At 56.1% G+C, this 57,671-nt stretch carries 39 protein-coding genes and 1 pseudogene (1 of these 40 running past the window's edge); 15 read left to right on the forward strand and 25 right to left on the reverse strand.

Features of this window, described 5'->3' with window-relative positions; all coding sequences use genetic code 11:
• Positions 1 to 205 precede the first annotated feature (205 nt).
• Positions 206 to 1,117, forward strand: coding sequence for a ParA family protein (locus NL112_RS21880; RefSeq protein ID WP_255153038.1), 912 nt, complete (start codon positions 206 to 208; stop codon positions 1,115 to 1,117).
• Positions 1,117 to 1,605 (forward strand): DUF7970 domain-containing protein, encoded by a 489-nt coding sequence (locus NL112_RS21885; RefSeq protein ID WP_255153039.1) that lies wholly within the window; start codon positions 1,117 to 1,119, stop codon positions 1,603 to 1,605. Before NL112_RS21880 ends, NL112_RS21885 begins: the two co-directional genes overlap by 1 nt.
• A 96-nt stretch (positions 1,606 to 1,701) precedes the next feature.
• Here the strand turns inward: NL112_RS21885 and NL112_RS21890 are convergent, their stop codons facing one another.
• The 3 genes from NL112_RS21890 to NL112_RS21900 form a co-directional block, all read right to left on the reverse strand.
• Positions 1,702 to 2,958 carry a tyrosine-type recombinase/integrase gene (locus NL112_RS21890; RefSeq protein WP_255153040.1) on the reverse strand — a complete coding sequence of 419 codons (1,257 nt, stop codon included), beginning with the start codon at positions 2,956 to 2,958 and terminating at the stop codon, positions 1,702 to 1,704.
• A gap of 492 nt (positions 2,959 to 3,450) precedes the next feature.
• Positions 3,451 to 5,127 carry a transposase gene (locus tag NL112_RS21895; protein ID WP_255153041.1) on the reverse strand — a complete coding sequence of 559 codons (1,677 nt, stop codon included), beginning with the start codon at positions 5,125 to 5,127 and terminating at the stop codon, positions 3,451 to 3,453.
• A gap of 154 nt (positions 5,128 to 5,281) precedes the next feature.
• Complete coding sequence (locus NL112_RS21900) at positions 5,282 to 6,760, reverse strand: lamin tail domain-containing protein (RefSeq protein WP_255153042.1); 1,479 nt, start codon at positions 6,758 to 6,760, stop codon at positions 5,282 to 5,284.
• Between the two features lie 189 nt (positions 6,761 to 6,949).
• Here NL112_RS21900 and NL112_RS21905 point away from each other — a divergent pair, with 189 nt between their 5' ends.
• Both NL112_RS21905 and NL112_RS21910 read left to right on the forward strand, forming a co-directional pair.
• Positions 6,950 to 8,206, forward strand: a complete 1,257-nt coding sequence (locus tag NL112_RS21905; protein ID WP_255153043.1) for a poly-gamma-glutamate biosynthesis protein PgsC/CapC — start codon at positions 6,950 to 6,952, stop codon at positions 8,204 to 8,206.
• Positions 8,109 to 9,374: a folylpolyglutamate synthase/dihydrofolate synthase family protein gene (locus NL112_RS21910; RefSeq protein WP_255153044.1), complete on the forward strand. Its 1,266-nt coding sequence runs from the start codon at positions 8,109 to 8,111 to the stop codon at positions 9,372 to 9,374. Before NL112_RS21905 ends, NL112_RS21910 begins: the two co-directional genes overlap by 98 nt.
• 194 nt (positions 9,375 to 9,568) lie before the next feature.
• Here NL112_RS21910 and NL112_RS21915 read toward each other — a convergent pair whose 3' ends face one another.
• Entirely contained in the window at positions 9,569 to 9,754 is a 186-nt protein-coding gene (locus NL112_RS21915) for a hypothetical protein (protein WP_255153045.1), read from the reverse strand.
• A 110-nt stretch (positions 9,755 to 9,864) separates the two neighbouring features.
• Between NL112_RS21915 and NL112_RS21920 the strand changes: the two genes are divergently transcribed.
• Positions 9,865 to 13,770: a PAS domain-containing protein gene (locus tag NL112_RS21920; RefSeq protein ID WP_255153046.1), complete on the forward strand. Its 3,906-nt coding sequence runs from the start codon at positions 9,865 to 9,867 to the stop codon at positions 13,768 to 13,770.
• Between the two features lie 421 nt (positions 13,771 to 14,191).
• Here the strand turns inward: NL112_RS21920 and NL112_RS21925 are convergent, their stop codons facing one another.
• Positions 14,192 to 14,638: a hypothetical protein gene (locus tag NL112_RS21925; RefSeq protein ID WP_255153047.1), complete on the reverse strand. Its 447-nt coding sequence runs from the start codon at positions 14,636 to 14,638 to the stop codon at positions 14,192 to 14,194.
• A gap of 134 nt (positions 14,639 to 14,772) precedes the next feature.
• Between NL112_RS21925 and NL112_RS21930 the strand changes: the two genes are divergently transcribed.
• Positions 14,773 to 16,137 carry a restriction endonuclease gene (locus NL112_RS21930; protein ID WP_255153048.1) on the forward strand — a complete coding sequence of 455 codons (1,365 nt, stop codon included), beginning with the start codon at positions 14,773 to 14,775 and terminating at the stop codon, positions 16,135 to 16,137.
• A 71-nt stretch (positions 16,138 to 16,208) separates the two neighbouring features.
• Here NL112_RS21930 and NL112_RS21935 read toward each other — a convergent pair whose 3' ends face one another.
• Positions 16,209 to 18,485 carry a DEAD/DEAH box helicase gene (locus NL112_RS21935; protein WP_255153049.1) on the reverse strand — a complete coding sequence of 759 codons (2,277 nt, stop codon included), beginning with the start codon at positions 18,483 to 18,485 and terminating at the stop codon, positions 16,209 to 16,211.
• 67 nt (positions 18,486 to 18,552) lie between these two features.
• Positions 18,553 to 18,993, reverse strand: a complete 441-nt coding sequence (locus NL112_RS21940) for a TRAM domain-containing protein (protein WP_255153050.1) — start codon at positions 18,991 to 18,993, stop codon at positions 18,553 to 18,555.
• Positions 18,994 to 19,083: 90 nt separating this feature from the next.
• Between NL112_RS21940 and NL112_RS21945 the strand changes: the two are divergent.
• Positions 19,084 to 19,239: pseudogene (locus NL112_RS21945) on the forward strand (helix-turn-helix transcriptional regulator); the annotation flags it as partial.
• 147 nt (positions 19,240 to 19,386) lie between these two features.
• Here the strand turns inward: NL112_RS21945 and NL112_RS23075 are convergent.
• Together NL112_RS23075 and NL112_RS21950 are read right to left on the reverse strand one after the other, a co-directional pair.
• On the reverse strand, positions 19,387 to 19,524 hold the full coding sequence (locus tag NL112_RS23075) for a DUF7837 family putative zinc-binding protein (RefSeq protein WP_491543657.1): 138 nt from the start codon (positions 19,522 to 19,524) through the stop codon (positions 19,387 to 19,389).
• Positions 19,525 to 19,874: 350 nt separating this feature from the next.
• Positions 19,875 to 21,599 carry an SIR2 family protein gene (locus NL112_RS21950; protein WP_255153051.1) on the reverse strand — a complete coding sequence of 575 codons (1,725 nt, stop codon included), beginning with the start codon at positions 21,597 to 21,599 and terminating at the stop codon, positions 19,875 to 19,877.
• A gap of 207 nt (positions 21,600 to 21,806) precedes the next feature.
• Between NL112_RS21950 and NL112_RS21955 the strand changes: the two genes are divergently transcribed.
• The 6 genes from NL112_RS21955 to NL112_RS21980 all read left to right on the forward strand — a co-directional run bounded on the left by NL112_RS21955 (position 21,807) and on the right by NL112_RS21980 (position 28,191).
• Positions 21,807 to 23,228 (forward strand): hypothetical protein, encoded by a 1,422-nt coding sequence (locus NL112_RS21955; RefSeq protein WP_255153052.1) that lies wholly within the window; start codon positions 21,807 to 21,809, stop codon positions 23,226 to 23,228.
• Between the two features lie 259 nt (positions 23,229 to 23,487).
• A complete protein-coding gene (locus tag NL112_RS21960) occupies positions 23,488 to 24,111 on the forward strand; it encodes a winged helix-turn-helix domain-containing protein (RefSeq protein ID WP_255153053.1) in 624 nt (207 codons plus the stop codon).
• 14 nt (positions 24,112 to 24,125) lie between these two features.
• Positions 24,126 to 24,683: a PIN domain-containing protein gene (locus NL112_RS21965; RefSeq protein ID WP_255153054.1), complete on the forward strand. Its 558-nt coding sequence runs from the start codon at positions 24,126 to 24,128 to the stop codon at positions 24,681 to 24,683.
• A gap of 186 nt (positions 24,684 to 24,869) precedes the next feature.
• Positions 24,870 to 26,093 (forward strand): competence protein CoiA family protein, encoded by a 1,224-nt coding sequence (locus tag NL112_RS21970; RefSeq protein ID WP_255153055.1) that lies wholly within the window; start codon positions 24,870 to 24,872, stop codon positions 26,091 to 26,093.
• 78 nt (positions 26,094 to 26,171) lie between these two features.
• Positions 26,172 to 27,044: a hypothetical protein gene (locus NL112_RS21975; RefSeq protein ID WP_255153056.1), complete on the forward strand. Its 873-nt coding sequence runs from the start codon at positions 26,172 to 26,174 to the stop codon at positions 27,042 to 27,044.
• Positions 27,045 to 27,366: 322 nt separating this feature from the next.
• Positions 27,367 to 28,191, forward strand: coding sequence for a transposase (locus NL112_RS21980; RefSeq protein WP_255153057.1), 825 nt, complete (start codon positions 27,367 to 27,369; stop codon positions 28,189 to 28,191).
• Positions 28,192 to 28,242: 51 nt separating this feature from the next.
• Here NL112_RS21980 and NL112_RS21985 read toward each other — a convergent pair whose 3' ends face one another.
• From NL112_RS21985 to NL112_RS22010, 6 genes are all read right to left on the reverse strand, one after another.
• Positions 28,243 to 30,810: a DEAD/DEAH box helicase gene (locus NL112_RS21985; protein WP_255153058.1), complete on the reverse strand. Its 2,568-nt coding sequence runs from the start codon at positions 30,808 to 30,810 to the stop codon at positions 28,243 to 28,245.
• A gap of 2 nt (positions 30,811 to 30,812) precedes the next feature.
• The gene (locus NL112_RS21990; RefSeq protein ID WP_255153059.1) at positions 30,813 to 32,270 is read right to left on the reverse strand and encodes a ribonuclease H-like domain-containing protein; all 1,458 of its coding nucleotides are present in this window, start codon (positions 32,268 to 32,270) and stop codon (positions 30,813 to 30,815) included.
• Positions 32,271 to 32,709: 439 nt separating this feature from the next.
• On the reverse strand, positions 32,710 to 33,534 hold the full coding sequence (locus NL112_RS21995; RefSeq protein ID WP_255153060.1) for a hypothetical protein: 825 nt from the start codon (positions 33,532 to 33,534) through the stop codon (positions 32,710 to 32,712).
• A gap of 61 nt (positions 33,535 to 33,595) precedes the next feature.
• The gene (locus NL112_RS22000; protein ID WP_255153061.1) at positions 33,596 to 35,158 is read right to left on the reverse strand and encodes a HesA/MoeB/ThiF family protein; all 1,563 of its coding nucleotides are present in this window, start codon (positions 35,156 to 35,158) and stop codon (positions 33,596 to 33,598) included.
• On the reverse strand, positions 35,158 to 35,595 hold the full coding sequence (locus NL112_RS22005; protein WP_255153062.1) for a hypothetical protein: 438 nt from the start codon (positions 35,593 to 35,595) through the stop codon (positions 35,158 to 35,160). Before NL112_RS22005 ends, NL112_RS22000 begins: the two co-directional genes overlap by 1 nt.
• Positions 35,596 to 35,928, reverse strand: coding sequence for a hypothetical protein (locus NL112_RS22010; protein WP_255153063.1), 333 nt, complete (start codon positions 35,926 to 35,928; stop codon positions 35,596 to 35,598). It abuts the gene before it with no gap.
• Between the two features lie 191 nt (positions 35,929 to 36,119).
• Between NL112_RS22010 and NL112_RS22015 the strand changes: the two genes are divergently transcribed.
• The gene (locus tag NL112_RS22015) at positions 36,120 to 37,247 is read left to right on the forward strand and encodes a hypothetical protein (protein ID WP_255153064.1); all 1,128 of its coding nucleotides are present in this window, start codon (positions 36,120 to 36,122) and stop codon (positions 37,245 to 37,247) included.
• Here the strand turns inward: NL112_RS22015 and NL112_RS22020 are convergent.
• From NL112_RS22020 to NL112_RS22030, 3 genes are read right to left on the reverse strand one after another with little or no spacing between them, the layout of a single operon-like run.
• Complete coding sequence (locus tag NL112_RS22020) at positions 37,244 to 40,684, reverse strand: ATP-dependent helicase (RefSeq protein ID WP_255153065.1); 3,441 nt, start codon at positions 40,682 to 40,684, stop codon at positions 37,244 to 37,246. The genes NL112_RS22015 and NL112_RS22020 overlap by 4 nt on opposite strands.
• Positions 40,681 to 41,634, reverse strand: a complete 954-nt coding sequence (locus NL112_RS22025; RefSeq protein WP_255153066.1) for a PD-(D/E)XK nuclease family protein — start codon at positions 41,632 to 41,634, stop codon at positions 40,681 to 40,683. Before NL112_RS22025 ends, NL112_RS22020 begins: the two co-directional genes overlap by 4 nt.
• On the reverse strand, positions 41,582 to 43,645 hold the full coding sequence (locus NL112_RS22030; protein WP_255153067.1) for a PD-(D/E)XK nuclease family protein: 2,064 nt from the start codon (positions 43,643 to 43,645) through the stop codon (positions 41,582 to 41,584). The genes NL112_RS22025 and NL112_RS22030 overlap by 53 nt, the downstream gene beginning before the upstream one ends.
• Before the next feature lie 242 nt (positions 43,646 to 43,887).
• Between NL112_RS22030 and NL112_RS22035 the strand changes: the two genes are divergently transcribed.
• Positions 43,888 to 45,594: a DUF8612 domain-containing protein gene (locus tag NL112_RS22035; protein ID WP_255153068.1), complete on the forward strand. Its 1,707-nt coding sequence runs from the start codon at positions 43,888 to 43,890 to the stop codon at positions 45,592 to 45,594.
• A gap of 67 nt (positions 45,595 to 45,661) precedes the next feature.
• Here NL112_RS22035 and NL112_RS22040 read toward each other — a convergent pair whose 3' ends face one another.
• The 7 genes from NL112_RS22040 to NL112_RS22070 form a co-directional block, all read right to left on the reverse strand.
• A complete protein-coding gene (locus NL112_RS22040; RefSeq protein ID WP_255153069.1) occupies positions 45,662 to 46,303 on the reverse strand; it encodes a hypothetical protein in 642 nt (213 codons plus the stop codon).
• Positions 46,304 to 46,381: 78 nt separating this feature from the next.
• Complete coding sequence (locus tag NL112_RS22045) at positions 46,382 to 46,933, reverse strand: TATA-box-binding protein (RefSeq protein ID WP_255153070.1); 552 nt, start codon at positions 46,931 to 46,933, stop codon at positions 46,382 to 46,384.
• Positions 46,934 to 47,010: 77 nt separating this feature from the next.
• A complete protein-coding gene (gene pglZ / locus NL112_RS22050; RefSeq protein ID WP_255153071.1) occupies positions 47,011 to 49,164 on the reverse strand; it encodes a BREX-5 system phosphatase PglZ in 2,154 nt (717 codons plus the stop codon).
• On the reverse strand, positions 49,161 to 52,853 hold the full coding sequence (locus tag NL112_RS22055) for a hypothetical protein (protein WP_255153072.1): 3,693 nt from the start codon (positions 52,851 to 52,853) through the stop codon (positions 49,161 to 49,163). The genes pglZ and NL112_RS22055 overlap by 4 nt, the downstream gene beginning before the upstream one ends.
• A complete protein-coding gene (locus NL112_RS22060) occupies positions 52,846 to 53,472 on the reverse strand; it encodes a BREX protein BrxB domain-containing protein (protein ID WP_255153073.1) in 627 nt (208 codons plus the stop codon). Before NL112_RS22060 ends, NL112_RS22055 begins: the two co-directional genes overlap by 8 nt.
• Positions 53,469 to 57,170, reverse strand: a complete 3,702-nt coding sequence (locus NL112_RS22065) for a hypothetical protein (RefSeq protein ID WP_255153074.1) — start codon at positions 57,168 to 57,170, stop codon at positions 53,469 to 53,471. Before NL112_RS22065 ends, NL112_RS22060 begins: the two co-directional genes overlap by 4 nt.
• On the reverse strand, positions 57,167 to 57,671 hold the 3' portion of the coding sequence (locus NL112_RS22070) for a BrxA family protein (RefSeq protein WP_255153075.1). The gene runs 335 nt beyond the window's last position; only the last 505 of its 840 coding nucleotides appear in the window; its start codon lies beyond the right edge, outside the window — the gene reads right to left on this strand; it ends in the stop codon at positions 57,167 to 57,169. Before NL112_RS22070 ends, NL112_RS22065 begins: the two co-directional genes overlap by 4 nt.

Raw genomic sequence — 57,671 nt, forward strand, 5'->3', positions numbered from 1 at the left:
CCATTATTCACGGCTCTACGTGCCATTCTTCGACATTATCCATTAGCCTAATTCATCTACATAATCTGAATATGCCATTCCCGGGGAGGATTGGTCGTGTTTACCACCTGCATTATCTATATACATTAGGTGGATGAATTAGGTGGATGGATTGGCTGTATGTCTGACGTACCTTTATTATGTAGACGAGCAATCTGTCGAATACATGCCCATCACATATACCATCTACTCAGAATCGGGGGGCATTCACAAAACAACGTGGACCGCCAACCTCGCAGAAGCCCACGCTCGACAAGGGTTCGATGTTCTCGTCATCGACCTCGACCACCAAGCCGCGAACCTCACCTACCTCTTTGATGTCGAGGAAGGTCGCGACGATCCCGATGCTGACAATCTCGTACGACACGTCCTCGGGCGGCCAGATGGGGACTTCGAGGATCTAATTCGCAGCACCGATGAGGGAGTCGACGTACTCCCTGCCCACAATATGCTAGAGGAGTTCACCGAACTCCTCCTCCAACGCGAACGCTTCGAGGAGAACATGGGTGACGAATTTGACCGCTACGAGCAGCTCTACAACGTCCTCTGGGAGGAGAATGACGTGCAAGACGACTACGACGTGGTCATTATTGACCCGAACGCCCGCGCCGAGATTATGCTGTATAACGCCATCTACGCTACTCGTACCCTCGTCGCACCCAGTAAACCAGCCGGGAAGGGCAACAAGAGTCTCGAGGGACTCGCAGAGCTCTTAGAGAGTATGAGTGAGAACCTTAGCATCGACGTCGGCGTAGCCGCAGTCATTCTCTCTGGTGCTGGTACGACCAGCACACACACTCGCTATATCGAAGAAATGGAGGATGAGTACGGCATCGCCGCAACTATTGGCGAACGACAGAGTATGATGGATGAGATGTGGGACGCCCAAGGAACGGCGTTCAAAGTCGTCGAGGAAGGTTGGCACAACGGTGAACCGGGAACCCGACGCCTCCGGGAGCGCGAAGTAGAAACACTCGAAACCATTCTCGAGATTGCCAACTACCTCACTGATGAGTTCGGCGTCGAACCGCCCCAGGAGCCGTCTCTCAATATTGAGGAGACGGAGGTGGTGTCCTGATGGGGGGACTGAAGAAGGGAACCGGAAGCCTGGATTTCGATGAGGAGCCCGACGAGGAGGACGACGACGCAAAAGTGTCCGAGTCTGAGGCGGAGGAGAAATCAGCAGATGCAGAGGCTCAGCCAGACCAACAGGCCGAATCCGAATCGTCCACAGAGACGGTGTCTTCCTCAGAAGGAATGACTCAGGCGGAGGCGCAAGCACAGACGCAGGCAGGGGAATTCGATATGGACAGCCTTCCCTACCTCGTGCAACGGCAGATGCGCGGTGCGTCGGTGAACGCTGACCGGACAAAGCAACTGCTGCTGGAGGTTCGTCCCTTTGTCAAAGATGGCGAAGAGGCGTTCCTCAACGATCTTCAAGACCTTGTCGACGGCCCAGTTTACAAAGGCGACGCTCGCGAAGCCGCGATGGTAATCGCGCAGGAACACCCCGAACTCGTCGCTGAAAAGCTCCGTGAGTGGGGTATCGAATACCTCGATAAATAAACCGAAAAGCACCGAGAACTCCGGTTCTTCCCGCCTTCTACGAGTCTGTCTGACGGTGCGACTGTCACAGATCGGTGCACAGCGGTTGCGGGGAGATTACTCGCCGTCGGAATCAGGGTCGGAGTCGGCGCCGGCGTCGTGTCGAGCATGCGGTTCTTGATCATGTTCGGCGAACGCTGCTTCAGCGCGCTCGGCCAGCTCCCCCGCCTCGATGTGCGAGTAGTGCTCGCGAACGATCTCTTCGGAGTTGTCTAGGTATCGCGCCGCCTCAGCGTGCCCGTACGCTCGGACGAGCACCTCCCCGACACCACGACGAGCGCCGTGGGGAGCGAGATATCCATGCTTATCGTCGAGGTCGATGCTCGCCTCCTCTGTGAGTCGCTTCAACACCTCGCGAGCGCCGTGTGTCGTCAGCGCGGGCGGGTCGATACCGTAGTCAGCGAGGAGTTCGATAGCCGCCCCCTCACCGTCGTTCACCATCTCCCGGCGGATTGCTTCGACCTCACTTGGTTCGTACCCTCGAGCTTTCATCTCCTGGGCGAACGTCTTCACCAGCGTCGGATAGTCCAGTGTCGGGAACACCGGCCACTCATCGCTCGGTGGGTCGATCACGCTCTTCAGCCGCTGAAGTGAGGGAATCGCTGGATCAGGCAGGGGTCGGTCGTCCCATCTCCCCGTCTTTCCGAGAACCTGGATGTTGTTGTCCTTGAGGGAGACGTCTGCCCACCGTAGGCCATCACGACCACGCCGATCGTCGTTCCCATCGGCCAGTGTCTCCGCGCCACGAACCCCCGTGAAACAGAGCACGTAGACCAAGGCCCGGTCGCGACACGCCTTGATTGCAGCCTGGCGGTCACTCGCGATAGCGTCGATGGCTTCGTGTGCCTGCTCGTTAACGTACTCGAGAAGCTCCGCCCGTTGCTCGGCAGACCACGCTTGCTGTTCCCCACTTTTCCGGCCTGTCTCTTCGGGGAGTGGCTCTTTTGCCCGTCGCCGTTGAGCGATATTCCCCGAGAGATAGCCTTCGCGGGCCGCCCAGCCACAGAATCCAGAGACGTGCGCGTAGTAATTCCGGATCGTTCCCTCGGTCCAACCCTGTCGCGAGAGATGCCGAGCATACTCGCGGAGATCGCCTACGGACAGCCCCCCGAATGTCACCGACGACGCCGGGCGATCACCCGCCAGGAACTCGATGAGACGATTCACCTCGCGTTCAGCGTGGCGTCGATACTGCCCGCTCTTGCCGTTGCGTCCCTTCCCCTTGTCCGTGAGGTAATCCTCAAGGACGTCGACGATAGCAACTGCAGCGCCGTCTCTGTCACCCGTCTGCCTGTGCCTCTCGTCGGAACTCATCGTGGTCCCCCACCGCGGTCTGGGTCGGTTGGTGTTCGCCCTCGATAGCGAGCGGAAAGTCCCTCAGATTCTGCAGGGTCGTCCTGAGTGGTTGTATCCCCGGGTTTGGGTGGCGTCATCGTACTCAGTGTGGCAGACGGCGGCTAGCTTCTTGAATCTGTTTACGTTTATCGCAGTAAACGTAAATACTCTACTCCGACAGCTAAACACCCCACAACTCTCGATAGACCTCCTCTACCCTCTGAATACGTCATTTTGACAGGGCCATAAATCGCATACCGCGATATACTTTTCCTTCGGTTGGAAGTTGAGACTACGGAGGGTTTAGTGGGCCTGTAATGCGTGGTTTCGGGCGAATCGGTGAGTGAATACTGCTTCAGGTTGCCGTCAAAACGATCATTCCTGTTGAATTTTCTATCATATGGACGATTTTCTGCAACTTAGGGTAGTGTTGCCACTCAGACGTCCATCTATCACGGGTAGAGAACCGGACTACCCGATTCCGGTCTCCTTTTTCAACAGTGTGAGTGTATTATCGGCAGTCACCATCGGTGACCGTTCGTATTCTCCAGTCAACTCGACCTGCACGAGCAAATCGACCGCTCGCCAGATAGAGTACAACAGACAGGCGAACGCGAAGTAGAAGAATCGCAGCCCGAAATCCGTCGACGTCGTCGCGGCCATGAACCGCTTAATCGACCGATAGCCACTCTCGATCTCCCACCGATACCCATACTCGCTGAGAAAACCGCCACCCCGATTGGACATGAATACCGAGTACTGCCGGTGGTCGTCATGCTCGGAGTTCTCTTTCCGACGGTAGATCAGCGTCGTCTCGTGCCACTCGTTCTTCCCGAGATGGAGCTTCCGGTCGGTCTCGTACCGGTCTTGGTCGCGCTGGAGCAATCGTTTTGCCTGAGCTTTCTCACTCGTCTGCATCCGCTTCGGCACGACGTAGGAGAGCCCGCGCTGGCTGATCATCTCCAGGATGTGCTGGCTGTCGAACTCTCGGTCCATCAGTACGTTATCGACGTGAACGAGATCCTCAGCCGAGTCCAGCAAGTCCTCGACGATCTCCTTGCGTGACTCGCCTTTCCGTACCGGGCGAGCATCAAGGACGAGTGGGACGGCGTTGCCCACGAGCTGGACTGTCGCCCACTGGTAGGCGTACTCGTCGGTCTTCTCCTTCGTCCCGATAATCTCGTCCTCATGGCCCGTCCTATCGCCGGTAAAGGGGTCGTCCTCAGTGATGTCGATGGCGACGATGCCTGCGCGGAAGAACTCCTCTGTCTCTGCGGCCTCGTCAATGAGGTGACGGATCGCCTGTCGGTACATCTCGCGGATCTGCTCAATGGAGAGATCGCGTACCTGGTCGCGATGACCATGCCCGAGTGGCGTTCGATTACGCGTCGACTCGTGGATGAAGCTCCGAGCGCCCTCGTTAGCCGCCAAGTTCTCTCGGAGCCCCAAGTAGGTCTGTAAGCCCCAGTAAGCGTTCTCGGGAATCTCACAGCCCTCGCCACGATTGAGCGAGAACGCGGGGAACACGACGCGACTGACGTGCTTGGTAACCGTCCCTGCCTCGTCAAGGATGGCCCGATCGTCGGGGTCTGCTTCAGCGGCGGCGTCGCCTTGATCCGGGAGGTTTCGTTCTGGTTCACGTGGTACAGCGACATCCGCATTTTGTGCTTTGATGAGGATCGTTCGAGCCGCTTTCTGGACCGTCTCGCGGAGATCTCCCGTGAAGCGCTCGTTCCAAGTGCGCCACAGTGTCGATTGGTTTGGGACTGACTCCAATCCTAAGCGTTCGCAGAGTGCGGGATGGCTATCGAGGTACTCAACGAGATGTGTTTCGTGCTGCCATCCGTGGAGTTCCTTCAGCACGAACACGCGAAAAAGGGTGTCCATCTCGTAGCGTGTCGAACTTCCGTAGCGATCATAGGCCACGAACCTGAAGTAGGCTATCGGAAGTTCGCAGACGAACTGTTCGAGCGAGTTATGACCTGGGTGCGTAAACCAGATACTCGAGACGACTCGAACGTCCGATTCTAACCCACCGAGTGAGGAACGATCGTACAGCGGCGTCGAGTCATATGTGGGCCATTCGACGCGTTGCTGGTGCCCGATTCGTCGAAAGACGCTGCGGCGAGACTCACGAGTCGCGACCACTACAGATGGATAGCCTGGACACGCTCAAGAATCCGTTTAACCGACTAGTATAGAGAGTCCTGTGGTCCGTTGAACCCATCAATAAGCTCGGCCTGTGGTTATTAGCAGCCGGGAGTGGGGACGGCAATAACTCATCAGCGCCGAGCGAGGCGATTCACTCTCGCGGGTAGGAGTACGCGAGGACCTCGTTCGCGTTCTCGTCCAAGACGATGACCGTGTCGCCGTCGTTGTTCCAGACAGGCTTCCCCGCGTCCCAGTAGAGATCGGTCTCCGTGGACTCGCCCGCTCCCGAGTGGAGGCGGAAGCTCTGCCCGGCCGCTAGGACGAACCCATCCGGGACCGCGAACTCTGCGCCGGCTGTGTCGCGAATCGTGTAATTCGAGAGGTCGAGTTTCTCGTCGCCGTCGTTCGTGAACTCGACATACTCCTCAGCGAGGTTCTTCCGGTCGTCATCCTCGGGGTCAACGTGCAAATCGGAGACGACGAGCTGGGCTGGCTCCTCGTCTACGTTGTAGAATCCGCCCGGTTGCACAACATCGCGACCCCGGACGTACGTCTTCTCACCCGCCTTCGAGACCAGATAGCCGTACGCCGAATCCAGCGAGAAGTTCGCAGCCTTCGCCTTGTACTTCAGATACAGCGTGCCGCCCTGCTTCGTGTACGTCTGGGGCTGGGCGGCGTTCTGCCCCGCCAGATACTGCTTCGAGCCGAAGTTCACCGCGTAGTTCCCCGGGTCGAGATCGTCCGGGCCGACCCACTCGCTCTCGTCGACGCCGGCCGGCGGATCCTTCACCGCCACCGTCAGCAGGTCATTCGAGTACGGGTCGAACTCGGCTTCCTCGGAGTCCGGCATAATGTCGATGTTTGCCTTCTTCACCGTCTTCCCCTTCGGTGGCTTGATTTTCACCGGCTTCTCCTGATAGAGGTCGTGCCGGGTCAGATTGCCGAGGTCGCCCGAGATGAACGTCCAGGCGTCGACACCGCGCAGCGTCTTGGGGTTCACGCTGATGGTGAAGTCCGTGCGGTCGAGGACACCCCAGTACGCACCGCCGTCGCTGGTGTTCTCACCCCATTCCCACTTCACCTTCTGATTGCCGCCCTCCCATTTCTCGAAATCGTCACTCACGCTCATCGGGTCGTCACGGACTGCCCACTCGCCTTGGTCGCGGCTCAACCCCGAGAACGCGAATGTCGCCGTCCCTCCGTGGCCGACGTCAGCCGACCCATGCAGGAAGACGAGCGACGAATCGACCGGGCCGTCGTAAATGAACATCCGCGAGACGGCGTCCTCTTCGATGATGTCCCCCTCGGGACTCGCAGACGTGTCCGTGTAATCGTAGAACTGCTCGACGTTCATCTCGTCCTTCGAGATCGGGTTGACCTGATACCGTAGATAGCCCTGCTGAAGGATGAACGAGGCCTCTTCGACTTCGGTGTCAGATGACATCGAGAGATATGCCCCTACCCCACCCAAGGCGATGACGCCTGCCGCACCGCCCCCTATCAGAAACTCCCGCCGTCCGAGTCCGGACCCGGACGTCTGTTCACCCCCAGCTTCCCCCCTACCTGCGTCTGTCCCCTCAGAGGATGCAGACGACTCTCGGCCCGACGGCTCATCAGTCGAGTCAGCCATCTCACGTGAAGTTCGCATCGTAAAGGGAAAAGTCAGGCGGCCAAATCGGCCGCAACATACGGCTGAGTGAACCCGCAGACCCGCCCAGCTCACTCTCGAGAGCAGCCACCACATTCTACTTCGCCTCCCACGAACACCCAGTCGACCCACATCTCTCGGGTGAATTGAATGATTGTCGCTTCCTTCATAATGATCGTCGGCATCGCGACCGTCGCGGTCCTCTCCCACCGGGAAGGCTACCGACTGGGCGGCGTGATGACTCTCCCCCTGCTCGTGATCTATACGTTTCGAGAACCTCTCTCACCCCTCATCTTCGTCGTCGGAACGACCGTCGCTTGGGGAGCACTCTGGGCCACACGAGAGTACACCCTGAATCACGGTCGTCGCGTGTTCCTCATTGCTGTCCTCACCGGTGCCTTTGCGACCATCCTCGCCGCCTACATCATCTCCGTCCACACGCCCGTATACCTCCCATTCGCCGATGCAGAAGCCGTCGCGAGCATCTTCCCCGGAGTCGCCGCATACAATCTGATGCGTCTCGACGCTGACGATCGAGCCGCCGACGTCGGCCTGATGGTCGCTCTTTTCGTCGGTCTCATGCTCCTCGGCGTCGGCGGGCTGTTCTACTTCGAGGGGCGTCCGATACCGACACCACCCGTCCTGGCACTGCCGACGAGCGACTTCGTCACCTGTCTCGGAATCGAGCCACGATGCGAAGCCATTACGCAAATCACTCCTCACTGGTTGGCAGTTGCACTCCTCGCTGTGGATGTCGCCATTTACGAGGGAGTACGGAAACGCTACGATCTACGTCTCGCCGGGATAATCGTCATCCCGCTCCTCGCCGTGTTCAGCGTGCGCCTAGAGCACACCGCCGCCCTCTTCGCTATCGGTGCCACCGTCGTCTTTCTCCTGCTTTCGAGTATCCACTGGCTCTCTCTGTTGTACGGTCGCGTCCTATTGGGTCTCTCGCTCACCTTCGGAAGCCTCTATGTACTCCTCATCGGCTCGTTCACAGGTACCGCTATCTCAGGACTCACACTGTTCTTCCTTGGGCTGTTCGTCGGTGTCGCCGCCTACAACCTTCATCGCGTTTCGCCATCGAATCGAACCGCCAGTATCCGCCTCTCCGCCAGCCTGTTCGTCTTCTTCTACGCCGTGCTGCTAGTGTTTGTCCAGATCCCACCCACTGGCCTCTTCTACGAGAACCACCTCGTCTACGCTCTCGTTGGCCTGCTTGTTCTCAGTCTCGCTGGTCGCGACCTCTACCGGCTCGAGCAGTCGCACCCCTCACTCGCTGCCTTCGCACGCGCATCTGTATTCGCAAATGTCGATGTCGACGGCGCCGATGTCGAAACTTCACCACTCGTCTATACCGACGGGGATTCGAGCCCTTCTGATCAGACGAACGACAGCACCCCTACTCACACTCGTGAGGAAGAGTAAGATGGGACCTCGCCAGTCTTCATTCGGGGTCCGTCGTTGGCTTTCAGCGACCGCCAACGATGCCCGGTCGATGATCCATCGGACGGTCCTCCGCGGGCGTGAGCACTTCGAGCGCGTCGAACAGACGCCGTATCGAATCACAGTCACGGGTATCCGTGGAAAATCGACTGTCGTCCGTTGGCTCAACGAGACGCTCGTCGAACGTGGGTACGAGACCTACGCCAAAGTAACCGGTAATCGTCCCGTTTCCTACCATAATCTCGATGGGACGCCCATCGAGCGCGACGGCACAACCAGACTCTACGAGAACGCTACCGAGTTCCGCGAGTACCATCCGGTCGACGCCGCAGTCGTCGAGAATCAGGGCATCCGCGAGTACACCACCCGCCTCGCGAACGAACTGTTCGACCCGCACGTGGTCATCCTCCTGAACATCCGACGCGATCATCAGTCCACCCTCGGTGAGGAACTCGACGATATAGCCCGCGTGTTCACTCGCGTCATGCCCGAGGGGACGGTCGTCATCAGCGGCGACCGCAACGAAGCGATCAACGCATATCTCCGACAGGAGTTCGAGAAGACGGGCCACGAGTTCCGTGTTGCCGCCCCGAATCAAGAGTCACAGGGCCCCTTCGTGGACGTATTCGGTGCGCGCTCGGCACTCGTCGTCGACGAAACGCTGCGCGCTCTCGGGATGGACCCGCTGGAACCTCGACAGATTCAGGACTACATAGACTCCCTTCACCGGGAGTGGGGATGGCAACGACTCGAGGGTGGCGGGCTCATCGCGAACGGCGCGATGATGAACGACATCGAATCCACGGAACTCCTTCGCCAGTTCCTCGTTGAGCGCCTCGACCAGAACATCGTCACACCGTTCATCTACACTCGACGCGACCGAGCCGGACGGACAGCCGCGTTCGTCCACTACCTCAACTGGCTCCATGCGAACGACCTGATCACCCAGATTCACGCTGCTGGAACGCAAGACCGGCTTCTTGAGCGTCGTGTTCACGCCGATGTCGTTCGGTACGGCGAGGGCGAAGACGTGGGCGCAGTCCTTGATGCCTTGCTCGATGAAGGGCGACCAGTCTATATGATGGGCAACACCGTTGCGGAGTTCATGCGAAAGTTGACAACGGAGATCGACAGCCGCGCTCTAGAGTGACCTTCTCCCACGTTTCGTAACGCTGAGTAATCGTCTGCAGTTTGGCCCTCAAGCTACAGGAAAGGAATGCCGAACCAAGTCTGGTTCTGTATAAGCGCTGTCTCTGCAGCACGCTCGCAAAATTATCTATCTGAAAGTTTCTTTCACAATCGGTTCGCATCTCTATCGAACAGCGGTTCCACATCAACCAATATCTAGTAAATCGAACACCGGCAGAGCCAATCGGAACCGTATGCATTGAGGCAGCCAGTCTCCACATCGAACTCCTTACTAAGACTAACATCGATCATCTCTCTGATGTCTTCGTCGTCGTCAGCAGCCAGAATTTCCGCAGGCATACTAGCAGCGTATCCGTCCCGTTTCCTTATATTGACCGACATACCACAACTCCCTCGGTTATTGCGCTTTTCAGTCGTCAGCGACCTCGATAGCCCACGAGAGTGTCTCGCAAGAAATATTTAACCAGTTAGACAGTCAAATCTCTGTAACTGTGCTCGGTACTACTGACGAACTGGACGATCCAATCCGCGTCCTCTACGTGAACTCCGATCCCGCGTTCGCGGAGTTGGTTCAAACCAAACTCCAACAGACGAGTACCGAGATCGACTGTGTACCTGCCGACGGTATCGACGAAGCACTGCACCATCTTGCTACGGAACGAATCGACTGTATCGTAACGGCGTACTCGCTCGAAGATGCCGACGGCATCGAGCTTGCAGAGTCGATTAGGCAGCGGAACGACGATATCCCGATAATCCTCTATACTGGAAAAGGCAGTGAGGATATCGCGATCGAGGCGACTCGGGCCGGCATCTCTGACTACATCCCAGTCCGGTCGGAACGTGATAACTTCACACTACTCGCGGCCCGCATTCGAACGCTCACAAGGGCTGCTCGCAAACGCACGGAGGCCGAGCAGACGAAACGGCGCTTCCGACGAACGCTCGAACGCGCAACTGACGCGATTTACGCCGTCGATAGCGATTGGCGCATCGAGTATATGAACGAGAAAATGGCTGATCGAGTCGACCGTGAGTCCGACGCGGTCGTCGGGGAAACCATCTGGGAGGAGTTCCCCTCGATCGTCGGGACGGAACTCGAAGATAAGTATCGAACGGCGATGGAGACTGGTGAACCAGTATCGTTCGAACAGCATCTGGAAGAGCCGTTCGACTACTGGGTCGAAGTGCGAGCGTTCCCAGATGACGACGGGCTGACTGTCTTTTCGCGTGAGATTACTGCCGAGCGAGAGCGGGAACTGAAGCTAGAGCGCAGTGACGCGATTCTGGAGAACATCCACGACGTCGTGTTCGTCCTCGACGAGCAAGGTGATATCGAGTTCGCGAATACGGCTGCAAAGCGGTTGCTCGCAGGGGATCAGTCGGCCCAGCTCACAGGACAACAGCTCGAAACGGTCGTCGGTGACCGCGTTAGCAATTCCGATATAACGCGATTCTCCCAGGCAGTCGAATCGACGCTCGACGAGATCGAGAGCGATGGTGGGTCCACCGGGTTGTACGATGCAGACCTCCAACTCGACGTCGTGGTCGGGACCAGCGAGCGGACATTCGACGTCCGGGTAACCCCGTTCCAGAGTCGCAAAAGCAAGCAGGTGCTCGTTGTCGCTCGAGACGTGACCGAACAAAGCGAGGTAAAGCGTCAATTGGAACGAGAGCGGGACGCACTCCAAGACCTCCAGGCGGTCATGGGAGAAAGCGATGTCTCGGCCGAGTCACGCCTCCAGAATCTCTTGGAAGTCGGTTGCCAGACGCTCGGGCTCGAAATCGGTATCGTCTCGCGGATTCAGGACAGCGACTACACGGTCGAAGCAGTTCACGCACCGGAAGCCGATATCGAAGTTGGCGATCAGTTCGATCTCGAATCGACGTACTGTGCGGAAGTCGTCGGCACGGATTCGGTCTGTTCGTTCGTCGACGCCGTTAGCGACGGGAAAGAGACGCATCCTGCCTACCGTGAGTTCGAGTTAGAATCGTACATCGGCGTGCCACTCGTCGTCGACGACACGCGTTACGGAACCGTCAATTTCTCGAGTCCGACAACGCGACTCGCGCCGTTCGGAGCGCTCGAACGAACGTTCGTCGAGCTGGTCGCACAACTCGTGAGTACCGAACTCTCGCGTCGTCGTGACCGTGCCGAACTCGAACGTCAGGAGTTCCTCTTCGACCGCGTTCAGGACATCGCAGATATCGGTATCTGGGAATTCATCCCATCGAGCGGCGAACTCGCCTGGTCTGACGGGGTCCGCCAGATCCACGGTGTCGACGAGGACTACGACCCCTCCCTCGACGACGCGATCGAGTTCTACCACCCCGACGACAGAGAGACGATTACCGCAGCAGTCGACCGAGCAATCGAAGACGGGGAACCGTACGACCTCGACCTCCGAATCGTTCGACCCGACGGCGAGGTGCGTGACGTTCGGGCGTGGGGAGAATACGTCGACGACACACAGCGCGGCGACTCAGCACTTCGGAGCGTTTTTCAGGATATAACGGAGCGAAAAGCGAAACGCCGTGAGCATCGAGAGCTCGCAGAGGAATACGAGGCGTTGCTCGAAACGTCCGGGGACGCGATATTCTTGCTTGACGTCGATACCGCTGGTGAGGACCCATCATTCGAGTTCGCCAGACTCAGTCCCGGATACGAGTCACAGACCGGAATTACGACCGAGGAAGTTCGTGGCAAGACCCCACGAGACGTGTTTGGCGACCAGGAAGGTGCTGAACTCGAGGCTAATTACACTCGTTGCGTCGATCAGGGGGCCCCAATCTCGTATCGCGAAGAACTCGACATCGGTGACGGTGCGCAGTTCTGGGAGACCAGCCTCGCACCGGTCGTCGTCGATGGCGAGACTGTTCGAATTGTGGGTATCGCTCGAAACGTTACCGAGCAAGTCGAACGAGAGCGTGAACTCGAAGCGACGAACCAGCGACTGGAATCGCTCATCGAGGCCACGCCACTCACAGTTATGGAGATCGACACGGATGGGACCGTCATCCGCTGGAACGACGAGGCTGAAACCATGTTCGGCTGGTCGCAGGACGAAGTGCTTGGCGAGTTCAATCCGATGGTCCCGGACGAGCAGCAGGAAGAGTTTGCCTCACACCGGCAGCGCGTCCTGAACGGCGAGCGAATCCGAGCAAAAGAGATACGGCGAGAGACGAAAGACGGAGACGAACTGGACCTGCTCTTGTCGGTCGCGCCGGTTACAGGTCCCGACGGAGAGACTACGAGCATCCTCGCCGTCTTGGAGGACATAACCGAACAGAAACGGTTGGAAGCTCGCCTCCGCTCGCTTCAGGACACCGCACAGCAGCTGAGCGGCGCTGAATCAAGCGAGGAGATCGGAGCGATTGCCGTCGATGCCGCGGCCGAGATACTCGACCTCGATATCACCGGAATTTGGGAGTACGACGACCGAGAGAACGTGCTCGCCCCAATTACGGAAACGTCTGAAGCACGAGACCTGTTTGGCGAGTCTCCCCGGTTCACTCCTGGAGACAGTCTGGCTTGGGACGTGTTTGAGTCCGGAGAAACACAGGTATATGATGATATCCAAGCTGAGGGTCAACCCCACAATCCGAACACAGAGATACGGAGTGAGATTCTCGTCCCACTGGGTGAGTATGGGCTCATGTCGACGGGGTCAGTTTCCACGCAGGTCTTTTCTGAGACGGACGTCGACCTGTTCCGGATTCTTGGTGCGACTGTCGAGGCAGCACTCGCACGAGCAAGCAGGGAAGAGGAACTACGCCGACAGAACGAGCGACTCGACCAGTTCGCGAGCGTCGTTGCCCACGACCTTCGGAACCCGCTCTCTGTCGCAATGGGGTTCCTCGAAATCGCGGAGGAGACCGGGAAGGCGGAGCACTTTGAAAAAGTAGAATCCGCACACGACCGAATTGAACGACTCATCGAGGACCTCCTGACGCTGGCACGTGGGGAGACGACGATCGAGGATGCAGAAGAGATCGACCTCGAGAGTATTACAACGGAGGCGTGGGGATACGTCGATACTGAGGAGGCAACGCTTACAGTCGCAGATGGAATTCCGACAGTCACCGGGGATGCAGGGCGGCTGACCCAACTCTTCGAGAATCTCTTCCGAAATGCAATCGAGCACGGTGGTGCCGACGTCACGGTGACCGTGGGTGGACTAGACGGAGACGATGGATTCTACGTTGAGGATACCGGCAGCGGGATTCCCCAGGAGAAGCAAGACGACGTGTTCAAACACGGCGTCACGTCCAGCGAGGGGGGAACCGGGTTCGGGCTCTCGATCGTGGCCGACATCGCGAAGGCGCACGGTTGGACAGTTTCGGTGACAGACGGAAGCAATGGCGGGGCACGGTTCGAGTTCAAGCGGTCAAAATAGTACCCGTTGTCAGTGAGCAAACCGTGCCTGCGGTCTATGCATTGAGAGAACCAGTCTCAACTATTGCCTTCGGTGGCGCTGCCACAATCTCGGAGTTTGGCCCGGTGATGTGTGCCTTCATTTCACGACATTCTCGGTGAAACGGCTCACATCTGGCGTTTCTCCACTCGAACAATACCCCACATACATTGCCGGTAGGCACGCATCACACCCCTATTCTCCGAAACTGTGCGCTGCGAATACCGTTGAATCCGTGCATCGGATCCGCCGATCTCAGGGAGAATCGGCAGGACCCACCGACCGAATCGGCGGTCTCACCACCAATTCTTCGGTGGGAAGTGAGCGTCGTTCGGATCGAACGGAAGAGATCGGCCGAGTGAGACAGTGATGCCTCTCACGACGGGCGTGCTCGGAATGGGCGCTACAGCGATGCGCTCACCTCTCTGCGAAGAAACGCACGAAACCGCGCGGCCGTCACGCGCGGTTTCGTGCGAAACTCCACGACCTCGATCAGTGTCTGGACCAAAAAGTCCACGAGCAGCCACAGATCGTACAACAACACCGCGAATCCGAAGTGAAACAGCCGGATCGAGAAGTTCGTTGACGTCGTCCACGGCGCGAACTCCTTGATCTTGCTGTATGCCGTTTCGATGCCGCCACGGCGGCTGTACCGATTCATCTGCTTTGTTGCCCAGCGGCGGTCGAGACCAATCTCGTCGTCGACGTCGAGATTGGTCGCGAACACCTGGGCGGTCTCGCGGTCCTCGTCCGGTGGCAGTCCGACCAGCGGTTGTTTGTCACATCGGGGGACGACTCGTCCCCCACCGGTCACTTCACCGATCACAATCCCGTGCACGGATTCTGTCATTCGCAGCGCCACTCAGACGGCGTCGGACACTCTGTGAGATGAGTAAACAATAACCGTGGTCACGTCGCCGTGTTTTCATCGCCAGCCTCGACAACGTATATAGTAGTAGCAACTTATACTCCACTTGGAACGGAATGGCTGTACTGGACGACCTCTCCGGGTTCGAGTTCGAGGACGTGATGGAGGACGTCTTCCGAAATCTCGGCTACGAGAACGTCCGTCAGGCCGAGCGGACCGCCGACGAGGGGCGAGACGTCATTATGGAGGAGGTCGTCGACGGACAGCGACGCGCGATCATCGTCGAGTGCAAGCACACGGATACAGTCGGGCGGCCGGTCGTGCAGAAATTGCATTCGGCCATCGCGACGTTCGACTTCGAGGGGCCAAAGCACGGGATGGTCGTCACAACCGGACGATTCACGAACCCCGCCCAGGAGTACGCTACCCGGCTCCAGCAGAACGACGATCCCCATCCCATCGAGCTGCTCGACGGCGAGGACCTCCGGGAGATCGCCGACGAGATCGGCCTCAACCTCTACAACGGTCGAATCGAAATCCTCTGTGACGAAACACTCCGTCCCTACGACCCCGCGGCCGACGTCGACGGGCCCGTCGAGGAGGTGTTCCGCGACATCGAGAACATCGAGGCCGCCGACCTGCCGGCGCCACGCTCGGAGGCGACGTTTCGGCCGGTCGTGGCAGTCACCGCTGACACCAACGCGGTCTTTGAGACATCAGTCGGCATCATCCACCGGATCAACGAACGGACGCGGTTCGTCGTTCACGCCGAACGCGGACATCCGCAGGTAGCTGACGACGACGTCGCGACGCTGGTCACCGAAAACCTGCACGCGACGGTCGACCTGGACACCGACCGATTCGGCGAGGTATTCGACGAGGTTGAGGAGCGCCGGTTCGGGCAGACGCAGACCGAGTACAAGGAGTGGGCCGTCGACCGCCTCCAAGACTTCCACACGACGACGGTGACCTACACCGGCGACAACAACGTCACGTACAACAAGACCTGCGAGCCGAACCGCTCGGATATCTCCGTCCAGTCGATCAAACCGGTGTACCTTCCCGAGGTTCGGCATACGACCGATCTCAAAGAGTACACCTATCCCTACGAATACTATGCGGCGGGCCCCTCTCGGGTCACCGCGGAGGACGGGATCCATCGCTGCGTCCACTGTGACAGGAGCGGTGTCGACGAGACGTTCACCTACTGCCCCAGCTGTGGAGCGATCGCCTGCGACAGCCACACCAAGACCGAACGGCTAAAGCAGGAACCGGTCTGTACGGGCTGTGCCGTAACTGAGCGGTTCGCGTTGAAGACGAAGTACTTCTACGACGAAGACAACCTCGAGGCCTTCCGTGAGGAGTACACCGATATGCCGATCCACGAGAAGGCGATGGAGAACAAACTCTTGGCTGGCGGGACTGTGGTTGCGACGCTGCTAGTTGTCGTCGGGCTACTCGTCATCGGCGGTGTTATCTAGATTACGATGAGTCTCCAGATTGAGGAGCTCAAATAAATGCCAGCCGGGACCACTCCTCACCGGATAGTTTGTTATCCGACCATCCTCCCTTGTTCATCGATATACTCTTGGAGGCGACGATAGAGATCAGCGCAACTCGTAGAGGAATCTCGGTGGGAGGCAACCGACGAGAGTGTTTCCCAATTACCAATCAAAACGAGTCGCTTCTTTGCACGAGTGAGTGCGACGTTCAATCGACGAGGCCCCTCATTAGGGAACGCCAGGAATCCGGAGTTGTTCCGGTCATTACTCACCGTGAAGGACACGATGATTACCTCCCGTTGACCTCCTTGGAAGGAGTCGATGGTTTGTACCTTGATGCTCTCTGCTTTGTCTACATCAAATTCAGAAACCAGCTCACTCTCTACGAGGTCTCTCTGACCAGTATATGGTGTGATCACTCCCACGTCACTTGCATCAACCCCGGCGTTCAGTGATTTCTGAACTTGTGCAACAACGACTTCTGCTTCGTGTGGATTTGTACGTGAATTTCCTCGGTCGGATTCTGGGTTAGTTATGTCTATTCCAACTAATGGTTGTAACTCTGAAAGAGTCGCAGATTTATTCGCTTCACCATGGAGCAGAAGTCCATCGTAGAACTCCTTATTAGAGAAGTTCGCGATAGATCTGTGCATTCGGTACTGCCGTCTAAGTGTGGTTTTTGCATCGTCTCCAAACCGGTCCAAGAGGTGCTCAAACAGCGACGGATAGAACGCTTCATCTGAAGCATTTTCTCCAGAGTGGTACGGCGGTAGTTGTTTGTGGTCCCCTGCCAACACGAGTTTCGAGCCGAATTTAAATGGGACTGCAGTCGCTGGGATACTCGCCTGCGTTGCTTCGTCGACCACAATCAAGCTAAATCGCGCGAGATCGAGTCGGTCTGCGCTATTCGTCGTCGTTGCCACAATTTGAGCCCGGTCTGTCTCTTCATCTGCATAGTGAGTGGAAACGACTCGAGATGTAATTTGATCTCGTCGCCCAATTCGAGATAGTCGGTATCCTTCTGTTTGGATTATTCCGTGGAGGGAGTCCTCGTCAGGGTCATTTGCACTGCTCTCTCCTGCGATTAAATTATCTACTGCTTGATTTGAGTGGGCGCAGACCAAGACACGTTGTCCCGACTCGACTGCGGATTGAATGACAGCTGTTAGTGTTCGAGTTTTTCCTGTTCCTGGTGGCCCATGGATACAGTATGCATCCTCTGCTCGAAGGGCATTGATTGCTGCCCGCCGCTGGTAAGAATTCAATTCAAGTGAAGTATTCAGTGAAACCGATAGGGGTGCGCCGAACGAGAGAGATGAGTCACCTGCTAGCAGTTGCTTGCCCGAACTGGAGTCAGCCATCTCTCGGAAGGCTGAACGCTCGCGCTGGAAGGCAATATTACGGTCGAAAATCGCAACAGAAACTCGGTTTACCCGTCGGATTTCATCCTTCACTTGGGACGTCCGCGTTGTCGCCTCCCAGTCAAGCTCTACGCGGAAATCACTTAATCCGACACGAGTAACGATTCCCGGTACAATCGGCGAACTCGAGTCATCACCAGGCGCAACTCCGACAATATTCCCCTCGTGGATTCCATAGGTCGATTCAACCGGGTTACGGTGAGCTCCAGACCCCGGTGCTGAAACAGAAATTCGATCCTCTGCCAATCGAGAGTATCCGGCAGAAGCGATCCCATCCCCGCCTTGTTCCCGCTGTAACCTCTCGATGGACATTCCCCGATGGGAGTCCCAAACAGACCGTCGCTCTGCTTCCAGCTCATTTGCCATCGCTTGCTCTGTTGTATCAATAAATTCCTCATACTCATCGTCCGATAGCGGATCCACAGCCGAGAGTTCTCGTGGTGGTTGTGGCGGACGATCATCGAAATACTCTGAAGACAAGTATGAGGGCCTCTCAGATGGTGAATAACTAGAGTGCCAGAACCGCATCCGATACGCCAAGTACGTCAATTCAGACTCTCCAATCTCTCGGAAATCGTCCCCACCCGTTTCAGCATTCAGAAAGTGTAGCTCATGTGGGTCAGAATCATCACTAAGTAGAGTCTCGTCAGTCTCTCTCCGGTAAATCAGGTACTCTCCAGTCAGCTCCGCTGAATCTTCTGCATGAAGAGGAATAAACACCTGCCCAGCCTGCTGAACCAGTGTCTTCTGAACGCGAAAGGCATTGATGATCTCACCGACTGGTAGCGGCTCGTCAAGACTCCAAGAGTCATCGGATTCTAACATAGACGCAGAGACAGATAGCTGAGAGAGCTGATGGCCGCCTTCAAGAAATGACGTGGTAACTGAATCCAAGTAGGCCTCCATAATGGGGGAGAGATACTACGTTAGTATAAAACACGGGCAAGCCATTGTGAACGAGAAACTAGGAGAATCACAACGTTCGAGGGTCCGGCTCGACGATCTTGGCGAAGGCAACATTCTGTTGCACCTGCTCAATCTCGACGGTCGGTTCGTCACCGGGCTGCCCCTCCGGAACGATCACAACGTAACCACGGTCAACCTTCGCAATACCGTCGCCTTGGTCACCAACGGCCTCAACGGTCACGTCCCAAATCTCACCCTCCTCAACGGGCGGCTCGGAATGATCGGTTTCTTGAGCGGTCACAGACGTCTCAGACGATCTGTCCGCAGACTGCGTATCGGATCGCGCTGTTATATGCCCGGCTTCGAGAATGGCGATTCGATAGGTATCACCGGGCTGAATGGCGTCGTAACGCACCTCATTCGCTGGAATCTCGAGTATGTAGCCCCCGTCGTCGGACTCAACAGTCGTAGTGAATACCGAGCGAAGTGTGTCAGGAATGTCGACCATCACGAGAAGATTCAGCATCCGACGCAAATAGTCGTTCCTCACGCCGTCAGTCGGTGCGTAGGCGTCCTCAACATAGTCACGAAGTTCCTCGGACGTCTCTACCCCAACTTCGATACGCTGGTCGAAAAGAGGCTGGTCGAGAAAGGAGAGAAAGACCGCCGGACAAATGTCTATACAGTTACCAAATGCGGTCAACGAGAACTCAAACCCCGGGGTGACTTGGAACGCCAGTCCGTCGACCTATAACTCGTACCGAGCGATATCACTACAGCCGCACTCGGGACAGGAGTCCGAGGTCTCATCTAAACTAGTCCCACAAGTTCGACACTCGAACAGTTCCGTTGTATCAGTTGAGGTCGGAGAGAGCCGCTTTAGCACTCGTAACATAGAAACTTACTGTGGATCGACGACATCCCGACACTCGGGACATTCAGCCCAGACACCACCTTCATACTCTATCAGAGTATGATGAGACAGAATCTCACAACCGCAGTGCGGGCATTCACCGAGGTGCGGGTCCTGGGTGCTCATATGAGTGGGAAGCGTGTGACTGAGGAACGCAATGCCCTCTGTTTCTCTCTAAGGGGACAGGCCCACATATACCTCAGTGAACCAAAGTGAAAGTGGTAGCAGAGGTTAGTCTACTCAACGTGAAGGCCAGCTCAGCGAAGGTTGACTGAGAGTCACCAATACGACTTTCGCCAAGATAGGCCTTACCAGATTGTGTACGACGTGTCGTGACCGGCTCCTCCTCGCCAAGTCCGATATCATAGATTGAGTTTCTAGATTCGGGGGCTGTAAGATCGAAGTTCGAATCGAATATCGAATCCGCTGTAAGCTCAGTAGTCGATGGAGAGACGCATTGGTGTCCCAGAAGTGACTTAATATGGATCAAAGCGTGATTCAAGATTTGAGAGATAGGCGCTTATAGTATCAATATCGGCCGGTAGCAACCCGATCTGTATTGGCCCCCAGTCTTCACCTTTCGTTTCGAGTTCCGCTTCCAAGGAGTTCAGCGTTTCTTTGTAGTAGTTTTGCTCGAAATGAGGAAGACGTTGATCCTCATCGATCTCTTTCGAGACGAGGAGAAGTAAGTCAAGTAGCGCCTCAAACCTCCGTGAACTCTCCTCAAAGCGCGTATCTGACGGGATATATTCGGAGAGGATCGGTCGGACAGCAGACTTCAGACGCGGTCGCAGATTCCGATTTCCCCACCCTCCGTCGGGAAATTCGCTACCAAATTCCCACGGGTGGATCTGCCGAACCGGAGCAACATCACCTCGCAAGTTCTCGAGTTCAGGATCAAGCAGAACTGCCCGAACGGCATCCCAATGACCAACTTCAAGGCCTGTGATGCCCACTGCGTACGAAAGGTAGGCAATCGGATATCGCTGTCTGATTGCCATCCACGAACCCATACGATGACGACTCTCTGGACTTGGCGGTGAACCTAAGCGCTCGATCATATTTTCTAACGCGAAAAGGCCGCTATTCTCGCCTTTCGGCCCCCAGTAGGCACACGTGGCAGCCGCGGTAGCCAAGACACTCAGTTCCTGTTCATAGCTCTCAAACCGCTGGTATACAGAGTCGCGATCAACCTCGTGATCGAGTGGATAGCGCTCTTCGGTGAAGATCCGTTGATACACCCGTTCTGTTTCCTCTCGGAAGAGATCGCCGAGTGCGATGTTCTTCTCCGATTGACTCAGATACCGTTTGGTGCGTTCTCGGGCGATTTCGTTGGTTAATGGCCCCTCGCGTTCAGCGCCTTCGAGGGCGCGAACGTTCTCCGTGAGCGTAGTAAAAAAGGAGGCTGCGCCATCAATAGAGATCTGTATTGCATCTCGATCATCGATGATCGCCCGTGCTTCGTCTTCCAAGCCGCCATAATTCGCCCAGTATGTAGGATAACGGTCACACACATTATCCGTCAGAAGCTCCTGGAGGGCAGTATCATAGCGTGCTGACCACCCACAGACAATGAGCCCGTATTCTGAGAAAACCTGACTGAGAAGGTCCTCAACACTATCCTCGTACTGGTCAAGCTCGTCAGAGACATTCTTCAGATTGACGTCCTTATAGTCGCCGTTGACTTTGAGGATTAACGCTTCTTGATGTTGCAGCGGTTCTGCCTCCCGAACGTCCCTGGCGGATGATGTGACCAGCGGAGTTAGCTCCCGGTCAATGAAAGAGTGCTCGAGTAGTCGGTCGAAGTTTGTCGTAACGATGATTCCGATATACCCTTCCTCAACTAACCAAGCAATATTCTTGTGAGCCTCGGTGGGGAGTTTTTCACCCTGCTCACGTTCGAGGTCAGTTGGCTCAAAGTATTTTTCCAGCAGCGATCGTCGCTCTTCCTTTGATTGAGCGACCTGCTTGATGACATTGTCATATCTCGCCTCTTCATCGAATGTATTCTCATACCACTCGGAAGGGTCTGTTTCAATCTCATCGTCGTACTGGTCAGCAATTTTTCGGATGAGATCCTGGACGATACCCCACCCAGTAGGGATGCCAGCCTCTGTAGAAGTTCCTGAACCCAGTAATAAGGCGAAGACGCCAGGGTTGTTTTTTACTGAGAAGGAAAGCTTTGTTTCGTTGTTGACCATATCAGAGCATCCCAATGGGAGCCAATAGTTCCATTGTTCGCACACACGTCGCGACGGGTGCTCTGAACACAGGCATCAACCCGGGTCACTCTGCGATTGCACCACTGGTCGATCACGAGTGGGCTCGCAATCGATATTTAAAGAAACAGCTGGCACTACTTCCACAGGCCATTTTTATACGATTTCCAACCCGACATATTGGTACAGATGAGCGAAAACGAACCGCTAGCGGACACACACGGGAGCCCCGCATACGCACTAACCGAAGCTGAACGGAGGTATATTCGATCGGGAGATCCGGGGGGCGAATCGAAAACGAATATGGAGGCTCGAATCGAGACGAAGATCAACCGCCTCGGATACCGTTTAGACCACCTGTTAGCGGACATTTTCTTACTCCACGCGAACGACTACCTCACAGAGGAGTCGTGGAAGGATGGATGGGTTGGTCTACTCGGATTCGACGAGTACCCCGTCCAACCGTCAACACGAAGAAAAAGAGCCCCAGAGCTTACCGATTTTGAAGAGCCCAGCAATGACTCGGAGATCGTTGAGGCGTGTCGGATGGCCTCTGACACTGATTCAGATATTGGCCGTCCGATGTCGAGCACGAAGGAATTCGGCAGAGATATCGGTGAATTAGCCCGGAAACTCGCACTTGCTCCGGGTGATATGGACGAAGACGAAGTGCTACAAGATATTGCCTACGGCTTTATTGAAGGGCTATATTTCGACCACAGACCAGTCGGGCTCGGTGACCAACTAATCCAGCAACGGCAAAAGTATATGAACGAGATCATTTCAGCCCTTCAAAAACAGCTCGAACATGAGCTGACATACGACCGTGAATGGGCTGAGTGGGAGCGTGAGTGGAGAGTTCAAGACGATTTGTGGGATGAACATCGAACGGAGATGATCTCCCGACTTAGAGAGATCCTCAACGAAGCACCGGAACCAATTGCCCCTCGACGATCGATGTCAGAGTTTCGTTCCCGGGTGCTCGAAAAGCGAGGCGATACCGACTCGCAAGAAGCAGGAGTGAACGAGAGGGGTATCGACTGTCGAGATCTCCTCTTCTTATTGATCGACAACAGCATCGAGTCGGATCATCTAGTCGGCTCATCTGGACACTGGGGTGATTTTCAAGCCGAACACGGTTCAGCAGAGCAGTTTGAGCCAGAGGAGTTCATCCAATACGACCGTGTGGTATCCCTGATCGAAGAGTGGAAACTTCTAGAACGAAATGTTTTGTATCGCCATTGTCAGACAGATGCTGATCGAATGCGGGAGAAAAAAGCTCGCGGACTAGATGCGCTTGATGTGTTTTCGGCCATTCACAACAGTAAGAGTTCGATCAGCTCGAAACGGATTGCACGAGACATCGGTTCCGAAACATCGTATCAAAGTCAAGTCACCCAGATCTGTACGGATCTTGCGAGCCGGGAGTGGGAGCAGCGGCCAGTACTATCCGGAAGTAAGGATGGGTGGGAGTTGACCGCGTATGGCAAGCTATTGGCGGAGTGTATGTTTGGGGAATCGCAGTCCGTCCTCATGCAGACGTTCGGACCAGCGATTAGTACTGACTTGATTATCCAAGCGGCGACCGAAATTGACGAGAACCTCAGCTAAGAGTACGACTGTCATCCCTGTGTAGAGACACGCCTCCAAACCATCCAATAGGGAGTAAGTTCCAATCCACAGAGCGGTAGCGTATGCAGGCGGTCACGGCTTCTATCGAGGTGCAGATCTTCAGAAGGAAATACAGTAACCTCGTGTGAACCGCCTCGGGCTGAGTTCCGTGGCATTCGCCTCGACAACCTGTGAACACTACAGCACCCGATTTCCGGGGCAAACGTTTATGGTTTCTTGTTTCGTAACTCTATACAAGATGAGCTACGATACAGAACACGTGCGAAACGCGGGGGACACTCCGGGGATGATCACCGGAATCCCCACGTTCGCAGAATTACTCGAGAACCCGTCCCTCGCTAGCCTCTATACATCGATTCGGCGGTCCGCGACTGCCACGGGCCCTGAACTCGTTGAAACAACGACCGTCTCGAAGAAAACGGTGTACGACTATCTCCATAAGCTGGAACAGGCGGGCCTGATCAGCAAGGTTGACGACGATGGCGGGACCGCCGTATACACCGCTGAAGAGTTCGAACTGACATTGACGGTCCGCGAGACGGAAGTCTCGATCACGCCCGAACTCATCGAAGTGATCGCACAGAAGAACGAGTATCCAGCGATCGAGCGGATTCTCGAAGACCACGGCATCGTCACGTTCGCACTCGCATACGATCTCGTGAAAGCACACAGTAAGGGGAATGTCACAATCCGGCAGATCGCGAGCCTCACAGACCTTTCGCCTGGAACTGCGTATGATCTCGTCGAAGCACTCTATTCGATTCTCGATCTCGGTGACGACGAGTCGGGCCCGACGACGTACACACCGGATGATTTCGACGAGGACGAAGGCGATCTCCTCGGGGAATTTGCCGACAAGTAGACTGAATGACGAGGATGTATACTGCGAACATTGCGGACACGGTGATGTTTCGGAATTTAGGGAAGCATCCCAGTCCGCGTTTACAGTCGCTCAAGAGTGCCGTTGAGGAAGCCGGGACAGAGATTTGGGTGCCAGCAGCAGTCTACCACGAACTGGCGGATACTGGAAGTGCCGACTCACCGACGAATCCATACCTCGATAGGGCTATCGAAGAGGGGTGGCTTCAGGTGGCCACACCGCTGCCAGGTGACCGCACAAAGGGGTTTGATAGGAGCGCCGGGCCGGTTGAGAAAGCTCGGTTCGTTGCAGATGAGTTTCTCAACCAGCAAAGCAAGTATCCAGAGACGAACAACTGGCGAGATGCGTCGTTGGTCGCGTTAGCGGTTCGATTGTTCGACGCGAATGCCCGAATTCGTGTGATTACACACACAGCGGACGAGAATCTGGCAACGGCGTGCGCTCGTATCCCTCCTGAATTCGGGTACTACGATATCAAGTCCCGGTACTACAACCCGCCCCAGACAGCGAAGGCTGAGTTTCCAACCGTTGACCAGCTTACGTGGAATGAGTGAACCGCCTCTAGGTCCAGCCCCGAGGCACTCGCCTTGATTATTGGTAGAGAGCGTTGCGGCGGTTGGACGAGTGTAGCTAGAAATGCAACCCACTAACCTAGGAACCCCTCAAGGGTCTTGGCGAGAGTATGGGCTGCATTTTCAGAGATAGCGGTGGGTTCAAGCAATCGACGTACTTCGGTAGTGATGACTGTGCCGTTTCGAGCACTCCTTGATGGCGAAATCGTCGTCCCCGAGCAGGTCGACGACCAGCAGGTCGTCGAGTGTCCCGAATGCCGGGGTATTCTCTATCCCCGTGATGGCGATCAGCGCGCTCGTCACTTCTTCCACGCCAGCGATGACGATTCTGAGGCCTGTTCAACAGCATCCGGAGGGGAATCAGATACGCACGCTCGCTGTACGGCCCTCACCGTCGCTGCTCTCGCCGAACAGTTCCCCACCGCGACCCACGTCGGAGCCGAAATCACGATCGACGTTACCGGGACGGCGACGGCCCCGGAGACGCGGCGAACTGACGCGTTTGTCGAATTCCAGGAGGAGAACCCCTACTTCGGGCGGGGACTCATCATCGAGGTGCAGCACAAACACCATAGTAAGGACATCGAAGGGACAACCCACGACCATCTCGCGGCAGGATACTCGGTCGCATGGTTGACCCCCGACGACTTCGGCGACGAACAGCTGGACTACGACGTCGTCGACGACGCGTTCCGGGCCGACGATGGCCACGCATACAGTATCCGTGAGCACGATCCATGGGAGTTCGAGACGCGCGTCGAAGTAAATCTCGAGTGGGAGCCGCCGTCCAGAAAGTGCTTCCCCTATGCAGAAACAGGAAGCCACGACTGGCGGCGAATTCCAAGCTACGCCCATCCAGATAGCTACGAGTACGAGTTCTGCCGTGGGTGCGGCTCACGCCGCCAGTACGATCAGACGCTCACTCGGTTCGTGTACGACTACGAAGGGGTCCTCGCGCCAGAGGTTAGAATCGACGAGCTCCGGGATGCGATTATTATACACCGCGAAGTGGCGGATGACTTTGAGGGGTGGTTAGAAGCGAAGCGACTCGGTCCCGATCCCACGTTCGAGACAGTCCTGGTGAATCGTGTTGACGTCGCGCCGTGCCGCGGGCCACGAGGCGTTCACGAGTGGGACCGGAAGGAAGTCATCGAGAGAGGGTATGACGACCGCGTCGACGTCGCTCTCTGGGAGTGCCGGTACTGTCCCGTTCATCTCCTTATGAACCATACCGGTGCTGGAGAGACGGTGCCGATTTTGTTCGGGGAAGCTCCTGACCCGGAGTGGGGACTAGACTACCTATTCGCGAACCCCCGTAGATGTGGACATCGTTCGCACCGAGATCAAGCTGACTGGGACGACTGCCCGAGTTGTCGACAGCTGAACCCATAGGCCATCGTGGTTGCCTTACCGCTCCTCAGCACCCCGGCGTGACAGTGGTTTAAGTTGACGTAGCAGACAGTCGGTGATATGGACGAGAACGACTTGGAGACTGACCCTCTGCCGACAGAGCCGGAAGCTCCGATGGTAACCGACGAGTACGAGATACGTCTCGCAGAGGGGTGGACAGAGGAGTCTTTCGAACGCGGGACGTATGGGTCAGAGGAGACGCCCGGCGTCGAAGCACGGTTCACTGCGGCCGAGAACACGGAACTCCGCATCGACCCGGTGGAGTACGAGGTAGTCGGGCGTCGACGGCGCATTCAAGGTCTAGAAGCTGACTTCGAGTCAAGCATCCACAGCGACGACGTTGCCGCCGAAGCCCAGGAAACGGACGGACCGGTCTACGAACCCTGTCTGTTCGCCGTCCGGGCCTACTACACGCCGATCAGTTCGCCGGAGATCTCGACGTACACGCTCACGGCGGATGCAGACGACGCTGTTGCGGTGGCGTGCTGGCTCTCGCACGTGACCGACCCGATGAGTCTTGGACAAGCTATCGAGGGAGCACTACAGGCGCAGGCTGGCGAGGATCCCGACCACTACGGTATCGACTATCCAAGTGATGAGGAACGTGTCGAGGATGTCTGCGTCACGGACCCGAATCGGTGCGTCTACTCTGGACAAACCACTCGAAGCCACCTACTTCGGCTCCCGTTCCGATACGCACCGCTTCTCAAGGGCCATCCAGAGAATGCCGAGGCGCTACCAGCGGTTCCGTCGCGGGTGGGCGGGTTCGAGGTTGCAGTTTCGCACACCAAGTGGAGTGACCGAGGACTCTCAGAAGAGGAGCTGGAAGCGCCGATGGAACATATCGATAGTGGAGTGTACCAGCTCCCGCGTGACGTTGCAGAACAGGCTGACGGATTCCCAGCCGAGGCGACCAGCTTCCGACAGAACTAGCGGCCGTACTTCGCGATCAAAACAGGTCCTATTCTTCAGATGTTGCTATCTTTATGATGTCGAAGAAACCCTGTTCATCACGGATATCGATAAGTGATGACGCGAACTGGAGGGTAATGAGAGTTGGTCGACGAAACCGGTAGTATCGGTCAACCCTAAGAGATTCACAACCGAGAAATTATGTCGTCGCAGTGGGTTGTTAGAAGCAATGGGGCTGTTCGTCAACTTGTTCGAAATTGAACTTCCTGCTCTATTGAAAATGGAAGACAGCGGCAGGATTACTCCGTAATGAGTTTGAGAAGATGAAGTCGAGTAGGCGATTATGGGCGTCGCGCTTCTCGACCTCGTTGAGACAGCACTACGTGTAGCCAAACAAGCGTTGGGGAAGCGAGCGGGCAAGCCCGACTCGGGCGGGCTTGCCCGCGAGGCCCACATCGTTGCACACTGTATTCGCAAAGAGGAGGGCCACAGCTACGCCGAACTCGTTGATCGGATGAGTCTCATGCCGACGGTCTGCGACCGCCTCGGCGTCCACCCGGACGCGCCACCTGATCCAACCACGTTCTACCACTCCTTCGACCGCTATGTGATGTACGTCTGTCGGGCGTTGCTGCGCATCTCCGCGCAGCAACACCCGCAGTCTGGCCACGTCGCACTGGACAGCACATTCTTCGAACGCAACCAAGCCTCGCAGTACTACCGCCGGCGTCGTGGCCGCAGCGTCAAAACGATCAAAGCAACGACGCTGACCGATACAGAGTCGTTGGCGGTGCAGGACGTCCACTGCTGTATCGAGCGCGAACACGATACGAAGGCCGGCCCGCGGATCGTCCGCCGGATCGCGGACGACCTGCGGGCTGTGGCTGCTGACAACGGCTTCCAAGACTGGCACACCGAGTACGAGATCACTGCACTGGACATCGATTACCTTGTTCACTACCGCGGTTCGACGCCGATGGCGACTGCGAACAACGCACTCATCCGCGAGAAAGGCTACACACAGCGATGGATGGCAGAAACGTCCTACTCGACGGTCAAGCGAACGCAGGACTCCGCCCTGCGTTCGCGGTTCTGGTACCGACAGTTCCGTGAGATCGTTCTCCTCTTCGCGCTCAACAACCTCAAGAAACTCGCCAAAACGCTATGATCCGACTCACGTACCGCATTTTCAATAGAGCAGAATTTCTTCGTACAGAGATCACGAGATCGAGGCAGGTGGTCGCTGTTCATCAACAGGGGTCACTTCGCTATCCGTCTCTGGCAGGTGTTCATCGAGGTCGTCTCCCTCCTGATCGCCGAGCATCTGTTCGAGGACGTCCGCAGCTGCAGGAGAGTACAGCGGGCGGTTGTCGTTCCCGCAGCGGTCGTCCATCGTACAGGCGGGACACCCTTCGTCACGGCCACACGAGCAATCCACGATGAGGTCGTGGGCGCGTCGGGCGACGTCTTCGAAGTGTTCGTAAATCGAGCGAGAGAATCCGAGACCGCCCTCGATGCCGTCGTAGATGAACCATCCACTCTTCTCGGGATTATCAGGAAGCCGATTCGTCGCGAGGCCCCCGATGTCACCGCCATCGACTTTCAGCTCAAGTGGCGAGACGGCGATCATGGCGTGCTCGACGGCGTGGATCCCTCCGAGGTACCCGTGAAGCCGCGGCGGGAGGTTGATGCACTCAGGGTTGTGGTACCCCGAGTGCTTGTTGAGCATCGCCCGTTCGATGTCGTTGGGAGTCTCGGCCCAACACAGCTGGGTTCGCATCTCCAACGGAGGTACACCAGTTTCATTGCCCAGCTCGAGTACGTCCCCGCTTCCGATTTCTCGCTTCAGGTACGTGCTATAGTGGACAGATACCGTTCCATACCCCCAGTTGAGCGTGAACGGTCCGACCTCGCGCGAGTCCTCGACGACCGTGTCGTAGATGTTGACCTGGCCCTGGGACTGAGTATAGTAGTTCACGTTGGCTTTCTCGAGTGAGATGTACGGCTGCGGGATGTCTTCCCGGAGTTCGACGACCTGATACTGCTCGCCTTGGTGGAGAACAGTTGCGCCCTCGTGGTAATCTCTATAGGCCCGGTCACGGCCGATTGCTTGATGATCGATCGACCCATCGCCGGCTAGCCGGACGTCAAAGGTGTTTCCGCCGGAGGAGTACAGGCTGATCGCATCCTGCGGGCGGTCGCGATGGGCGTACATAACACCGCTGTCGAGCGACCCTTCGAGGTCGCCCTTCCGTCGACCGTACTTGACGGCACGTTCCAATCGTTCCTCCCCTCCGAAATCCTCTGCGTCGTCGCGCGTGAGGGGGAGTTCCTGCGCGGCGCAGTTGAGTTGCTGGAGGTACACTGGATTGTTGTCGAGGTCGACGACGGCACTCTCGTGATCTTCTTCGAGGACGTACTCTGGGTGCTGGAGGATGTACTGGTCGAGCGTGGAGTGGCTCGGGACGAACACAGAAAGCGCATCTCGCGTTCCCCTGCCCGACCGGCCGATCCGCTGCCAGAACGACTGCCGCGATCCGGGATAGCCCATGAGGACGGTCCCGTCGACGCCACCGATATTGATGCCGACCTCCAGGGCGCTCGTCGTCGAGACACCGTCGTGGTGTCCCTCCTTGAGCTGGTACTCCGTTGCTCGACGCGACTTTTTCCCGTGTCCGGCGTGGTAGGACGCGAGGTTCGGTCTTCCCTGATATCGGTTCTCTGGGTCGCTAATGAACCGCTTCGCGCGGTTGACAGACAGTTCGGTGAGCTTTCGTGAGTCACAGAACAAGAGTGACTGAACGTTCTTCTGGCACATATGCGCCCACACTTCTGGGGCCTCGACCGTCGCCGGACGCTTGGCCAGGGCTGGAGTGTCGATGTCGTCGGTGAGGCCATCGTCCCCGCTCATCGGGGGGTCCCAGAAGACGAGGTGACGGATACCTCTCGGTGATCCGTCTTCGTCGACGACCGCCGCGGGCTCCCCCGTGAGTGCAAGAGCGTGTTCTGTGGGATTGCCGATAGTCGCCGTTGTGAGGACGTACTGCGGATCGCCGCCGTAGTAGTCGATGATTCGTTGTGCGCGTCGGAGTATCCAGGCGACGTGCATCCCGCCGAGGCCAGTCCACATGTGGGCTTCGTCGATTACGACTAGCGAGCAGTTCGAGTGAAAGTCTGCCCACAGGTGGTGCCCCTCCAGATACTGATTCAGCCCGACGAAGTTCGTGATTACGACGTTGCACTCATCGCGGATGCGAGACTTTTCCTCACTCTTCGTGTCGCCATCGTAGACGCCGACACTGATCTCTAGTCCGAGCGTGTTACGAAGGAATTCGTTGAGTTCTTGTTCCTGGTCGCGACTGAGCGCCTTCGTCGGATAGACGATTAGCGACCGCGTCTCCGGGTTCTCGAGGTATTGACGAGCGATGTGAAGGCCGTAGACGAGCGTCTTCCCCGAGGACGTACTGGTCGCCACACACACGTTGTCACCGCGGTCGAGCACTCGGAGGGCATCTGCTTGGTGGCTCCACGGGTCGAATTCGAGGTTTCGAGCGATCTTAGGCGGAAGCACGTCCTTTGCTGGAACGGTCTGTTCCTCACGGGCGGGAATCTCGAAGTTCTCGTGAACCTGCCCGAAGTAGCGGTTATTCGGGTAGGTATTCTCGAGTTCTTCGCCGGTGAGTTGGAGGATGTCCGTCTCGATGTCGACATCGACGTTGTCGTCGTGGTTGTCTGGATTGGTCGTGAGGTCGATCTGGCTGTGGTCGGTGTCGTGGTCGTCGTGCATTGTTAGAAGTCCATGAGTCCGGTCTGTGTGGTGTTTTCATCAGCAGGAACGCTGGCATGCTTGTGGCCGGGAGTCGCTTCAGCGATGGATTCGTAGACTGCAGCCAGCTCACGGACGTCTGCCTCACAGTATGCCCGAGCAGTCTCCCAGTCTACGTCACGAGCGCGCTCTGGAGACACGAGAAGCCGCTGGATGGTCTTCGCCAGCGATTTCCCATCCACGGCGGCAGCAGCCGAGTCGCGACTATGTCCGAGCGCTTCAGCGACGTCTTCAACCCGGTTCGTCCGACCGGGGAGGATGGCGTTGTCTTTTCGCACAGCCCAATCGAACAGGTCGTACTCGAACACTGAGCCCGACCAGTAGTCTGCGTACTCCGGTGCGTGTCCTCGAATGAACCGTCTAAGGTGTTTGAAGTCGAAGTTGTGGCCGTTCCACGCGATGAGGGACGTGCGATCGTACTCGCTGGCCAGCCAGGCAACAAACTCTCGGGTGGCTTTCCCTGGGTTGTCTCGCGACGGTTCCGTATCGATGAAGTCCACGTACTCGTCTGATTCAGGGTCGTAGACCCCGATGAGCCAGATGATACTCGGGTTGAGGCCGTCGGTCTCTATATCGATGAACAGCGGACTGTACTCTGCTGCGGGGACGGCTTCGTCGGTGAGACGGATGACACACCCTTCGGACGACGCGTGGGCGCTCTGGCGGATGCTCTGAGCTTTCGACTCACCGATGCCTCGAACCTCACGAAGCTCGCGTTCCGTCGCGGCTGCGACGTCGTCACGCGTCTCGTATCCATTTTGAGCGAGCTTCGGAGCGGTTCCCTTGCCCACACCCGAAAGAGCTCGGAGGCCGAATTTATCCGCGGGTGACGTGGACACGGCGATGCGGCCGTCCGAATCAAGTGAGATGCAAGCGAGTTCTGGTGCCCTTTGCCGGCGGGTTGGAGCAAGCCCGCGGACGGGAAGGCGAATGCTCTCGTCGTCGACGTCGGCCTTCCACACGAAATCGTAACTGGCCTCCATGGCCCCCGTGAGGAACGTCGCTTCTCGGTCGGTCCGGTGCTGGAAGCGAGCGAGGTGTTCGAGGCCATCGAGCGAGACATCCAATGTGACCGAGTCGGCATTCGTCTGGATCTCATCACAGATGACGTAGTCGACGTCGTCTGGGATCCCTTGCCCACTGGCGGTAGAGGCCCCACCTATGAAGTCGAGCGAGCTGACGATGGATACGGTGATCCCGTCAACAGTCTCGGTGTGAACCGCGCTACGTCGAGTGTAAATTACCGGGCACGAGGCGGTACGCTCGACAGTGCTCACGATTCGCATGTCCAGCTTTTCCTCGACGATGTAGATGAGATCTGCATCGAAGTAATCGATGAGGTCTGCGATGGCGGTCGTCGTTGCGTCGGCTAGCGCGTCACACCGGAGGGCAAGCAGACGTACTCCAAGGTCACCCGCCATGCCTCAGTGGGTGGTTGTTCCCTGATCTGGTTGGCTATTGGCGGGGTGCTCCTCGTTTCGCGTATTCGTCATACACTCACTATGAGAACCCCGCGGCTTATACTTTCTGACTAGCGACTCTGCGATGTCTCTATTTATGGATTTTAGTGATTCCAAGAGTGGTCTCTGTGGGGATCTATGGTAGCGAGCAGTCTGAGGGCTCTCACCAGCCAGTACGTCTATAGTAGGCTTAAAATGCTTGACTGTGGTCAATATCGATTGGTGAGGCTTTGGCAGAGATCCCTAGCGTTCGCTCTTGATGGGTGATTTGGCCTTCGTAGTAGGGCCGGTCTCTCAGCCACTCGATTGTCTGCTCCATGGACGATTCTCGATTCACGGGATTCTATATTGTGATTGTCTATTTCGGCCCCGTACTTCGATATTCTGGGATATAGTATTTTCAAACGAATATAATCAACCAGCGGAATGCTTCCAGAATCGCCAGATATAGAACAAATAAGACACTGAAAGCGGTAAAGGCGGGCCTGACAATCTCTTTAGCATGCTGCACGGAGAAAATCCCGTACGCAGGTCCCTTTGTTTGTGGTTCGATATGATCGGGCAAGTGCGCCGCAATACCCTGTAGATGGTTGGCGCCGACCACAGCTACAACTCGGCCACCCTCTTCGGCAGCCTCGGAAATTTTTTCAGCGATTATGTTATCTCGATTCAGACTTCCTGACTTACGTGACATTCCATGGTACCGTAGGAGGAGTGTCGGAAGTAGAGCGCTTCCGAGAAGTAGACTTGCCCCGCCGATTGTCCTTCCCGTGACGAGTCCGTAGAGGACGCTTGTCGAAAAGATTCCATAGAACAAAAACCCGGCAACAAACTCAACTATCGGGTTAGCGTTCTCGACAAGTTCGGCATCGGAAGTCCGAGTGGCTACGACTTCTGCTCCTTGCGCATTCGCCAAATCCGAGAGAATTCGGTGGTCAGTGTATAGCGTCCGAAATAGAACCAGCCCAGCGATGTTCATCGCGGTAGCGTACCAACTACGAAGGAGCCCATACTCAGCGTCTTCTTGTTGACCTTCGAGCACGAGTACATCACAGTCCTCAGTGAGCAGCTCGCGTTCCTCGGAGAGGTCGCTTTCACTCGTATGGATCTCTCCTTTTAGAATCACCTCGGCCTCTTGGCCCTCTGTGCCCTCTGGCTCATCGCTGTCAACGGCCTCCTCTATATCTGATTCGGATTTTCCTACTGTTTTAGCGATTTGTCCCATATATTTTACTATAATGAATGATTCAGTTTTTCTGGACGGTATCAGTGGCGATCAGTAGGATCTACCAGTATGGAGTGAATCGTTCCTCGACCTCCTGGCGGAGATCCTCAAACTCATGATCCTTGCTCAACGGAAACCGGTGAGTCTGCCCTGTCGCTACGATGTCCTCTCGGTCGCAGTCAGGTCTACAGCTATCCCGACCGCGTTCGAAGTCCCACGCGCTAGGTAAGTACCTGCGTTCGCCGACGTCACCCCCTGTTACGCCGAGCGTCACGTCCTGCAGTCGGAGGTGCATCAAGCCCGCGACGATCTCGTTCAGCGACATAACCGACGGTGCGGGTTCGTCGCCGTCTCCCCTCGGTCCACCGTCAGCCGCTGGACGGTCCATGTTGTAGTCAGGACCTGGTTCCCGGCCGCCGCCGCGCTCCTTTCGTGCCTCGCTCGGCAGATACTGGATGCAGCATCTGAAGCATGGTTGTCCGGGTGCCGACACGGTGATGGGACTCTTTGACGTGTCTTTGAGGACTCCGTTGTCGTCGGTCTCCGGGCGGGTGCCTCCGGATATCACTGGGATGAGGTGGGAGTGGGAAATCTCGTCGAGAACTCGCGTCGTCCAATGGCCGTCAGCGGCGTGGAGGATCACGTCGCAGTCGAGGAGGTCGGTGTAAGCCGACAGGTCAGGATCATCCTCCACCACGCTTCCGTACACGCGGACGACGTCGAAGTCCGGGTTCGTCGCCGCCGCTCGGGCCGTCCGGGCGGCGACATCTACCTTCGGCCGCCAGACCGAGGCGTCCGCCTCCGTTGCGCCGCGCTGGCGATTGAGGTTGACGTCCTTAACGACATCGTAGTCGGCGAGAACGAGACTATCGACGCCTGACCGAGCGACATCGGGCGCTAAAATGGAGCCGCCACCTCCGAGGCCGACGATCCCGACTCGAAGGCTCGCGTACATCTCTTGGGCGGCCTCGGTCCAGAGTCTGACTTGGCGGTCCTGCGTGTTCGGGTCCCAGGAACCGCTGGCACCTGCCGCACCCTTCACCTCCTGCCCGGCCGTGAATGAATCGAGTTTGCGGAGCCCAGTGCCGACGACGCGGATCGCAGTCGCGTACCTGGACGGACCCTCATCCAGCCCTACGCTGTCGGGGAACTCGTGGCCCAGAGCCATCCAGTTTCCATCGGGAGTCAGTATCCCGGCGACGAGTGGGGGGTTGGCGTGGTCGAGGTGCTGGGCGTCGTTGTGGAGGAGTCGGGCGGCCGACTCCAGATCCTGTCGGCTCGGTTGACCCACGCCCCAGGGATGCGTGTGGAGATAGAGCACACCACCGCCGATGTCGTTGGCCAATCGTTTCACGCGACGACGGTAGTCCGAGGTAAACTCGACCCCGCCGGTGTAGATCAGGTCGCCTTCTTCGGGAGGGATGACATCTTGGACGAGGTAGGTGAGGCGGCGGCGGCCAGGGCTCCGCGTTAGTACGCACACCAGCCCCCGCTCGGCGGCGTCGACGGCACGCTCACCGTGCAGGAGGGATTCGATGAGCTCGCGGTCCTGCTCAGTCATCGCGAGGTGAAACTCTTCGGCGTCGACGAGGGCGAGGTCGATGTCGGAGACCTTCCGCTTCATTAGTTGTTGAAAGGATTTCGAAGGGTGCCCCGAACGAGGGCGGTGGCCCTCGCCATGTGCTCGGGCTTGCTCACGGTCAGTTCCCGCCAGTCTCGGCTCCAGTAGAGGTAGTCCTCATCGATGCCGACTTCACGGAGGGCTTGGGCGTGGTCGTGGTTGACCGTGGTGTTGTCGGGTTGGTTCCCGTCCACGGTTAGCAAGGGGACCGTGACCAATCCGTAGTGCTGGCCGTTCGGGAAGTCCTTGTGAATCCGCAGGATGACGCGAGCCTCGTCCTGGTCGTAGTCGTACTCGTCGAGTGCGACTGGACCGAGGTCGATGAAGACGTATGGTTGATCGCCGGCTTCGGCAACCACCTCTGCCTGACCGTGCTTCTCGTGGAGCGCCTCGGCTCCGTCACGGATGTTGTCACCGACGACGATCTCCGGAGTACCCATTCAGATGAACACCTGCCCGCGCGTGGTCACCCGGAAGTGCTTTCGGTGTTGGTCAGTGAGGTCCACCTCGGCAGGACCAGCCTCACCTTGGGGATCGAACTGTTCCTCGACGTTGTCGCTCTGGCCGCGGAGCGCTTCGAGGATGTACTGGTCCGGATCGTCGTAGCCGGCCCGCTCGATGATGATCGCCGAGTCGACCACGTCGTCCTCGTACGTCTGCTTGTCATCTTCGCCGGCGCCGTCTACGAAGATGACGTGGCTGTTCTGGCCTTGGTTTGCGGTCGAATCTTCGGTCGTTTCCGACGTGTCGTCGGAGGTATCGGACTCGCTCATTGGTTATCTGCCCGTTCTTGGCTCGGGCGGGGCCGTGGAGAGCAGAGCGGCACAGGAGATCCCTCGGCTCTTGCTCACGTCACTATATACGCCACGTAGTTTTAACTCTTGCGACTAGCAGCATTGGGAATACGATAATTAGAGAACACCCTCATCGAAAGGTAGTTATCCTATCGTTCTGTTGGTGCTGTATGGCGCTAGATACTCCAACCGCGAGTAATCTCGTCGCAGCGGAGCGAGATGGCGAGTACGGTCTTACAGTCCCATTACGGGTAGACAAGGTCGAACGAACCCCGGATCACGACTGGTGGGCGCAGCTTGTCCACTGTTCAGATGTGCTGGGGACACACGTGAAGCTCACAGTTTTCGACGATGACGACTGTCATCTCGTCGACTACTCCTTTGAAGAAGGTACCTGGTACGAATTCGACGACGTCAACCCTGATGTGTACCAGGGAACCATCGGTATCAAAGCGAAGTGGGATCGGCAGGTCCGCCAGCTCTCTGGTCGCCCAGAGATGTCGCCCTCAGAGACGACTGACATTGTTCGTCGACTCGGTGCAGCCGATGCCATTGCAGCACTCGACATCGAGACGATTACGACTGTTTCCGAGCGAGAACTCGAACCACCGAATCCAGACCATCAAGAGCTACTCTGTACCGGCGTCGGATATCGAGGCAGTCCGAGCGAGGAGATCAATGCGGAGGTCCTCTTCCGTGAAGACGGGACGGCTTCGGCAGAACTCGACGCAATCGAGGCGGTTGTGAACTGGCTCGATGTGAGGGATGTCGATGTTCTCATCACCTTTGGGGGCGCGTGGTTCGACCTCCCAGTATTGGTGGGTCGTGCAGAACGGGCCGCTGCGGAAATCGGTGAGCCTGGACGAGCAGAGAACGTACGTGCAGCACTCGAATCCTACTACCATGCCGACCTCTCGTCGGCAAAGAATAGGGTGCTGGGGGAAGGTTCACTTGAAGATATGGCCGGGTACATTGGGTCACCCGCACCGAAGACGCTCTGGACGGATTACGAAATCGGCCTTGAACCACAGACATGGCGCGAAAGTCAGTGGGAGATTATGCGAGAGGACGACCGCGACCCCCCGTCTGATGATCTTGAGGATCCCACCGTGTTCAACAGCGACGTTCCATACTTCGGTGAGGCGTGGCTAACGGCCAGCGCAGCAGGAGAGAACGACCGGGCCTCAAACCTGTACGAGTGTCTCGAAACCTACACGCTCGCGGATATTCATCCCCTGTTCGCTATAGCTGACGACGAGCGGTCGACCGGTCAACCCTCCTTCCCGATGACCTACTAGCAACCTCCGTTTTCTTGACGCCACTCTTCGCCGCAGGGAAGGGAACTATGCTGGCACCATCGACAGTGCTCCCCCGTCTCGTACCCGCTGAACGATGTCTCCTCGATTCGATTCATCGTCGTCGTGACTGCTGCTCGTACTGATTCTAATTCTCCCTCATCGAACGAACGAGACTCGACTTTCGGACCGATATCGCCGACATAGGCGTATCCCGCGCGGGTGATCGATTCCTCGTAGAGGTCACGACAGGCGAGCAGATATAGTGGCAGCTGCTTGTTCTCGTCAATGTCGCGGTGACGCTCGGTGGCTTTGTAGTCGATGACGACCAGTTCGCCGTCCGGGGTTCGATAGACGGCGTCGATGAACCCGACGAGCTCATGGCCATTCACGTCCAGATGGAACTCTCGTTCCGCATCGACGATTTCCCAGCCGCTTAGATCGAGGTCGAAATACCGGTCGATGCATTCCTTCGCAATCGGTAGCTCATCCGTGGCACGCCGTTGTCCGGCCAGCCGTTCACAGATAGCATACCATTCTGCTCGCTCTACCGCCTGTTCCTTCGCAGCGATCTCCGCGGTATTGTGAAACAGAAGCCCGACTATCCGCTGCGAGACACCGTCTCCGCCATAGCCGTTCTCTCGGAAGTCAGAGAACCCATTGACGACGTAGTCCAAGAAGTGCTGTCGGGGACACTCCTCGTAGGCCTCAAGTGAGGTGTAACTGTGCTGGAGCGCCGGGTTTGGGGTCGATGGACCAGTTAGGTCGTCGATTGAAAACCGTCTGTTCTCAGGTTCTCGTTCGAGTGCGCCTTCTATGAGCTTGTTTCCGAATGTGAGCACACGGTCTCGTCCGTCTGCTGCCGAGAGCTTCTCAGAACCGTACGTCACTTGTCCAGAGACGTCCCCAACTACCGTGCTTGCGAGAGAGCCTGTCCAATCCGCATGGTCCGATGGGAGGCATTCCTGTAGATCGCGCCAGATTGGGAGATGACCGCTACTTGGCCGCCAAGGGACGGACTCTGGAAGAATACTATCGACAGCATCATGCACGAGTCTTGCATCGTCGTCTGTGTCGTCTTCCTCCCGGCTCCCGTGGAGGACGAGTATCTCTTCGGCGCGAGTGATCCCCACGTGAAGTATCCTGCGGGCCTCATTGGCATCTTGAGCGACAAAATCATTGTCGAATGCCGCTTCTGGATCCTCAGACAGTGCTGACTCGAATGTATCGTAGGTTCGTGACCCTGGTTCCCACTCGTCGGCGGTCAAGCGGGGCATCAGAACCACAGGAAAGTCGAGTCCCTTACTCTTGTGAATGGTCATGACGTTGACCGCGTCGTCGGCCAGTTCTGGCTGACTCGTTGGTGCCGAACCGCTCTTCTCGAGGAGCGAGTCGTAATGTTGCAGCGAATCGATGAACTGCGGCGTGAGCGGGGGCTGTACAGTGTCGTTTCCATACTGGTCGATAATCTCGTCCAGTTGCGACAGGTCACGACGCTCTTGTTCACTGAGGTACCAATCGATGTTGGTCAGGCGTTTGAACTCCCGGTAAAGGTGGCTGAGGGAAGCTGTTTCACGTAGTTTCAGTAGGCGGGAAATGTGCTCCCGTACCTCCTGAATACAGTCGGGTTCATCGAATGCTTCGAGAGGTTGGTTGAATACCCCGGCATATGTACCGTCATCGTGGCTGTTGACACGACGCAGATCAGCATCGGTTAGACGGTAACGCATCGTCAGTACCCGGTTCCAGCTTACGTCATCTTCTTCGGGACGAGCCAGCGCCTTTAGATAGGCGACGACGGTGCCGACCCCGATTGATTCCGTGGAGAGGTCTCCCGCAACCTGATAGGGGATTCCTGCCTCGTCGAACCCTTCGAGAATTGGCGTTGCGTGGTCGTTATTCCGAACGAGGAGTGCGATCTCACCTGGGTCGTACGCCCGATCTAGTGCTTCTGCATCGCCACTCAGGAGGTTCCGGGTGACGGTCACCAGCTGTTCAGCCCGGTCGCCTTCGTCGTCGGCTTCCTCCACGACTGCGACCGTGTCTCCGTCGTAGTCAGGTTCGTCGACACGCGTGAGCGTTTTGGTACTGCGCCGATCCGCTAACCGCTCTAGCGCTTCATTTGCGAGGTCGAGGAGAGGTTGACGTGACCGGAAGTTCTGTTCCAGCGGTTCGTCTTCGAGATCAGGCCCGAAGACGTCGTCGAGTTCGTCGGTGATGTTCGCGACGTTCGCGCCTCGCCATTCGTAGATTGCTTGGTCGTCATCACCCACGACGAATAGGCGATCCTCAGAGACGAGGGACGTAATGAGGTCGAACTGGAGACGATCAGTGTCCTGGAACTCGTCACAGAAGACGTAGTCCCACCGGTCGCCCAGTCCCTCTCCGACGTCAGTCTCGAGCAGTTCCACTGTCTTAACCACGAGACCATCGAAGTCAAGCAGATTTCGCCGGTCGAGTTCTCGCTCGTAGGCTCCATACCCTGCGTTCAAATCCAGGGCTGTTTTGCACTCGTCGAGAGCGTCTCGGAGGTAGTCTGTCAACTCGAGTTTCAGATCGTTTGGTATCCCGCTCGGAGCACCACTACTGTACCCCCCAAGTAGATATTTCGGCAGCTTGTGTGCATCCTCGGGAAGCGACCGCTCACCAGCCTCATGCTCCTCAAACGCCACTTCGAGTGCGTCACAGAGGTCGATGAGTCGGTCGAGGAAGTCTTTGATGCTTGCTTCTAGCCCTTCATCGCGGAGGGTATCCCGTTCTGCGACGAGATCTGCTCGTGTATCCGGAATGCCGTCGAGGACGGTCGAAACGGACTGTCCCCCAAGATGATTGCCCGCAATCTCTTCGACACGATCTGGCACAGCATCGAGTTCATAGACTCGTTCCGGTGACCCGAGATATTCCTCGATCTCTGCGGGCGAAATCCCACTTCGCTTCATCGACCCGATAAACGAGAGGAGTTTCGATGCGACGCCGCTCCCGTATGAATCTGGGCCGTAGACGTTCGGTTTGACGGCGCGGTAGTCGATCTCGTCGAGGACGTTGAGTACGATGACGTACTTTTCAGCATCCGTTGCGATCTCGAAGTCTGGGTCTAATCCCGCATCATAGGCGTAGTCCGTCAGTATCTCGTTGCAGATAGAGTGGTACGTGTACGCGTCGACGTCATACCCTGCTGGTCCAAGTTTTGCGTTGAGTTTCTCACGCATCGAATCGGCGGCGTTGTTCGTGAAGGTCAACGCGAGAATCCGATCTGGAGAGACCCCATGCTCGTCGATGAGGTTCTCGATTTTCCGGACCATCGTGAACGTCTTCCCTGTTCCAGCCCCAGCGAGCACCCGCATGGGATACTGTTCCGACTCGATGATCGTCCGCTGCTGTGGCTTCGGATCCTCGTCGTCCTCGATGGTTGGGAGCCAGTCAGGCACGTCGTCGCTCATCGCTGCACCCCCTCTGCGAGAAATTCTGCACACATCTCTCGGAACGTGCAGTCGGGACAGGCCTCATCGTGAATGAGTGGGAACGGATCAGGGTCGTGAGAGCCGCTCGTAATCCCTTCGTGTGCATGTCGTAGGAGATTCCATATCGTGTCATAGTGCTCTTCGTAGATGTCCGTCGTCTCGCGTGGGTAGCCACGAACAGAGATCTCGTATCCCCCTGGTGTACTTTCGAACGATGTCCGATTCAGGAGGCCGTAGAAACTGAATCGAACCGTCATCCCGTCTTCGTAGAGGTCAGACTGTTTGACGCCCTCGATGTATGTGGCCGTCTGAAACGCGTTCCTGACCCTCTTCGGATCATGATCCGTTCCGTTTAGGTGGTCCTCGAGGACGCTTGCAGTGTAGGACGTGATCACGTCGTTGAGGTTCCGCTTGTAATCGATGACGTGGATCCCTTCGTCCGTCCGGAGGATGTTGTCGGCTCTCCCGCGCAGCCCGAGATCGTTCTCAACACATTCGAGCCATTTCTCTGTCGCGACGGATTGACGAGCGTGATCGATGCCGTGGCCACCATCCGGGTCAAAGAAGGTCTTGATAGCCTCTAGATTTTCGAGGCGCTGGTATTTCTGGTGGGCGTTGGATGCGTACTCGTCCGAGTCGATATGCTCTCTCCATTGCTCTGGGAATGCCTCTACTGCCCGATCGTAGATGAGCTGGGCGTCATCTTCTGGGCTGGTTGCTTCGCAGACTACTTCGATTGTTCCGTGATAGGCACGCCCCTGATTCAGGTACAGCCGTGTCTTCTCGGGAGCGTTGACCTTCTGTACGTACTCATAATCGAACTTCCGCTGGCAGTCCGCGTAGGTTGCGAGACGCGACGGCGAGAGGAAGGTAACGTCAGTCACGACGAACCCCTCCGGCAGCGAACTCGATACGTGCTTGCAGTGCATCCTGAAGCTGCTCGCCGCGGGTCCCACTTTCGCTGAGAAGGTGCTGAATCTCCGAAAGCTCAGCTTCGACTTCGCCGAGGGGGACCGTCACATCTTGGCTGTGAGAGCGACGAACATCTGCGAGGGCGTTGTCGACCCGAGAGAGCAGATATTCTTCCGCTCTTCGTTCGCTTCTGATGTCTGCTTCTGTCGTCTCTTTCACCCAGGGCAACTGCCGATAAGCTTCTGTGAGAAACCGTGACGGCTGAGCACGTTCTTCCAGTGCGGTGTCTTTGTGGCTGTACAGACAGAAGTACAACCGGTCGCCAGCAGCGGCTGCTCCGATGGCGAGCCGCCGGCGAGCGTGCTCTGCGTGGTACCGGCGGAACGAGCGGCTTGACGCTGTCGAGGACGTCGGGAAGGTGTCGGTGACGTCTTCTGCTTCGACCTGTGTTACGCCCGGATAGTCCGGCATCTCCGAGAGGCGTTCTTGGGGGAACAATCGAGTCAGGGAGGGAGTGCCTGGATACTCTTCGTCGACGACGTCCAACAAGAAGACTGCTCGGAAGGACCCGTTTTTAATCGCCTGTAAGTGATCGACTCGGACACCCCCGTCAAGTTCGGTCGAGCTGGTTTGGTTCTGTTGAGGGGCATACTCGTGGGCGCGTTCAAGCATCGTCGCAAACGACTCCCAGGTCGTTTCGATGAACGACGTGTCTTCTACGAACTCCGCCATAGCGAATGCCCGCCGAACGTTCCCGAATTGGGCGCGAACGTTCAGTGGGGATGTCTCCTCAGCGATTCGAACCTTCATATTCGATTCAGTTGCCCATTGCCGGAGTGGACTCGAGAGGCCATCCATCTCCTCGATAGACGCTAGAACCGATTCGTCTAAGACCGAGGCTTCCAGCATCTCTTTTCGAGTATCGTCATCATCGGCTGCCAGGTAGCGAACGACTTGCAGTAGCTCTCGGATAGCGGGATCATCTCCGAATCCCGTGACTGTCGAGGACTCTGTCGGTACCCCTGTCTGCTGGAAGGATCGAAGCGTCTCGATTACTGCTGAACCGCTCTGCTTCAGCGCGACGGCGAAATCCTCGTAATCCCAGTTCTCTCGATCTCGAAGCCGTTCGATCTCATCGGCTACTTTCTTGATCTGTCCGTCGGCGGTCTCTGTCGGAATGACGTTCACTTCCCCCGCTTGGGGATCTTCGTGAACGGTTTCATTCGCTAGGTAAGCACCTGTCGCAGCCGGTCGAGATGGAGGCTCTGTCCCTGCAGGAGACTCTGTCCTCGAAAACGAGACGTAGTCAGTAATTGGCCCCGGCTCGATCCATGTACGCCGAACACTTGCGTTCTCTTCTGCTACACATACGAGCTCCAATCCATCCGCTAAGGTCGCGAGATAGCGACGGTCGAGCGGCAAGAACTCCTCGAATTCAACGACAAGGACCGCCTCTACATCGACTACGTCGTCTCGCTTCTCGGTATCCGACAGAGCAGCATTCGCCTCAGAGATTAGCTGGCCGCGTTCTAGGTGGTCGTGTCCGTCGAGCCACTCGTGGAACGCCTCAACGAGCCCCGCGACTTCGGTAAGCTCTGGCGTCGTCTCAAACGAAACATCCTGCCACGTGGCAGTTTCCATGAGCTGGGCAATATCGCTCAGGAAGGAGGGTTGTTCGGCCGCACGCTGGAAATACTCGCTGTCCCACTCTTGATCTTCGAGGAATCGATGAACGAGTTCACGACGCATCGCGTCTGAGAGAATCGCCTGATCATCGGTCTGGTTCACGACGTCGGTCGCTTGAACGACCAACGACGTCACTCGGGGAACTGCTGCACCGGGTGCTGTGTCTTTGAGTTCTCCACGAAATGTATCCATGCTCGTCGGAGATCCAGCGATGACGAGGACATCTTCTGGATTGTATTCCTTGAGCAACGCCTGATACTGCTCAATTACTGTTGACCTGAGCTCTTCGGTGCTGAATGGAACAGTAATGAGCGTTCCATCGAAGTGCTGGACCTCAGACACGCTTACCGCCCCACGCGTTCACCTGTTGTTCCTCGGTGGATCGGCGGCTGGCCCAGATTCCCCTTGTCTGAGAGCCTGATGCTGATTTGCAAGGTAAGCCGAAAACGAATCTAGTCAAACGGGGACATATCATATTAAAGGGCCTCACAGTCCACCTACAAGAACGTTGGTGCTACGCTAAAACTGAAACTTGCCTCATTAGGATGCTACATATTTATACTATGCCGGAGTCAAGTTCCTATATGACAGACCCATCTGACGGTTCTGATTTCATCGCGGACGCTGAATGGCACAACGAATGGTGGGATACAGACGGTGGTTCACTATCTGAGTTAGAGGGAACCGCTTCTCTAGACCCCCGATCGGACTTACTCAAGGTACTGCAGTCCATTGATGAGGAGCAAGAAGACGGAACTGAGAGTCTCGTGTATCCCATTTACGGATCGACCGGAATCGGGAAAACGACGCTTCTTCAGCAATTCATTGCTGCAATTCTTGATTCAGACATCGTTGACTTCTCTCCGGGACATCGTGATTTAGATATCATTGGGTCCGTTGATCCACGTCAGATCCTCTATGTCCCTCTTGAGGATTCTCTCTACCATCTCGAACCTTCGAGCAGTGCTGTGGAAAAACTAGAAAGCGTTATTGACTACTTCCGTTCCCATATCTCTCCCCGTCGAGGCCGTAAGTACATCATCCTCGACGATATCGGGGCTCTGCGACTCGATGAAGATGAACAGAGTGCCCTTCTAGACCTCGTAGATGATGATACCTATCTACTGCTGACCGGTATTGTAGAATCGCAGGTCGAACTGCGTGGTATCTCGGCTTCGAGCGAGCCTAAAATCAAATTCCCTCGTGCGATGTTGCCGATGAAGTTTATAGACACCATCAAGCAGGGGGCATATGATGACTCTGCGTTACTCGAGACGGACTCTGATTTTGCTCTTCGTGTGGAGTCCCATCAAACGAGGAGTATGGACGGTGAGTCGATGATAAAGGATGTTCGGAGTAATTTGTCTGAATCGGAAAACTTGGACGACGCGATCGCGTCGTTGAATCAGCTTTACTTTGAGGCCTTCTCGGATGTTGAGCGGGATGGTCTGTATGAGGCCGCTCGTGAGTACCTGCAGAAAGGGGGAATCTTCCTACGCGCTAAGGAAACTCCGGTCAAAAACGAACTTATCCGATCTCATCTCCTCTTGTATCTCTACAAGGAACTCGCAGAGTATGAATCGATTCAGCGACCTGAGAACCTCCATCGAATCGCTTCATTAGCTGCGAGCCAGGCAGGGAATGAACTCAGATATACGGACATCAGCGATCAATTAGAGGTTGACCGTCGGACTGTTGATTCGTACCTGTCCGTGCTGGATGACGGACTCTCAGTTTCGGAATCCCACGACTTCTCACTTCAACGTCACCGTCGTACTCGACTCTACCTTCGGAATCCGCGACACGTTGTACTTCTGTCCCAACGTCAGGAACACCATGGATTCGAGACATACGAGAAGACCCGGTCGCTCAATCACGAGTTCGAGTACAAGCTAGCTCGAACCGTCGCGTTCGACCACGCTAAACGGCTGGCATGGAGGGTTGGCGGATCGGGTGACGAGGATCCTCAGGTCGAATATTTCGAGACTGAGTCGGGGACGGTCGATTACATCCTCCACAACGAGGATGGGTTAGTTGTCCCGTTCGTTCTCTCCTATCATCCACACGCAGGGAATGCTGATGAAATCGCAGTCGAATTCGATCCGACTGTCGGAAAGCATCCGATACCCGGCGGAGAGGAGCTTCTCGATATCGATTACGAATCCCCCTACAAGTTCATCATTGCTGATAGCCTGCCAAAAGAAGTGACGCAGTCAGGTTCACTCGTTGTGGAGCGGGATGGCATCAACCTCTGTTACATTCCCTACTGGCTATTCCTCCTCATCTGCTAATTAGCCGGTCCGTTTCTTCTCTTCCGACAAGAAAGCTATAATCGTAAATTTTGAGGCACTTCTCGATTCACTCGTCAACGCTTATCTGCGTGTCAACTCTGAGCATTACAGCTCGAAACTTCGAATTCGACAAGACATTAATCTCCTCACGATACTCGTAGTCTGACCACTCAGCGACGTATTGTCCGGAGAGGTTGATCGGTGCTTCCTCGCCACCCTTCGACATCCAGTCTCGCTGTTCTCGCCATCTTAATTCCTTTCCACCGAATTCCCTGCCCTCATGAATTCGAAATTCATCGTAGAGTGCCTGCTCTGTGGATGGAGTCCAGTAGTTCGAATCATTCGTGAGGAGGACTACGTAGCCGTACCGGCCCTGATTGTCGACAATCCGCTCTACACGCTCGATGTCCCGAAGAAAACGGTAATGGGCACGGTCATGGGCCCCCTGTGTCTTCAACTCAAAGGTTTCCTCGAAAAAGGCGTCTTCAACGGTCGCATGCTTGGTTTTGTATTTTAGCTCGATTGGGATTGTGACGTCTCCTCGACGCACTCCGATATCTACCTTCACCCCTGGCTCTGGATTCCATTCCAACCGCACTCGTTCATTACCATACATCTGAGCGAGTTCGGCTCCAAGAGCCAGCTTGAGATGATCCTCAGAGTGGAAGACTTGACCAAGTTGACTCAGAGCCCATTCGACATCGACCATATTCTGCTATGTCTGTCCACCAGTAATAATTCCAACCCGCCACAGAACACTTCTCAGGCGGTTCCCACTCGACCCTACTCAGATAAGCTCTAGATCTTCTAACGTTGATTGCAGTGATTTGAACGCCTGATTGTCCTCTTCCTCGCTTCGTCCACCTGTGATCACCACTTTGCCGCTAGCAAACACAAGGAGGACACAACGAGTACCTGATGGTCGGTACACAAGGCCTGGAAATTGCTCCGGTTCGTATTCTGTCTGTTCCAAGCCGAGTCCGATCGTCAATGTATTGAGATCGACCTCGTGATGGAGGTTTCCGACGCTAACGACGTTTTTTACCTCCAGAGTAGGCTCATCAACCGATATACCGAGATCGGCGATGAAGTCAAGAAATTCTGCATTCACCTGGTGCATCCTGTCGAATTCGTCTCCTCCACGGAGAATGTACTTCCCAGAGGTGTAGAGAATAACCAGCTCGCCATCTTCCTCGAACCGAAAGAAAGCCGCGTTGTATTCGGGATCGAAGTTAGCCACCGGGAGTTCGGCATCTTCAACGACTTGTTCGATATCGACTTCGATCCCGAGTGTACCTAACGCTGCTATATTGACGACATTCACCTCAGATTCGGTCATTAGTTAGTATCTCGTGATAACCTGCAACATGACTTGAGGTTTTAGACACGGTGGAGTGTACTTAGGATTGCTACTGGCTATTCCTTCTCAATCCGGAGGAAGTTCAGCATACATTCCTGCGGAAGGATCCCACCGTGGTAATAGCGGGCGTCGGTAAGCCCGCTTTTGCTGTTATACTGCCGAGGTTTGGCGAGCAATCGAACTGACGTTTTCAGATATTCTGTTCCGGGTGTCTGATCCGTGACTCGGACGCCTGTTCCGGCGTCCTCAATGTCGTCTCCAGCGATTCGCCGATATTTGACCTCTCCATCTCCGTCGTAGCTAGAGATCGATTCCATCGTAGTCCCCTTCGGGAGCAAGACGAATCCGTGATCCGTCACGACGTAGATTCGATCCCAGTTTTCGTTCTCTAGTTTCTCTGTAATCAGATCGTAGAGTTCGTCGATGTAACTGGTGAAGTGACTCTCTGGATTGTCGAGTTCGTTTTCACCAATATCGTCGATATCCTTGTCGTAGTATGCGATTTGGTGGTGTTGCCACCCCGAATTGCTGTCCTCCGGTACGTCCCACCCCTCCCGTTCGAGGACTTTCACTCGATTTCCTTTGTTGTCGAGACGCTGGCCACCTCGTTCGACAGAGAGCTTTCCGTTCCGGAGCTTGACACGGAACCTGTGGGCTCGCCCCGGTGTGAGTGCAGCCATCCCGAACTTGGTCTCCGATGGAAGCGTGCTAACTCTGGTCTCTTCGGCGATCGAATAGTCTTCTCGAAGGCGGTTGGCCAGCTCCCGAGCGAGGTCTAATCGCAGCGCATCAATCAGAAACAGGGCGACTGTTTCCCCTGTTGCGAGATCCTGCTCGTTGTCAGTCCACCACTCGTAGGCAGCGTCTTTCCCCGCCAGAGGCGATCCAGTACTGAACGAACTGACTACTGCCTCGCTCATCTCCTCAAGATAGTTCATATACCGCGTCTCTAAGAGCTCGGCGCGAATCTCAGGGAGCGACTCCGTCGCCGGGTGAGAGTTGAGGAGTCTCTCTTGCTCGGGTTCACCTGTGATCTCGAGTTCCAATACCCCATAGTCGATCTTCCAGGTTCCGTCTTCCTGATCGGCATACTGGTCGAAGGGGTCGAACGACTGGGACCGCTCTTCCCAGGCTGCAAACCGCAATTCCAACTCGGCTACCTGTTCGGCTTGTTCCCAGAGCGTCGTCCAGGGAATATCGTCCGGATACACCCCGAGAGCTTGTTGGCGTTTGTTCGCCCTTTCGACACATTCCGTGTACCTCCCCTCTTCTAATGATTCGAGCCAAGCATCCCACAGAGTTGCATCAAGCGCCCCATCAACTGGACAGGCCGCGAGCTCCCACGCATCGTCGGATGATTCGATTACGTCCCCCCAGTAGCTCTCGCTCAGATAGCGCTCTGCCAACCGCTTGCTCTGTCGAGAATTGACAATCCGTTTTAGTGGATTGATATCGCCAAGGGTGCTACCCACGTTTCCATATCCCTCGGGGAAGGCGTCGACATCCATTCCCTCGGCGACGAGCCAGCGGGCAACGGCCCACTTCCAGACGACGTCCTCGATCTCCTCTGGTGTTTCAGCATTGTCTGCGGGAGCGACGTGCCTGTCTTTAAGCGACTTTTGCACTCGGGCAATCGTCTCATCATCCTTGTCAATTTCTGGCCATCCACCTTCGAGGAGGTGCTCTAAAATCTGGCCCTCTCCCTTTGTGATTATCTCACCGATTAGGTCCCCGTAGCGTGGAATTCCACCGCTTGCGAACTGAGTTTTGATTACATTCGCCGCAGTTTCGCGGTCAGACTCCGTTCCTCGCTCAACATCATAGATATCCCAGGGATTCACCTCATACAGCTCGGCAGTCAGCTGTTCGATCGTGAGTTCGATTTCACCGCCAGTTTCACGGATGTCTCTGAACCAGTCCCGCTCAATCAGCCCCTCCTCTGGATCTTCGACTGTTTTAGCTTCCGGGATGTACCAGACGTGGGGTGATTCCGGTTCTTTCACTGCGGATCTCCTCAGTTCAAGAGGGAACCGTTCTGCCTCCGAGAATCCCACTCCAATCTGGTCTGCAGCAGCACGGACAACCTCCCGAAGATGCCCCCCCTCGTCCCACCAGACGACCCGAACAGCTGTTGCGTGTTCATCAGGAAATTCATCCTCGAGATGGGCTTTCGCTTGGTTTTCGAGTGTCGTTGTCGGCTGCGACTTCATCGGTCTCCCTCCTCTGGATCAATAACCACGATAGTTCCGTCACCTGGTTCTGTTACCTCTGCCCAGAGCTCGTCGACTGATGGTCTACCGTCCTCTTGATCATCATCGTCTTCGCCATCCTCGTCATCGTCCTTTGACTGGAGCTTTGCATCGGCCCGTTTTACCAATGCTTCTGCTTGAGACGATGTGACGAGGTCTGGTCCGCTTAGCGCACGCTCCACCTGCTTCGTGATGAACGCATCCGGGTGTTCCGAGTTGAGTTCCTCGTACCGAGATCTAAGCTGATCGTAGACTGGCCCGTCCGGTTGATCGTCGAGTAGCCCTCGTGCTTTCTCAAGCTGACCAGCTTCGCTGACTGCGTTCCCTGATGCGATATCTGATTCAGAGATGTCTTCCGCGGATGCAGCGATCTCATCGAGTTTTCTGAGCGACTCGAAGTTCACTTTTGGAATCGTCTCGGTGACGGTATCAATTTCCGCGATCACATCGTTATTCAGGAACACTTGCTCGACCGCTGAACATAGGTCTGAAATCGAATCTGCTTCAGGTGTGGTTCCCGTGAGACGGCTGTAGAGTTCACTAATCTGGGAGGAACGGAAGTCATGAGCCTCTGTCTGGAGTTTAGTGAGACTCTCTTTGGAGGGGATGCGTGACCCATCAACAGCGTCCTCCATTTTGTAGGTGATCGCAGCATCTGGATACAGTGATCGCATCGTTTCGAGTGTACTGTTGAATTCGTCCCAGAGCGGCTCATCGCCCTCGAATAATGGTTCTGCTTTGTGGAACCACTCTGCTTGCGTTGGTACTGGTGATTCAGTCAATACAGTATCGTCAAGTTCGCCACCAGCCATCCCTGGTTCTAACGCCTCGCGAAGCGCATCCAACGTAATTTCTTCGTCGAATTCGAGATCCACACGAGCACAGGTATTCCGAATACCCGAACTATTCTTTTCTGCCCAGGAGGCGAGATTGGAGAGCCAAGCGGTTGGATCGTTCCCTTGTGGGGCGAATCCTCGGAGAGATTGATAGACCGCTTTTAGATTGCTACTTCCCTCAATATCCACGGGATCGAATCCAATATCGATGTCACGGATATCGGAAAGCCGCCGCATCACACGACCGATTTCACCCGGGTCTTCGATACGGACACCATCGCGTCTGATCTCGATTTTATTTGCCGCGGCGAGCGTGATCAGAAGCGCGGCGAGTGCTTCGCGCGGCGTGCCGAGATATTTCCCACGGCGACCCGCGATTTCTTCGAGGACAGTCTCCCCACTCACCAATTCCTCTCCAGCGTAATCATTGAGGAACTCTTCAGCCCACCCATCACTGATCTCTCTCGGAACTGTCTTGACGCCGAGCGTTTCTGCGTCATCGGCCGAGAACGGCCACGTACCATTCCCATTAAAGAACTCGAAGAGGGTGCGAGCGTCGTCAACCTCCTGCAGCCGGGTATCGAGTGTTTTCCTGTTCTCGAATTTTTCCCTGACGGCATCAGCGAGCACACTATCGATGTTGCTTAGATACGTACCCCGTGTCGTGCTGTGGTCCGGCGTATAGACCTTTGCTGCATAGAGGAGTTCTTCGATCTCGTCTTCGACAGTCTCCTCCTCTTGTTGTTGCTCGATACGGAGGTCTGCGCTAGCACCCGGTTCCAATAACTTATCCAACGCAATTAGATGGCGAATACTTTCGCGAAGCCCCTCCGAAAGTTCAATAACGACCAGGACATCCTCGACCCCTTGCTCACCAGCGTTCGCCTCCTGCCATCTCGTTCGTGAGTCATCGATTGTATCCGGGTCTGCTGCTAGAACCCTAGCAACCACACCATCGAAGCGAGGTTCTGGTGATGAGTCGACTTGATCTAATACCGTGTAGCGGAATGTGTACGGGGCGTCGGAGATTCCATCGATGTTCCGCGTGCGGAGGGAATCATCTGCAGTCAATCGACCACGGTCAGCTTCGCGAAGAAGGTCCTCAATATTGTAGCGAACTTGGTGTTTGGGAAGCTCTGCAGCCTCCCGGTGGACCTGATCCCAGAACTCAACAATCTCTTTGGACAGAATTCTGTACGTCTGGGGTTGGGTACTCTCGTCGGTTCGGACGAAGTTGTCCTCCATCAGCGCTTTGAGGGCTTCCTCAACATCACTTTGGAGCTGATCGATGTCAGTATCTACTGAACTGACCAGAAGCCGCGTGATGTTCTCCTCCGTTGTCGGGACGGCGTCGACCTGCCCAAGCAGATAGAGGACCTTCGCGACACTCACTCCCATCTCGTCGGTTGTGTTCTCGACCTTCTGGATCTGGTCCTTTGCCCACCCCGGAATGTCCGTCGTTTCGCGTTCAATCAAGTCATAGATCTCATCCCACGCAACGACCGCTCCAGATTCTTTCTGGGACCAATCGAAGCTCGTGAAGAGAGAACGGACGAGAATCAGCAGTGCGCGTCCCTGAACATACTCCCTGTCAACTTCCAAGTCTTCTTTCTTGAGGCTCTGCATGACCTCACGGAGCAACCAGAGGTCGTGTTCACGGAAGGGGTACGCCTCTATGGGATCCCCGACGTCGGTGTATTCGGAAGCGTCGGCAAGTTCTGGCTCGAATTCGGGAGCGCGCTCGAGCAGGTCGTGCACCGTTTCCGTACCGGAATCTGACTTTCGGAGCCACCGCTTTCTGACGATGATCTCCGTGTCAGCACCACGGAGCGGAATTTCGTTCGTGTACCACGCTTCAGGATCGACTTCTCCCATGAAGTCCTGCTGCATGTCCCGCAGTGACCACTGGCCTGTTCCCAGAATTGGAGGATTAATGTCGGCATTGAGTGTGTCGACCGTCTCTATGAACTCTCGATAGCGGTGTTGCTGGTCACCGACGTAGATGGCGACTTCGTCGAGTCCAATGAGGAATTCGTACGTCTCGCCCGATTCCTGCAAGTAGCGCTTTGTTCGGTCCAGTCGTTCTACGAGTTCATCAGGTGTGAACGCCTCGGTACTGATTTGGTCCGTGGCTTGCTCGATTGATTCCTTGACATCAGCTTTTGTCGCATAGGGCGTGCCATCGGTCTCGTCCATCTCAGGAAGTGCTTCATAGAGCCAGGGACGGAGCGCGGCCTTGTCCTGCGCCGCTTCCTGCAACGACATCCCATCGTGCTCTGCTGAGCGTACGGCTTCCCAGAGCCCATACTCGATTTCTAAGGTCCACACCCACTCGAGTAACCAGAGCGGGTCGGTTGGGTAGTTGAGCTGATTCCCCAGCTCCTCGTAGATCAAGAGCGAGAGTGTCGAGTCACGAACCTTGTCTCGGTCGAGGAGATTCATGAACAGGGGAACAAGGTGGTCAATGTGGGACGAATTGAGTCGATCTCTGAATTCCTTGAACCCGGAGAACTGACTCGAAAGCTTCGGCGCGACGGTTTCGAGCCCCTCGATCTCGCCGGTCGCGATTCCAATTAGCTTCAGGAGGTGCGTTTTCCCGGACCCGAAAGTGGCATGGACGTACCGAAATCGTGGCTGTGATCCAGTACTGTTGACGATCTCTCCAAGTTCTGTGAGTACCTTTCGAGCGCTATCAGTCTCATAGAACTCGTCGATGTCGCGTTCGGCTTGGCCGACTTCGTTGACTTTCTGTACTTCTTCGAGTTCTCGTGTCGGCGAGCGAGCAAACAGTGATTCAAGTGTCGTATCAGTCATCGAGGTACACCTCAGTGATTTTCTCGTCAATTCGGTGGGCTGGATAGTAGTGGCGCGCGTCCTCGTTGAAGAAACTCAATTTCCCTCCCCTGATCGAACCAGGGAACGGGATTCCGATTGTGGTATTCACGTTTCGGCGGTCCATCTCATCGAGCAACTCTGAGGCGCGGGTGAAAGGATAGAGGCTTCCGAGGTTCACAAGCAGGAGGATATGTTGTTGGGTGTTTTCGCCTTTGAGTTGTTCTTCGACGAGTTTCTCGATAAGTTCATCAGCCAAGCTCGTTTCGAGCGTCTCCGTCACTGCTCCGGGGGTGGTCCGTTCTAGGGGGCCGAGATCAAGTGTGGTCTCGAAAACGCGTGTCTCAGGCATCAGGTGGTCCAGCCGAACACATTCGACGGTGAGTTCATTGCCGGCCTGATCTTCGACGCCAACCCAGTTGGTAAGCGTACCCGGTGTCTCCGTGTCTGCCCATCGAACCAACCGCTCGGTCACGCGATGTTCAACAGATGGTTCGACCGGGACCATGACAAATGGATTTCGAATCCCCCGTCGTTCGCCACTTGCGAAGTCGACTAACTCCTCAGTAAATCTCTTGAGTGGGTTTCTCGTCGACGTCATTTGATAACCACACCTCCATTGACCTGCTCGATTGTCGGTTTCTTCGACTTCACGAAGCGCTCAAACTGATCTTTGAGTGCAGACTCATCACCGAACAGCACACCTACTCCTTCAATTTCGTCGGGTCGAGTCCCACCGACCAGTTGTTCTACAGTCTCGTACTTTTCTTGATACGTGTTGACTCGCTCCTCCGTGAGGCTATCCCAATCCGTCGTCGAGGACACCGTCCCGAGTGCTCGTTTCAACGCGCGTTCGTCATGGGTTCCAGGCTCCCGGTTCGTTAGCGCACTAATGCAGGCCTGGATATCTTCGTGGGTATCTCTGAAGTGCCGAAGCGGGCGGAGATATCCGGACTGGAATCCATCGTGAACGCTGTGTTCAGGAAGCTGTAGCGGGGGAGTAAGCCATTGGTGCCCTTCGAGCTCCGTTGCTAGTGATTTAGCGTCGGTCTCTGCCACTTGAGCCGACCAATCCTCTTCGAGCGCCGAGGTTGCGGTCAACCGGGCGTCTAGTGACTGATCGAAGGATTGCCATCCTTCCTGTGTCCACCACTCTCGACCAGATTCTTCCTGGAGCTGTTGGCTCAATTGGTCCAGTGCGTCGTAGAACGATTGGCTAAGCCATTCAATCTCAAGCTCTCTGAACCGCAGCAAACCGTCGAGTTGTAACAGATAGGGTTCTCTGGATTCCCATCGCCCCTTGACCGCGGTCATCCACTCTTCATCACTCGCCACCTGGTCGATTACTTCCTCCCAATCCGTGTCGTCTGCAGTGATTGCTTCGTCGCGAGATTCTGCAGCATCCGCCATTTCGGAGAGAGTGTTGCTGAACGCCGCTACCAGAGAGACGAGCGCATCGCTCTCCAGTTCAGTCTCTGTACTGACTTCTGTCGTCTCTGCAAGCGTACGCGCTCGCCTCTTGACCGACTCATTCAGTTCTTCGAGGGCGACAATTCCCTCGTCGACAGTTTGAATCGGGTCGATGATTCCAGCATCGATGAACTGTTCCTTGAGCGACGTCGACGACGGCGCCGTCCGCAACTTGATTTCCATCTGCTGTGAGAGCGTCAGCAGTTCATCCGCTGCAAGTGCCTCTCCGTCCTCTGCAACAGGACGGAACTCTCCCGCTCGACACAGACCCCAGAGGACCGCCGTTATTGCGGGTTTGACTTCCCCATAGAACGGCGTCTCCTCGGTGACTTTCTCGAAGAGTGCTGGCAGACCCATCTCGTTGTCGTGCTGGATCAATACTGGTCCAACATCTGAACGAACTTCCCTCGCAATCACCCCCATCGTCGATAGCTCGGCATCCGGTGTCGGGACATCGATTTTCTGTGCCCACTCCGGGTACTCCTCGTCGTCGCCGAGTCGCTTGAGTTCAGTGAGATAGCTCTGATCCACCTCGAGCATGACGGGATGGAAGAACGAGGGATACGCACGGTTGATGCACTCTTTGACTGCGGATTCCAGTCCTCGTGGTTCCTGGGATTCGACCTTGAACGACCCGTTCTTAAGGGCGCTTGCGATCTTACTTTTCACCCTGTCTGCTGCATCGTCGACATCTCGAGCTATCGTATCGGGTGTCTCCGTCTCGGCCGTCGCTTTGTGAAACGACCACCACTCGATGAGTTGGCTTCGGAGATCATCCAATCCATCCTCCTTGACCGACCAGTAGATCGTCCCCTCGTTGATTTTTGTGAAGTCGACATCAGGTCGCACGCCACGGATAACAACAGTGGCTTCAAGCGCACTCTCGTGCTCGTCTTCCTCATTCAGTGGTTGCCCGTCAATGGAGAAGTTGTACGAGAGGGGGTACTTGTCGTCATCCCCACCGTAGGGAACCGACGTCGGCAGGTTCAGGCGAGGACGGATGTCTGCCCACAGCTCGTTGTCGAGAGCGGTAGTAATCTCGTTCCAATCAGGGTTGGCTCGGTGCTTGCGTGCTTCTTCGATGATCTCCCGCTCTTCCGGATCCGTGATTCGGAGGAGAGGACCGTCATCGGCCGTGTTCGGCCTGATGTATTTGTCGAGATTTTCCAACGAACTCTGGACTTGATTTCGGACGGTTGTTCTCGGCTGACCGTTGAGGTCGTCCATCACTGCAACAGCGATATTGGCATCATTCTGGGGGACTGAGTCGGGTACATACGAGAGGAGCAGGACCGCTTTTGCTACCTTCAGATCGAAGTCAGTGGTTTCCTCGTCGGATTCAATCTCTTCTATGACCTCGATTTCTTTGGGGATAATATCTTCAAGCTCGTATCGAATCAAATCATAGAAGTCGACGAGGCTGATGAGGGATAGCTCGCCTTTGCTCTCGTCGCGCATCCATCGGTCTCGTAGCCCGGCGACGATGGCAAGAATTGCTCTCGCTGTCCCAGAGAAGATCGATTTCGTCGAGTCGGCTAGCTCGTTCCGAAGATTTGAGAGGATCTCGAGAAAGAGCGCTGGCTGGTAGGGCAGGAGCGGATAGAACTTCACGAACGCATCTTCATCGACTCGATTGAGACGCGGCTGCGTGTTCTGCCCGACATCTGAGTAGACGAATGTGGATGTCGGATGGACTCGCGCCGTCAGTGCTTCTGACTCAACCCAGTCTGCTCCTTCTTCGGTCTTCTCGAGGAGGCGACGCTGAACGATTTCTCCGGCGTGATGGCTCGGCAAGTGGTACTGGTGTGGGAAGCGGTCTTTGAGAATCCCGAAGTCAAGCTGCTTTGCGGCGAGTCCAGGTCGGACGTCTTCGATCTCGGACTGCGCCGTAGCCACCATCTGGATGTTTCCTTCGCCGATCGTATCGATACTTTCTGCGAGTGCGTTTAATTCCGAGAGACGCTGGTAGTCCCCACCGATGAACAGCGTCACTTCGTCGACGAGGAGGACAATCTTGACTGGTTTCTCAGACTTCGCTTCGAGTTCTTGCCGATACGACTCGATAGCTTCGACAGCCATCCGCTGTCCGATATTTTGGCGTTGGATATCCGCCAATCCATCTGCAGTTCCTGTCTCTCGTTCGACGAGCTCCTCCAAGACAAGGTCAGAGAGAATTCGGTACTGCTGAACATCGTCCCACGAGTACTGGTCCGCGTTGGGAACGTCTTCGTCTTGGAGGATCTCTTTCGTGAGTTCATCACGCTGATCCCATGTTCCTTGATTCTGATACCACTCCTCGAAGAATGCGATGTTGAGTCGATCCGAGAGGCCTCTCGCTTGATAGACTGCCTGGAGGATGATCTCACTGAAGCTCTGTTCCCGGACGCTCTGGTACTTCAGGAGGTTGATCGGGAGAGGAACGAGATGGTACTCGTCGAGCATCGAGGACCACGTCTCGAAGAGGTCGCTGTAGGAGCCATCTGAATCTAGCCGGTTCCAAACCTCCTCTCTGTCTTCCTCTTTGAGATCTGCAGACGCAGTGAGGAGGTTGAGGACGGTCAGCAGGTGGCTCTTCCCGCTGCCGTAGTACCCGTAGAGCCAGTGATTGGCTCCCTTCCGCATCTCTTCGTCGTAACCGTGGACTCGAAGGAAGAAGTCTCGGAGGAAGTTCTCAGAGGCCTTTGTGATGTGGTAGGTGTCGAGGTAGTGGCGGTAGAGCTGGTCGCGATGAGCGGCTCTGTCTTCGTCCTCCTCGAACTTCCGGTCGATACGAATCGACTCTTCGAAGGTTGCGTCCTGCTTCTCAAAGAGGTCCTCAATGGAAGTCATGCCGACCCCTCCGCGAGCATCGTGTAGAAGTCGTCGACGGGTTCAAACCAGACGCGACTCCGGGCTTCGTGGTGTGTCCAGCCCTCATATCCGGCCAGCCGCTTACTCTGGGGTTCCCAGTACTCTTCGGACTGGAATAGATAGAGCCAGCCGATTGGCTTCGTGAGCCACTCGTCGCCATTCTGCATCCAGGAGTAGTAAGCTGCGACCTGGAGGGGTACGTCGCCGACTTTCGGGGGTTGACCGGCGGTCTCGGTCTTTCCTTCGAGGACACCGATATCCCGAAGGGCAGATCGAAGTCCCTGAACCCACCGTTTCTGGGTTGATTCCGAGTAGTCTAATGGTTCGCCAGCCTTGTCCCGAAACTCGTCGAGGATGCTGAGAACAGTCTCCGTCTCGAAATCGAGTGCAGAAGGTCCCTGTTTTATCAGTCGGCGGAGGTACTCGTGAACAACAAAGCGGGCCAGCCCGTCGTGGTTAACGAGATAGAGAAAGAGGACC

The sequence above is a fragment of the Halorarius halobius genome (assembly GCF_024298865.1).
Classification (GTDB): Archaea; Halobacteriota; Halobacteria; order Halobacteriales; family Haloarculaceae; genus Halorarius; species Halorarius halobius.

Bases quoted from the DNA above. Each gene is read 5' to 3' on its own strand.
- NL112_RS21880 (WP_255153038.1), top strand. From the start codon at position 206: ATGCCCATCACATATACCATCTACTCAGAATCGGGGGGCATTCACAAA.
- NL112_RS21885 (WP_255153039.1), top strand. From the start codon at position 1,117: ATGGGGGGACTGAAGAAGGGAACCGGAAGCCTGGATTTCGATGAGGAG.
- NL112_RS21890 (WP_255153040.1), bottom strand. From the start codon at position 2,958: ATGAGTTCCGACGAGAGGCACAGGCAGACGGGTGACAGAGACGGCGCT.
- NL112_RS21900 (WP_255153042.1), bottom strand. From the start codon at position 6,760: ATGGCTGACTCGACTGATGAGCCGTCGGGCCGAGAGTCGTCTGCATCC.
- NL112_RS21905 (WP_255153043.1), top strand. From the start codon at position 6,950: ATGATCGTCGGCATCGCGACCGTCGCGGTCCTCTCCCACCGGGAAGGC.
- NL112_RS21910 (WP_255153044.1), top strand. From the start codon at position 8,109: ATGTCGAAACTTCACCACTCGTCTATACCGACGGGGATTCGAGCCCTT.
- NL112_RS21915 (WP_255153045.1), bottom strand. From the start codon at position 9,754: ATGTCGGTCAATATAAGGAAACGGGACGGATACGCTGCTAGTATGCCT.
- NL112_RS21925 (WP_255153047.1), bottom strand. From the start codon at position 14,638: ATGACAGAATCCGTGCACGGGATTGTGATCGGTGAAGTGACCGGTGGG.
- NL112_RS21930 (WP_255153048.1), top strand. From the start codon at position 14,773: ATGGCTGTACTGGACGACCTCTCCGGGTTCGAGTTCGAGGACGTGATG.
- NL112_RS21935 (WP_255153049.1), bottom strand. From the start codon at position 18,485: ATGGAGGCCTACTTGGATTCAGTTACCACGTCATTTCTTGAAGGCGGC.
- NL112_RS21940 (WP_255153050.1), bottom strand. From the start codon at position 18,993: ATGGTCGACATTCCTGACACACTTCGCTCGGTATTCACTACGACTGTT.
- NL112_RS23075 (WP_491543657.1), bottom strand. From the start codon at position 19,524: ATGAGCACCCAGGACCCGCACCTCGGTGAATGCCCGCACTGCGGTTGT.
- NL112_RS21950 (WP_255153051.1), bottom strand. From the start codon at position 21,599: ATGGTCAACAACGAAACAAAGCTTTCCTTCTCAGTAAAAAACAACCCT.
- NL112_RS21955 (WP_255153052.1), top strand. From the start codon at position 21,807: ATGAGCGAAAACGAACCGCTAGCGGACACACACGGGAGCCCCGCATAC.
- NL112_RS21960 (WP_255153053.1), top strand. From the start codon at position 23,488: ATGAGCTACGATACAGAACACGTGCGAAACGCGGGGGACACTCCGGGG.
- NL112_RS21965 (WP_255153054.1), top strand. From the start codon at position 24,126: ATGTATACTGCGAACATTGCGGACACGGTGATGTTTCGGAATTTAGGG.
- NL112_RS21970 (WP_255153055.1), top strand. From the start codon at position 24,870: ATGACTGTGCCGTTTCGAGCACTCCTTGATGGCGAAATCGTCGTCCCC.
- NL112_RS21975 (WP_255153056.1), top strand. From the start codon at position 26,172: ATGGACGAGAACGACTTGGAGACTGACCCTCTGCCGACAGAGCCGGAA.
- NL112_RS21980 (WP_255153057.1), top strand. From the start codon at position 27,367: ATGGGCGTCGCGCTTCTCGACCTCGTTGAGACAGCACTACGTGTAGCC.
- NL112_RS21985 (WP_255153058.1), bottom strand. From the start codon at position 30,810: ATGCACGACGACCACGACACCGACCACAGCCAGATCGACCTCACGACC.
- NL112_RS21990 (WP_255153059.1), bottom strand. From the start codon at position 32,270: ATGGCGGGTGACCTTGGAGTACGTCTGCTTGCCCTCCGGTGTGACGCG.
- NL112_RS21995 (WP_255153060.1), bottom strand. From the start codon at position 33,534: ATGGGACAAATCGCTAAAACAGTAGGAAAATCCGAATCAGATATAGAG.
- NL112_RS22000 (WP_255153061.1), bottom strand. From the start codon at position 35,158: ATGAAGCGGAAGGTCTCCGACATCGACCTCGCCCTCGTCGACGCCGAA.
- NL112_RS22005 (WP_255153062.1), bottom strand. From the start codon at position 35,595: ATGGGTACTCCGGAGATCGTCGTCGGTGACAACATCCGTGACGGAGCC.
- NL112_RS22010 (WP_255153063.1), bottom strand. From the start codon at position 35,928: ATGAGCGAGTCCGATACCTCCGACGACACGTCGGAAACGACCGAAGAT.
- NL112_RS22015 (WP_255153064.1), top strand. From the start codon at position 36,120: ATGGCGCTAGATACTCCAACCGCGAGTAATCTCGTCGCAGCGGAGCGA.
- NL112_RS22020 (WP_255153065.1), bottom strand. From the start codon at position 40,684: ATGAGCGACGACGTGCCTGACTGGCTCCCAACCATCGAGGACGACGAG.
- NL112_RS22025 (WP_255153066.1), bottom strand. From the start codon at position 41,634: ATGCACTGCAAGCACGTATCGAGTTCGCTGCCGGAGGGGTTCGTCGTG.
- NL112_RS22035 (WP_255153068.1), top strand. From the start codon at position 43,888: ATGACAGACCCATCTGACGGTTCTGATTTCATCGCGGACGCTGAATGG.
- NL112_RS22040 (WP_255153069.1), bottom strand. From the start codon at position 46,303: ATGGTCGATGTCGAATGGGCTCTGAGTCAACTTGGTCAAGTCTTCCAC.
- NL112_RS22045 (WP_255153070.1), bottom strand. From the start codon at position 46,933: ATGACCGAATCTGAGGTGAATGTCGTCAATATAGCAGCGTTAGGTACA.
- pglZ (WP_255153071.1), bottom strand. From the start codon at position 49,164: ATGAAGTCGCAGCCGACAACGACACTCGAAAACCAAGCGAAAGCCCAT.
- NL112_RS22055 (WP_255153072.1), bottom strand. From the start codon at position 52,853: ATGACTGATACGACACTTGAATCACTGTTTGCTCGCTCGCCGACACGA.
- NL112_RS22060 (WP_255153073.1), bottom strand. From the start codon at position 53,472: ATGACGTCGACGAGAAACCCACTCAAGAGATTTACTGAGGAGTTAGTC.
- NL112_RS22065 (WP_255153074.1), bottom strand. From the start codon at position 57,170: ATGACTTCCATTGAGGACCTCTTTGAGAAGCAGGACGCAACCTTCGAA.